This is a genomic window from Lentzea sp. NPDC004782 (assembly GCF_040609115.1).
Taxonomy (GTDB): domain Bacteria; phylum Actinomycetota; class Actinomycetes; order Mycobacteriales; family Pseudonocardiaceae; genus Lentzea.
Genome location: NZ_JBEXJN010000035.1, coordinates 1 through 57671, shown reverse-complemented (window position 1 = coordinate 57671; position 57671 = coordinate 1). Strand labels below are relative to the sequence as shown.

The 57671-nt window shown below is 70.8% G+C and carries 43 protein-coding genes (1 of these 43 running past the window's edge); 16 read left to right on the top strand and 27 right to left on the bottom strand.

Features of this window, described 5'->3' with window-relative positions; all coding sequences use genetic code 11:
• From ABZV40_RS28925 to ABZV40_RS28885, 9 genes are all read left to right on the top strand, one after another.
• Positions 1-766 carry the 3' portion of a proton-conducting transporter membrane subunit gene (locus tag ABZV40_RS28925; protein ID WP_355448189.1) on the top strand. Its footprint begins 1229 nt before the window's first position, so the window shows 766 of its 1995 coding nt (coding positions 1230-1995); the start codon falls outside the window, past its left edge; the stop codon is at positions 764-766.
• Positions 763-1710 carry an NADH-quinone oxidoreductase subunit H gene (locus tag ABZV40_RS28920; RefSeq protein WP_355448186.1) on the top strand — a complete coding sequence of 316 codons (948 nt, stop codon included), beginning with the start codon at positions 763-765 and terminating at the stop codon, positions 1708-1710. The genes ABZV40_RS28925 and ABZV40_RS28920 overlap by 4 nt, the downstream gene beginning before the upstream one ends.
• A 10-nt stretch (positions 1711-1720) precedes the next feature.
• On the top strand, positions 1721-2374 hold the full coding sequence (locus ABZV40_RS28915; RefSeq protein ID WP_355448184.1) for a hypothetical protein: 654 nt from the start codon (positions 1721-1723) through the stop codon (positions 2372-2374).
• Positions 2374-3837 carry a proton-conducting transporter membrane subunit gene (locus ABZV40_RS28910; RefSeq protein ID WP_355448181.1) on the top strand — a complete coding sequence of 488 codons (1464 nt, stop codon included), beginning with the start codon at positions 2374-2376 and terminating at the stop codon, positions 3835-3837. Before ABZV40_RS28915 ends, ABZV40_RS28910 begins: the two co-directional genes overlap by 1 nt.
• The gene (locus ABZV40_RS28905) at positions 3834-5306 is read left to right on the top strand and encodes an NADH-quinone oxidoreductase subunit C (protein ID WP_355448178.1); all 1473 of its coding nucleotides are present in this window, start codon (positions 3834-3836) and stop codon (positions 5304-5306) included. The genes ABZV40_RS28910 and ABZV40_RS28905 overlap by 4 nt, the downstream gene beginning before the upstream one ends.
• An 80-nt stretch (positions 5307-5386) precedes the next feature.
• The gene (locus ABZV40_RS28900; RefSeq protein WP_355448175.1) at positions 5387-5593 is read left to right on the top strand and encodes a hypothetical protein; all 207 of its coding nucleotides are present in this window, start codon (positions 5387-5389) and stop codon (positions 5591-5593) included.
• Positions 5590-6342, top strand: a complete 753-nt coding sequence (locus ABZV40_RS28895) for a hypothetical protein (protein ID WP_355448172.1) — start codon at positions 5590-5592, stop codon at positions 6340-6342. Before ABZV40_RS28900 ends, ABZV40_RS28895 begins: the two co-directional genes overlap by 4 nt.
• Positions 6339-8081 carry a phosphoenolpyruvate carboxykinase (GTP) gene (locus ABZV40_RS28890; RefSeq protein WP_355448169.1) on the top strand — a complete coding sequence of 581 codons (1743 nt, stop codon included), beginning with the start codon at positions 6339-6341 and terminating at the stop codon, positions 8079-8081. Before ABZV40_RS28895 ends, ABZV40_RS28890 begins: the two co-directional genes overlap by 4 nt.
• A 143-nt stretch (positions 8082-8224) precedes the next feature.
• Positions 8225-8590 carry a metalloregulator ArsR/SmtB family transcription factor gene (locus tag ABZV40_RS28885; protein WP_355448166.1) on the top strand — a complete coding sequence of 122 codons (366 nt, stop codon included), beginning with the start codon at positions 8225-8227 and terminating at the stop codon, positions 8588-8590.
• A 12-nt stretch (positions 8591-8602) separates the two neighbouring features.
• On the opposite strand, the gene ABZV40_RS28880 is transcribed toward ABZV40_RS28885, so the two are convergent.
• From ABZV40_RS28880 to ABZV40_RS28805, 16 genes are all read right to left on the bottom strand, one after another.
• Positions 8603-8989 (bottom strand): VOC family protein, encoded by a 387-nt coding sequence (locus ABZV40_RS28880; protein WP_355448163.1) that lies wholly within the window; start codon positions 8987-8989, stop codon positions 8603-8605.
• Positions 8990-9012: 23 nt separating this feature from the next.
• Entirely contained in the window at positions 9013-9972 is a 960-nt protein-coding gene (locus ABZV40_RS28875; protein WP_355448161.1) for an alpha/beta hydrolase-fold protein, read from the bottom strand.
• Positions 9969-11660 carry an ABC transporter ATP-binding protein gene (locus ABZV40_RS28870; protein WP_355448158.1) on the bottom strand — a complete coding sequence of 564 codons (1692 nt, stop codon included), beginning with the start codon at positions 11658-11660 and terminating at the stop codon, positions 9969-9971. The genes ABZV40_RS28875 and ABZV40_RS28870 overlap by 4 nt, the downstream gene beginning before the upstream one ends.
• On the bottom strand, positions 11647-22413 hold the full coding sequence (locus tag ABZV40_RS28865; RefSeq protein ID WP_355448155.1) for an amino acid adenylation domain-containing protein: 10767 nt from the start codon (positions 22411-22413) through the stop codon (positions 11647-11649). Before ABZV40_RS28865 ends, ABZV40_RS28870 begins: the two co-directional genes overlap by 14 nt.
• Positions 22414-22428: 15 nt before the next feature.
• Positions 22429-24210, bottom strand: coding sequence for an ABC transporter ATP-binding protein (locus ABZV40_RS28860; RefSeq protein WP_355448152.1), 1782 nt, complete (start codon positions 24208-24210; stop codon positions 22429-22431).
• A 6-nt stretch (positions 24211-24216) separates the two neighbouring features.
• Positions 24217-25245 (bottom strand): iron-siderophore ABC transporter substrate-binding protein, encoded by a 1029-nt coding sequence (locus tag ABZV40_RS28855; protein WP_355448149.1) that lies wholly within the window; start codon positions 25243-25245, stop codon positions 24217-24219.
• Between the two features lie 160 nt (positions 25246-25405).
• On the bottom strand, positions 25406-26218 hold the full coding sequence (locus ABZV40_RS28850; RefSeq protein ID WP_355448146.1) for an ABC transporter ATP-binding protein: 813 nt from the start codon (positions 26216-26218) through the stop codon (positions 25406-25408).
• Between the two features lie 41 nt (positions 26219-26259).
• Positions 26260-27018 carry a DeoR/GlpR family DNA-binding transcription regulator gene (locus tag ABZV40_RS28845; RefSeq protein ID WP_355448143.1) on the bottom strand — a complete coding sequence of 253 codons (759 nt, stop codon included), beginning with the start codon at positions 27016-27018 and terminating at the stop codon, positions 26260-26262.
• 53 nt (positions 27019-27071) lie between these two features.
• Positions 27072-28010 (bottom strand): carbohydrate kinase family protein, encoded by a 939-nt coding sequence (locus ABZV40_RS28840; RefSeq protein ID WP_355448140.1) that lies wholly within the window; start codon positions 28008-28010, stop codon positions 27072-27074.
• Positions 28010-29296 carry an alpha-galactosidase gene (gene melA, locus ABZV40_RS28835; RefSeq protein ID WP_355448138.1) on the bottom strand — a complete coding sequence of 429 codons (1287 nt, stop codon included), beginning with the start codon at positions 29294-29296 and terminating at the stop codon, positions 28010-28012. The genes ABZV40_RS28840 and melA overlap by 1 nt, the downstream gene beginning before the upstream one ends.
• Positions 29297-29299: 3 nt before the next feature.
• Complete coding sequence (locus ABZV40_RS28830) at positions 29300-30121, bottom strand: class II fructose-bisphosphate aldolase (protein WP_355448135.1); 822 nt, start codon at positions 30119-30121, stop codon at positions 29300-29302.
• A 3-nt stretch (positions 30122-30124) separates the two neighbouring features.
• Positions 30125-31012: a hexose kinase gene (locus ABZV40_RS28825; protein WP_355448133.1), complete on the bottom strand. Its 888-nt coding sequence runs from the start codon at positions 31010-31012 to the stop codon at positions 30125-30127.
• Positions 31009-31923: a sugar isomerase gene (locus ABZV40_RS28820; protein ID WP_355448130.1), complete on the bottom strand. Its 915-nt coding sequence runs from the start codon at positions 31921-31923 to the stop codon at positions 31009-31011. Before ABZV40_RS28820 ends, ABZV40_RS28825 begins: the two co-directional genes overlap by 4 nt.
• Positions 31924-31946: 23 nt before the next feature.
• Positions 31947-32768, bottom strand: a complete 822-nt coding sequence (locus ABZV40_RS28815; protein ID WP_355448127.1) for a carbohydrate ABC transporter permease — start codon at positions 32766-32768, stop codon at positions 31947-31949.
• The gene (locus tag ABZV40_RS28810) at positions 32765-33655 is read right to left on the bottom strand and encodes a sugar ABC transporter permease (RefSeq protein WP_355448124.1); all 891 of its coding nucleotides are present in this window, start codon (positions 33653-33655) and stop codon (positions 32765-32767) included. Before ABZV40_RS28810 ends, ABZV40_RS28815 begins: the two co-directional genes overlap by 4 nt.
• Positions 33652-34920 (bottom strand): ABC transporter substrate-binding protein, encoded by a 1269-nt coding sequence (locus ABZV40_RS28805; protein ID WP_355448121.1) that lies wholly within the window; start codon positions 34918-34920, stop codon positions 33652-33654. The genes ABZV40_RS28810 and ABZV40_RS28805 overlap by 4 nt, the downstream gene beginning before the upstream one ends.
• Before the next feature lie 173 nt (positions 34921-35093).
• Between ABZV40_RS28805 and ABZV40_RS28800 the strand changes: the two genes are divergently transcribed.
• The gene (locus tag ABZV40_RS28800) at positions 35094-35936 is read left to right on the top strand and encodes an endo alpha-1,4 polygalactosaminidase (RefSeq protein WP_355448118.1); all 843 of its coding nucleotides are present in this window, start codon (positions 35094-35096) and stop codon (positions 35934-35936) included.
• Positions 35937-35943: 7 nt separating this feature from the next.
• Here the strand turns inward: ABZV40_RS28800 and ABZV40_RS28795 are convergent, their stop codons facing one another.
• The 4 genes from ABZV40_RS28795 to ABZV40_RS28780 all read right to left on the bottom strand — a co-directional run bounded on the left by ABZV40_RS28795 (position 35944) and on the right by ABZV40_RS28780 (position 41251).
• A complete protein-coding gene (locus ABZV40_RS28795; protein WP_355448115.1) occupies positions 35944-36993 on the bottom strand; it encodes an iron chelate uptake ABC transporter family permease subunit in 1050 nt (349 codons plus the stop codon).
• Positions 36990-38030, bottom strand: coding sequence for an iron ABC transporter permease (locus tag ABZV40_RS28790; protein ID WP_355448294.1), 1041 nt, complete (start codon positions 38028-38030; stop codon positions 36990-36992). Before ABZV40_RS28790 ends, ABZV40_RS28795 begins: the two co-directional genes overlap by 4 nt.
• Before the next feature lie 96 nt (positions 38031-38126).
• Positions 38127-40811 (bottom strand): BTAD domain-containing putative transcriptional regulator, encoded by a 2685-nt coding sequence (locus ABZV40_RS28785; protein WP_355448112.1) that lies wholly within the window; start codon positions 40809-40811, stop codon positions 38127-38129.
• Between the two features lie 53 nt (positions 40812-40864).
• On the bottom strand, positions 40865-41251 hold the full coding sequence (locus tag ABZV40_RS28780; protein WP_355448109.1) for a hypothetical protein: 387 nt from the start codon (positions 41249-41251) through the stop codon (positions 40865-40867).
• 239 nt (positions 41252-41490) lie between these two features.
• On the opposite strand from ABZV40_RS28780, the gene ABZV40_RS28775 reads away from it, so the two are divergent.
• The 3 genes from ABZV40_RS28775 (at position 41491) to ABZV40_RS28765 (ending at position 44458) form a co-directional block, all read left to right on the top strand.
• A complete protein-coding gene (locus ABZV40_RS28775; RefSeq protein WP_355448106.1) occupies positions 41491-42204 on the top strand; it encodes a GntR family transcriptional regulator in 714 nt (237 codons plus the stop codon).
• 89 nt (positions 42205-42293) lie between these two features.
• Positions 42294-43739, top strand: coding sequence for an NCS1 family nucleobase:cation symporter-1 (locus ABZV40_RS28770; RefSeq protein WP_355448103.1), 1446 nt, complete (start codon positions 42294-42296; stop codon positions 43737-43739).
• Positions 43736-44458, top strand: a complete 723-nt coding sequence (locus ABZV40_RS28765; protein WP_355448100.1) for an aspartate/glutamate racemase family protein — start codon at positions 43736-43738, stop codon at positions 44456-44458. The genes ABZV40_RS28770 and ABZV40_RS28765 overlap by 4 nt, the downstream gene beginning before the upstream one ends.
• On the opposite strand, the gene ABZV40_RS28760 is transcribed toward ABZV40_RS28765, so the two are convergent.
• A complete protein-coding gene (locus ABZV40_RS28760) occupies positions 44459-45589 on the bottom strand; it encodes a YncE family protein (RefSeq protein WP_355448291.1) in 1131 nt (376 codons plus the stop codon). It abuts the gene before it with no gap.
• Positions 45590-46001: 412 nt separating this feature from the next.
• On the opposite strand from ABZV40_RS28760, the gene ABZV40_RS28755 reads away from it, so the two are divergent.
• The 3 genes from ABZV40_RS28755 to ABZV40_RS28745 all read left to right on the top strand — a co-directional run bounded on the left by ABZV40_RS28755 (position 46002) and on the right by ABZV40_RS28745 (position 50746).
• Complete coding sequence (locus ABZV40_RS28755; protein WP_355448098.1) at positions 46002-46673, top strand: DUF1345 domain-containing protein; 672 nt, start codon at positions 46002-46004, stop codon at positions 46671-46673.
• Positions 46674-46808: 135 nt separating this feature from the next.
• Positions 46809-49916, top strand: a complete 3108-nt coding sequence (locus ABZV40_RS28750; RefSeq protein ID WP_355448095.1) for a family 78 glycoside hydrolase catalytic domain — start codon at positions 46809-46811, stop codon at positions 49914-49916.
• A gap of 245 nt (positions 49917-50161) precedes the next feature.
• Positions 50162-50746 carry a transglycosylase family protein gene (locus ABZV40_RS28745; protein WP_355448092.1) on the top strand — a complete coding sequence of 195 codons (585 nt, stop codon included), beginning with the start codon at positions 50162-50164 and terminating at the stop codon, positions 50744-50746.
• On the opposite strand, the gene ABZV40_RS28740 is transcribed toward ABZV40_RS28745, so the two are convergent.
• The 6 genes from ABZV40_RS28740 to ABZV40_RS28715 are packed head-to-tail and all read right to left on the bottom strand — an operon-like array spanning position 50715 to position 57569.
• Positions 50715-52043, bottom strand: a complete 1329-nt coding sequence (locus tag ABZV40_RS28740; RefSeq protein WP_355448089.1) for a rhamnulokinase family protein — start codon at positions 52041-52043, stop codon at positions 50715-50717. The two genes, ABZV40_RS28745 and ABZV40_RS28740, sit on opposite strands and share 32 nt — an antisense overlap.
• Entirely contained in the window at positions 52040-54064 is a 2025-nt protein-coding gene (locus tag ABZV40_RS28735; protein WP_355448087.1) for a bifunctional aldolase/short-chain dehydrogenase, read from the bottom strand. The genes ABZV40_RS28740 and ABZV40_RS28735 overlap by 4 nt, the downstream gene beginning before the upstream one ends.
• Positions 54064-55218: an L-rhamnose isomerase gene (gene rhaI / locus ABZV40_RS28730; RefSeq protein WP_355448084.1), complete on the bottom strand. Its 1155-nt coding sequence runs from the start codon at positions 55216-55218 to the stop codon at positions 54064-54066. The genes ABZV40_RS28735 and rhaI overlap by 1 nt, the downstream gene beginning before the upstream one ends.
• 29 nt (positions 55219-55247) lie before the next feature.
• Complete coding sequence (locus tag ABZV40_RS28725) at positions 55248-55559, bottom strand: L-rhamnose mutarotase (protein ID WP_355448082.1); 312 nt, start codon at positions 55557-55559, stop codon at positions 55248-55250.
• Position 55560: 1 nt separating this feature from the next.
• The gene (gene rhaS, locus ABZV40_RS28720; RefSeq protein ID WP_355448079.1) at positions 55561-56622 is read right to left on the bottom strand and encodes a rhamnose ABC transporter substrate-binding protein; all 1062 of its coding nucleotides are present in this window, start codon (positions 56620-56622) and stop codon (positions 55561-55563) included.
• Positions 56619-57569, bottom strand: a complete 951-nt coding sequence (locus tag ABZV40_RS28715; RefSeq protein ID WP_355448076.1) for an ABC transporter permease — start codon at positions 57567-57569, stop codon at positions 56619-56621. Before ABZV40_RS28715 ends, rhaS begins: the two co-directional genes overlap by 4 nt.
• Positions 57570-57671 lie beyond the last annotated feature (102 nt).

Genomic DNA, 57671 nt, shown 5'->3' with positions numbered 1-57671 from the left:
GATCCACGGCCTGCCCGCGGGCGGGGTGGGTGCGGCGATCGCGATGCCGGTCGCGGTGGCGGCGGTGGCGCTGACCGCGGGGCTGGCGGTGGCCACGTTCGTGAAGGCGTTCGGGGTGGGATTCCTGGCCAGACCCCGCAGCGAAGCCGTGGTGGGCGCGCACGAGAGCCCGTTCACGATGCTCGCCGGCATGGGCGTCGCCGCCCTCGCCTGCGTGGTGGTCGCGCTCTGGCCGGCCGCGATCATGCCCGCTGTCCGAGCCGCGGCCGGTGAGAGCGCGGTGTCCGGTGCCGTGACGCTGCGGCTGAACCAGGTCACCGGCGCGTTGTCGCCGCTGCTGCTCACTCTCGGACTCGTGGCCGCCGCGGTCGTGGTGGCCGGTGTGGTGCGGGCGGTCGCGGTGCGGCGGGTGCGCCGGGAGGCGCGGCTGTGGGACTGCGGTGGTGGACCGATGTCGGCGCGCATGGAGTACACGGCGACGTCGTTCGCCGAGCCGCTGCAGCGGGTGTTCGACGACGTGGTGCAGCCGGAGCTGGACGTGGACGTGTCGCACCACCAGGAGTCGCGCTATCTCGTGCAGGCCGTCGAATACCGGCGGAAGGTGCCTGACCGGATCGAACGGCGTCTCTACCAGCCGGTGCTGGACCTGGTCACCGCGTGGGGCCTGGCGGGGCGCGGGCTGGCGCCGGGCAGCGTGCACCGCTACCTCGGCTACGGGTTCTACTCGGTGTGCGGCGTGCTGATCCTCCTGGCGGTGACGCGATGAGCGCACTCGGGTTGGCCGGCGGGGTCGTGCAGCCGGTGCTGATCGTGGCCGGATCGCCGTTGCTGGTCGGGCTGATGCGGCAGGTGCGGGCCCGGCTGGAGGGCCGTGCCGGCGCGGGCGTCGGGCAGCCGTGGCGTGATCTGCGCAAGCTGCTGCGCAAGGAGCGGATCACGCCACGGGGCACGAGCGAGGTGTTCCGCTTCGCGCCGCTGGTGCTGGTGGCGACGACCCTGGTGGTCGCGGTCGTGGTGCCGTTCGTCGCGACGGAGTCCGCTGTGGACCCCGCGGCGGACCTGTTCGCGGTGGTGGCGTTGCTGGCCCTGGGTGCGGTGGCGCTCGCGTTGGCGGGGCTTGACACCGGCACGGCGTTCGGCGGGATGGGCGCCAGCCGGGAGATGACGATTCTCGCGCTGGTGGAGCCGACGCTGCTGGTGGCGATCTTCGCGTTGTCGGTGCGGGTCGGGTCGACCAACCTGAGCGCCATCGTCTCGTCGACGCTGCACGATCCGGCGCGGGTGATCTCTCCGGTGAGCCTGCTGGCCGCGGTCGCGCTCGTGGTGGTGATCGTGGCCGAGACGGGCCGCATCCCGGTGGACAACCCGTCGACGCACCTTGAGCTGACGATGGTCCACGAAGCGATGGTGCTGGAGTATGCGGGACCTGATCTGGCGCTGGTGGAACTGGCATCGGCCATGCGGCTGTCGGTGTTCCTCGGGCTGCTGGCGAACTTGTTCGCACCGTGGGGAATCGCTGCCGAGGCCACGCCGCTGGCGGTGCTGATCGGGGTGCTGGCCCTGGTGGTGAAGGTCGGTGTGCTCGGCGGGCTGCTGGCCGCCGCCGAGGTGTTCGTGGCCAAGCTGCGGCTCTTCCGGGTGCCCGAGCTGCTGGCCGGGTCGTTCCTGCTCGCGCTGCTGGCCGTCGCGGCCTCGTTCTTCCTGGCCTGAGGAGGGGACCGTGCACGTACAGCTGCTGGACCTGGCCTGCGGTGCCCTGTTGCTGACCGCGGTGCTGGTGCTGTGGCGCCGCGAGCTCGCGGTGATCATCCGGGTGTTCGCGTTGCAGGGTGCCGTGCTCGCCGTGCTCGTGGGCGTGCTGGCGGCCCACGAGGGCTCCGCCGAGCTGTGGGCCGTTGCCGCCGGGGTGCTGGTGCTGCGGGCGGGAATCCTGCCGCACCTGCTGCGCCGGGCGCTGGCGGGCGCGGGGGAGTCGCGGCGGGAGACCCGGCCGTTGGTGAACGTGTCCGCGTCGCTGCTGGCCGCCGCCGCGTTGACGCTGCTCGCCTACGCGGTGTCCCAGCCGCTGGTGCAGCTGGCGCCGTCGGCGGCGACGCAGGCCGTCCCGGTCGGGGTGACGGTGGTGCTGATCGGGTTCTTCGTGCTGGTCACCCGGCGGCGCGCGCTGTCGCAGCTGGTCGGGTTCCTGTTGATGGACAACGGAATCACCGCCGTCGGTTTCCTCCTCACCACCACGGGCGTCGGCCTCGTGGTGGAGCTCGGGGTGTCGCTCGACGTCCTGCTGGCCGTGCTGGTCATGCAGGTGCTCACCACCCGGATGCGGGAGACCTTCGGCGACACCGACCTCGACGAACTGCGGGAGTTGCGCGACTGATGACTCTGCTCGTTCCCGTGGGAGTGCCCGTGCTCGGTGCGCTCGTCCACCTGCTGTTCGGCCGGCGCCGCGCCACCACCTGGGCCGGTGCCGCGTCCGCCGCTGTCGTGCTGGCCACCGCGGTCGCGCTGGCGGTGCGGGTGAGCCGATCCGGGCCCGTGACCGCACCGGCCGGTCTGCTGCGCGCGGACGCCTTGTCGGCGTTCATGCTGCTGGTGATCGGCGCGGTCGGGCTGATCGCCACGGCGGCCACGCCCGCGTACTTCCGCACCGAGGTCGAGGCGGGCAGGGCGACGACCCGCACGGCCGCGCGGCACGGCGTGCTCGTGCAGCTGTTCCTGGCCACGATGGCGCTCGCGGTGCTCGCCGCGAACCTCGGCGTGGTGTGGGTGGCGGTCGAGGCGACCACGATCGTCACCGCGTTCCTGGTCGGGCAACGCCGCACCAGGGCCTCGGTCGAGGCCGCGTGGAAGTACGTGGTGATCTGCTCGGCCGGGATCGCCCTCGCACTGCTGGGCACGATCGTGCTCAACTTCGCCGCCGCCCACACCCCCGGCACCGCGGGCCTGGATCTCGTCACGCTCAGCGCGCAGGCACCGGGGCTGGACCCCGGCGTCACCCGGATCGCGATCGTGTTGCTGGTGCTCGGTTTCGGCACGAAGGCCGGCCTGGCACCGCTGCACGCGTGGCTGCCCGACGCGCATTCCCAGGCCCCGGCGCCGGTGTCCGCGCTGATGTCCGGGGTGCTGCTGTCGGTGGCGCTCTACGCGATCCTGCGGGTCAAGGTGATCAGCGACGCCGCGCTGGGCACCGGGTTCGCCCGCACGCTGCTCACCGTGATGGCGCTGGCGTCGCTCGTGCTGGCCGCGTCGTTGCTGATCGGGCAGCGCGACTACAAGCGGATGCTGGCCTACTCCAGCATCGAACACCTCGGCCTGGTCGCGTTCGGAGCCGCGATCGGCAGCCCTCTCGCGCTGACCGCGGCGCTCCTGCACGTCCTCGGGCACGGCCTGGCGAAGGCGGTGCTGTTCCTCGGCGCCGGCCGCGTCCTGCAGGTCACCGGCACCAGCCGGATCGACGGCGTGCGCGGCCTGCTCGCCCGCCATCCCGCGCTCGCCACGACGTTCGGGGCCGGTGTGCTCGCCTTGATCGGCCTGCCCCCGTTCAGCCTGTTCGCCAGCGAGCTCGGCATCGTCCGCGCCGGTTTCAGCGCGGGTCTCGGCCTGGTCACCTCGGCCGCGCTGCTGCTGGTCCTGGTGATCGCCGCCGCGCTGATCACCGGCACCAGCCGCATGCTGCTCGGCCCACCGCCCACTGAGGACGCTGCGGGCACCGCGGCCGCGTCACCGGTCCCGATCGCGCTGGCCGGCGGGCTGCTCGCCTGCGCCGTGCTCGGCGTCGCCGCCGGAGGGCTGCCCGCCCTGCTCGACCTGGCCACCCATCCCCTGGTGGTGACTCGATGATCACGAAAACGCTCACCCCCGCCGAACTGCCCGATCAGGCCGACGCCCTGCTGGAGCGAGGTTTCCGGCTGGCGCTGGTCGCGGGTCACGACGACGGGGACCGGTTGCGGGCGGTGTACCTGTTCACCGCGGTCGCCCCGGACCGCAGGGTCGAACTGCACGTGCCGCTCGACCCCGGCACACCCGCGGTGCCGAGCCTGGCGGGGTCGTCGTTCGCCGCCGGGCGGTTCGAACGCGAGATGCACGACCTGTTCGGCATCGTGCCCACCGGCCACCCGCTGCCACAACGGCTCGTGCGCCACTTCCACTGGCCGCGGGGCTGGTATCCGATGCTCACCGACGCGGGCGACCCGCCCGCGTTCGGCAGCGTCGACGGGCCGTACCCGTTCCGCACGGTCGAAGGCCCCGGCGTGTACGAGATCCCGGTCGGCCCGGTGCACGCCGGCATGATCGGGCCGGGGCACTTCCGGTTCTCCGTGGTCGGCGAGACCATCCTCAACCTCAAGGCCCGCCTCTGGTTCGTCCACAGAGGACTCGAAAAGCTCTTCCGCGGGCGCACCCCGGACCGGGGGGTCGAGCTGGCGGAACGGATCAGCGGCGACACCAGCGTCGGGCACACGCTCGCGTACTGCCTCGCCGTCGAGGACGCCCACCGGTGGCCGGTGCCCGAGGACGCGCAACGCATCCGCGCGATCCTTCTGGAGCTCGAACGCCTCTACAACCACATCACCGACATCGGTGCCCTGTGCAACGACGTCGCCTACGGTGTGCTGAACGCCCACGCCCAGCGCGTCCGTGAACGTCTGTTGCGCCTCAACGACACTGTCACCGGTCATCGGTTGCTGCGCGGCGCCGTCCACCCCGGCGGCGCCACGATCACCGCGCTGCCCGACCCTCGTGAGCTGGCCGCCATCGGCGCCGACGCGGCCGAGATCGTCGCGCTGGCCCTGTCGAACACCGTGGTGGCCGACCGGTTCACCGGCACCGCCCCGCTGAGCCGCGACCAGGCCGCCGACCTCGGCACGCTCGGCGTCGTGGCCCGTGCCAGCGGCCTGGCCGTCGACGCCCGCCACGACCACCCGTTCCTGTGCGCGGAGTTCTCCCGCACGGTGCACTCCCGGACCGACGGCGACGTGCTGTCCCGTTTCCTGGTGCGCGCGGAGGAGATGGCGACGTCCATCGCCATGATCACCAGCCTCGCCGACATGCTCGGCGGCCGGACCGGCGCGACAGGTCCGGCGGTCACCTCCACCGGAGGTTCCGGGGTCGGCATCGTCGAGGGCTGGCGCGGCACGATCGTGCACCGCGTCGAGCTGGACGGCGACGGACGGCTGAGCCGGGTGAAGGTCGTGGATCCCAGCTTCTTCAACTGGCCCGCGCTGCCGGTCGCGCTGGCCGACACGATCGTTCCCGACTTCCCGTTGACCAACAAGAGCTTCAACCTGTCCTACGCCGGCAACGACCTGTAGTGACGCAGCACCCAAAGAGTTGCATACTTATTTAAGTCCGCAGATCATGGAGTCGGCGGACGAGGGAGATGTCGAGGACGATGAGCGAGTTCGAAGCAGAGCTGCGAAGCAAGGTCGCCGAGGCCGAGGAGATGCTGAAGCGGGCCGTGGAAGCCGGCCACGAGTACGAGGTCCACCTGCACAGCGCCAGGATGCGCGACCTGCTCGACCGAGCCGCCCAGCACGGCATCGACACCACCCGGTGGTTCGACCCGGCGCTGCTGGAGAACTCGGGACTCGCACGTTGACCGCGGAACGCGCCGTTGTCGCCGTGGTGGGTGGAATCGGCGCCACCACCGCCGTGCTGCGCCGCTACGCCGCACTGGTCGAAGAGCAGGCGGGGCTGGCGACCAAGGTGATCGCCTCGGACTACGGGCTGCACAACCTCCCGACCGGCACCGGCGCGGTGCTGCTCGTCCGCGCCACGCCCGAACGGGAGCAGCGGGCACGCACCTCCGTCGTCGGTGTCCCGGTCCTCACCGATCGGGACTGCACCGCGGTCGCGCTGACCGCGGCGCTGCTGACCTCATTGGGCCGCGCCGGTCGCACGCCGGAGACCAGCAGGGTCGTCATCGCGGGCGCGAACACCATGCCGCTGCTCAACCCCGTCCTGCTGGCGGCGGGCATCCGGGACATCACCACGTGGAACCCCGCCGACGCGCTCGCGTTCCCGTTGCGCCGCATCGCCGCCGACGCCAACGCCGTGATCAACCTGGTCGGTGGCGGCGGCCGGTTCGCCTGGCCCCGGCACGCCGCACCGGCGGTGATCGTGCCGGATCCCGCCCGCGACCCGGTGCTGGCCCTGCCCGGCCTGCTGCAGGCGCTCACCCGGCACCCGCGAGCACGGCTGACCCCGGAGGTGCAGCACGCCTGCGCCGTCGTGTTGTCGGCCGCCACCCCGCCCGGCGAACAGCTGCCCCGGCGGATCGACGAGACCCTCACCCGCCAGGTCGCCGAGTTCGCGACGGACGCACTGCACCGAGGAGCCGCACGATGACCGCCCCCACCGCACACCGCGGCCTGCTGGAGTGGGTGTCCGAGGTCGCGGCGCTGACCACTCCCGACCGGGTGGTGTGGTGCGACGGTTCCCCGCTGGAATGGCGCCGGTTGACCGACCGGCTGGTCGAGGCGGGCACGCTGGTGCGGCTGGAGAAGAAGCCGAACTCGTTCTGGTGCGCCTCGGACCCTGCCGATGTCGCGCGGGACGAGGAGCACACCTACCTCTGCACGGTCGACGAAGCCGATGCCGGGCCCACCGGAAACTGGATGGACCCGCTCGACATGAAGATCGTCATGACCGAGCACTACCGGGGCAGCATGGCGGGCCGGACGATGTACGTCGTCCCGTTCTGCCTGGGACCGCTCACCGCCGAGAAACCCGTGCTGGGCGTGAAGATCACCGACTCCGCGTACGTGGTGATCTCGATGCACGTCATGACCCGTGCGGGCAGCGCGGCACTGGAACTGTTCGGCGAGGACGCGGAGTTCGTGCGATGCCTGCACTCCGTCGGAGCCCCGTTGAAGCCCGGTCAGGCCGACGTGCCGTGGCCGTGCGACCGGACCAGGTACGTCACCCAGTTCCCCGAGGAACGGACGGTCTGGAGCTACGGCTCCGGCCACGGCGGCAACGCCCTGCTGGGCATCACGAGCGTGATGGCACGCGACGAGGGCTGGTTCGCCGAGCACATGCTCATCCTCAAGCTGACCTCACCCCACGGCACGGTCCACCACATCGCCGCCGCGTTCCCCTCGGCGTGCGGCAGGACCAGCCTCGCCATGCTCGAGCCCTCGATTCCCGGCTGGAAGGTCGAAACCCTCGGCGACGACGTCGCCTGGCTGCGTTTCGGCGACGACGGCCGCCTCTACGCCGTCAACCCCGGGAACGGCTTCTCCGGCGTCGCGCCCGGCACCGGCTGGAGAACCAACCCCAACGCCATGCGCACCCTGGCCGAAGGCAACTCCGTCTTCACCAACGTCGCGCTCACCGACGACGGCGACGTCTGGTGGGAGGGCTGCTCCGACATCGCGCCGGACCACCTCACCTCCTGGCGCCGCGATGACTGGACGCCCGATTCCACCGAACCGGCCGCACACCCCGGTTCCCGCTACTGCGCCCCGATCGCTCAATGTCCGGTCATCGCGGCGGAATGGGACGATCCCGGCGGTGTGCCGATCTCGGCGATCTTCTTCGGCGGCCGCCGCGCCACCGCGGTCCCGCTCGTCGCGGAGTCCTTCGACTGGCGGCACGGGGTGTTCCTGGGCGCCACGCTGTCCTCGGAGACCACCGGTGGGGTGCGCCGCGACCCCATGGCGATGCTGCCGTTCCTCGGTTACCACGTCGGCGACTACCTCCAGCACTGGATCGACGCCGGCAAGGACACCGCGAAACTGCCCAAGATCTTCTACGTCAACTGGTTCCGCCGCGGCGACGACGGCCGGTTGCTGTGGCCCGGGTTCGGTGAGAACGCGCGCATCCTCAAATGGGTGGTCGACCGCATCGAAGGCCACGCGACCGCGTTCCACACCCCGGTCGGCTGGGTCCCCGGCGCCAAGGCCCTCGACCTGCGCGGCCTCGACCCGTCGTCGCACTGGGACGTCCGCCAGGCGCTCACCGTCGACCACGACGAGTGGCGCGCCGAGCTCCCGCTGATCGAACAGTGGTTCGCCACCATCGGGGACAGGCTCCCCGCGGCCCTGCACGACGAGCTGGAGGCGCTCCGGCGCCGCCTCGACTGAAGTTGTGCCAGGCGATTCGGGGGTTGCGCAGTTGGTAAGGTCGGAAACTGCTGAACCTCGTGGAAACGCATCCCGAGTCGCACCACCGGCGATCCACCAGGGAGGATCAGCGCCATGACGACGGTCGACGGGAGGAGGCCCACGTGAGCAGGCCCCTCTACCAGGTCAAAGCGGAGTTCTTCAAGACTCTCGGCCACCCGGCCCGCATCCGGGTGCTCGAGCTGCTGAGCGAGCGGGAGCACTCCGTCGCGGAGATGTTGCCCGAGGTCGGCATCGAGGCCGCCAACCTCTCCCAGCAGCTGGCCGTGCTGCGCCGGGCAGGGCTGGTCACCACCCGCAAGGAAGGCTCCAACGTCTTCTACTCGCTGACGAGCCCGCACGTCGCCGAACTGCTCGCCGTGGCCAGGCGCATCCTCACCGGAGTCATCACCGGCCAGCTGGAGCTCCTCGAAGACCTGCGGACACCCGCGGAGGCCGCACCCGGTCGCCGCGCCCGCAGGCAGAACTGAGCCTGGTTCCGGTCAGCGCAGCGGTGACCGGTCGCCCACGGACCACCTGTGGCCGAACGGGTCGGTGAAGCCGCCTTGCCGGTGCGTGCCCCACGGCAGCTGGTGGTCCACGACCGGTGAGCCCGGTACGGCTCCCGCGGCCACGGCGCGGGCCACGAAGCCGTCCGGGTCGTCGGTGAAGACCTCGACGCGGACGTTCGTGACCTGGCCGGGGCTGGTCTCCGCCGGGTTGCCGGGGTTGGCCTCGTGCAGGAAGAACGGCGCGCCGCCGATCCGCAGGCCGGCCACGCCGCCGAGGTTCCACAGCTCGGTGGCGCCGAGCGCGGCGCGGTACCAGGTGACCGCGGCGTCGGCGTCCGGGACGATCAGCATCACCGAGATCACCGGAGGTTCGGACATGCCGTACAGCCTGCCGGATCGGCTCACAGATCGCTGAGCAGCCAGGCGATGTCGCGCAACAAAGCGTGTCGCCAGCCGGCCCGGTCGTGGCCGGCGGGGGAGCGGTTCACCCGCACGGTCGCGCCCGCGGCCGAGGCCAGTTCCTCGACGACCGCGCAGTGCCGGTGCATCGCGGGCTCGTGCTCGCCGACGTCGAACGCCACGCGCAGCCCGGACAGGTCGCGGTCGCGCAGCCGTGCCGCGATGTCGCCACCGGCCGGGCCGTCGAGCGAGACCCCGTGGTCCGGCAGGTCGCGCGCCCACCAGAAGGAGCCGGACTGGCAGGCCACCCGCGTCACGAGGTCCGGGAGGTCCAGCGCGGCCTCGAACGCGCTCAGCCCGCCGAGGCTCTGCCCGGCGACGACGAGCTTCGCGGGGTCGACCGGCACGCCGTCGGCGGCGAGCAACGGCAGCAGCTCGTCGCGGATCGCCTGCCACAGCGCGGGATCGCGGTACTCGGCAGCGCGGTTCCGTGGCGTGGGCAGGAAGACGAGAGTGGCGGGCGGTGCCTCGCCTTCCTTCATCATCGATTCGTACGCGGTCATCAACGGATGCACGTACATCCAGTCGTCGCCGTCCAGCAGCAGCACGACCGGTTCGCCGCCCTGGTGCACGCGCACGGTCTTGCGGCCGAGAGCGCCGTTCCAGCGGATCCGCAGTGACGGCAGGTCCAGCAGCTCGTCCGGTCCCACGACCGGCCAGTGCGGCTGCGGCTCCAGGTCCGGGGTGGTGAAGATCGACCGGGTCGGGCCTGCCGCCGAGGGGTTCGACGGGTCGGCGTGCTCGTCCCCGTCGGCGTCGACGAAGTGGTACGTCACCCGGAACCGTTCGGGCATCTCGACTTCTGCGGACCAGAGGTCGCCGCCCCGGTGCCGCAGCTCGACCGGGTCCAGCGAGCTCTCGAACACCACGGTGGCGGGGCCGCCACGCCACTCGAACCTCATCGGGCCACCGCCAGCTGGTAGGAGGAGTCGCGGCCGAGCAGCTCGCGGTGCGTGCCCTCGCCGGTGACCGTGCCGTCGTCGAGGACCAGCACGCGGTCGGCCACGTCGAGCAGCGCCGGGCTGCTGGTGATCACGACGGTGGTGCGGCCGCGGCGCAGTGCGGCGACGTTGCGGGCGATGAGCTGTTCGGTGACCGCGTCGACGGCCGTGGTCGGGTCGTGCAGCACGAGGATCTCCGGATCCGCGGCCAGGGCTCTGGCGAGCGACAACCGCTGCCGCTGGCCCCCGGAGAGGTTGGCGCCGCGGTCGCGCACGGCGTAGTCGAGGCCTTCTGCGTGCAGCTCCACCACGTCGGTCAGCATCGCGGCCGAGACCGCCTCGTCGACCAGCGCGCTCTCGCCGGACGGATCCACGTTGTCGCGCAACGTTCCCGCGAACACCTCGTGGTGCGACGGGTTGACCAGCAGATGGGTGCGCACGCTATCGATCGTGAGTGCCGCGATCTCCCGCTCGGCCACGCGGACCACGCCCTCGTACGCGGACGGTGGCACGTCGACGGAGAGCACCGCCGCCAGCTCGGCCGCGGCCTGCGGCTGGTAGGCGGCGATCGCCACGAACTCGCCCGGCCGCACCGAGAACGTGAGGTCCCGCAACGTCCCGTGCGTCAGTCCCTCGACCTCTAGGCCGCCTTCAGGACCGGGCACCTCGACGCCCGGCGTCATCCGCGGGGGAGCGGCCAGGACCAGCGCCATCCGTTCGGCGGAGGCGCGCGCGATCATGACGTACTTCGGCATCTCCGCGAACACCTTCAGCGGCTCGATCAGGAACTGCGCCAGCCCGACGGCCATCACCAGCTGTCCCACCGAGATCTGGCCCTGGAACGTCAGCAGGCCCGCCCACAACGTCACCGCCGCCGCCAGCAGCGAGTTCAACGCCAGGGCCGTGCCCGCGTAGACGCCGTTGACCCGCGCCACGACGATCGACTGCTTCTTGGCCTCGGTGCTCACCCGGCGGTACGCCTGGAACGCCGCGTGGCTGCCGCCGAAACCGTGCAGCGGCCGCAGTCCCGCGATCAGGTCGGACACCTTCGCGCCCGCCCGCGCGACCTTCGCCTGCTGCACCTGAGTGCTCGCGCCGATCCGTCGCGACAGCACGCTGAGCACGCTCAGGATCCCGGTGGTGCCGACGAACACCAGCACGCCGAGCGGCACGCTGATCACCGCCAGCACGACGCCCGTGATCGCCACCGACACCAGCGAGCTGATCAGCAGCGGCACCACCTCGATGATGTCCGCGGTCTGGTCGGCGTCCTCGGTGGCGATGGTGAGCACCTCGCCGGACTTCAGATCGACGTCGCGCGGCACCGGTCGCAGGCCGTGGCCGGCGACCGCGACCCGCCACCGGTGCGCCTCCGTCGTGTTCGCCTTCTGCAGGATCCGCATGCCGAACCGCCACGAGTACGACACCGTCGCCATGACGAGCCCGAGCGCGAGCAGCGCGATGCTCAGCGACCGGAGCTGGCCGCCGCGCAGCGCGTACTCGACGATCACGCCGAGCAGGATCGGCACGGCGGTCTCCGCGGCCTGGTACGAGCCCATCAGCAGGGTCCCGGACGCCATCGCGCCGACGTTGCGGCGCAACGCGACCCGCAGGATCTCGCGTCCGGTTCGGACTTCAGTGTTCGTCAACGTGGCGCGCAATCGCTTCGGGGGTGGACAGAGCCAGCAGGTCGCGGATCGTGATCACGGGACCGAACTCGCGGCGCAGCAGGCCGATCAGCCGCACCGCGAGCATCGAGTGCCCGCCCAGGTCGGTGAAGCCGCTCGTCATGCCCACCTCGTCCTCGTCGAGGTCGAGCGCCTCGGCGAACAGCTCGCGCACCGCGGTCTCGGTCTCGGTCAGCTCCCGCTCCCCGTGCTGCACCAGGGTGCCGAGCGGACGGGCCTGCGGCAAGGCCGCGGTGTCGGCCTTTCCGTTGACCGTCAACGGGATCGCGTCCACTTGGGCGTAGTGCGTGGGCCGCAGGTAGTCAGGCAGGCCCGCGCCGACCTCGGCCGCGACCGACCCGATGTCGGCGCCCGTCTCCAGCACGAGGTACGCCGCGAGCCGGTACGCGCCGTCGACCTGGGGGTCGGACTGCGCGACGGCGGCGACGAACCGCACGCCCGGATGCGCGGCGAACCGCGCCTCGACCTCGCCCAGCTCCACCCGGTGCCCGCGGATCTTGACCTGCTTGTCGGTGCGGCCGAGGTAGAGCAGGTTGCCGTCGGGACGCCGGAGCACCAGGTCGCCCGTGCGGTACATCCGTTCACCCGGCACCCACGGGCACGCCACGAACCGCTCGGCCGACTGGCCGGGCTGGCCGAGGTAACCGCGCGCGATGCCCACGCCCGACACGTAGAGCTCGCCCGCGACACCGTCCGGCACCGGCCGCAGCCACGGGTCCAGCACGTAGACGTCGGTGTTGTCGATCGGCACGCCGACCACCGGGTCGGCGCAGTCGAACGTGCCGACGCCCAGCGTGTTGATCGTGTACTCCGTTGGCCCGTAAAGGTTGTAGCCGACGGTTCCGGGCGTTTCCGCGAGCAGCTGCCACAGCGTCGGCGTCACGGCCTCACCGCCGAGCAGCACCAGTGCCGGTTTGTGGTCGCTGTTCAGCAACCCTTCGGCGACCAGCTGCTGTGCGTAGGTCGGCGTCACGTTGATGACGTCGATCTCGTGCTCCGCGCAGTACTCGACCAGGCCGGTGGCGTCGCGGCGCAGCTCCTCGTCGCAGATGTGCACCTCGTGGCCGTCGGCGAGCCAGAGCAGCTCCTCCCACGACATGTCGAACGCGAACGACACGGTGTGCGCGATCCGGAACGTCCGGTGCCCGTGCTCGGCCAGCACCGGCTCGAAGATCCGCCGCTGGTGGTTGACCAGCATGTTGGTCAGCCCGGCGTACTCGGTCACCACGCCCTTGGGCTTGCCGGTCGAACCGGAGGTGTAGATCGTGTAGGCCGCGTGCCTGAGCCGGTCAGGGTCGTGCTCCGCGAACGTGATCACCGGCTCGGCCGATGGCCACGGCTCGTCGAGCAGGAACGCCGGACCCTGGATCCGAGGTGCCACCGCGCTGGTCGTGACGGTCAGCGCCGGCCGCGCGTCGGCGATGATCGCGGCGAGCCGTTCGTCCGGGTGGTCCAGCTCCAGCGGCACGTACGCCGCGCCGCAGCGCAGGATGCCGAACAGCGCCACGACCCACTCCGCCGACCGCGGCACGGCGATGGCGACCGACGTCTCGACGCCGATCCCCTGGCCGGACAACACTCCGGCCAGGTGCCGGCTGCGGTCCCGCAGCTGCGCGAAAGTCATCGTGCTGCCGTGCGCGACCAGCGCCACCCGATCTGGGTTGCGGTCGGCGGCCCGGTCGAACAGGTCGACCACGGTGAGGTTGCCGAAGTCGTTGGCGGGGCCCAGTTCCGGCGCCGGCCTCGACCCGAGCGAGCCCAGCAGGCCGTCCGTGCGGGTCAGCTCGTCGAGCATCTCCAGGTAGGAGTCGAACAACCGTTGTGCGAACGCGGGATCGGTGACGTGCGGCCGGTACTCGACCTTGACCGTCAGCTCCTCGCCCGGCGTCACGACCCACGTGAACGGGTAGTGCGTCGAGTCCTCCGCGTCGTGGCCGATGATCCCGTTCTTGGCGTTGAACTCGGTGAACGTGTCGTCGTCCAGGAAGTTCTGCAGCACGAACAGGCTGTCGAACAGCTGGTCGTGGCCGCTCGCGCGCTGGATCTCGCCGAGCCCGAGGTGCTCGTGCTCCATCGTCGCGACCCGCGAGGCCTGCACGGACGCCAGGAACTCGCCCACGGTGTCGTGCGGCTGCGCGGTCACCCGCAGCGGCACGGTGTTCAGCAGCACGCCGACGATGCCCTCGGTGCCCTCCTCCTCACGCCCGGACACCGTCACGCCGAACACCGCGTCGCCGCGCCCGGTCTCCTGGCCGAGCACCAGCCCGAGTGCGCCGGTGAGCACCGAGTTCACCGTCACGCCGTGCCGGCGCGCGGTCTCCCGCACCCGGTTCGACGCCTCGACCGCCAACGTCCGCACGATCTTCACCGGCAGTGAGTCCGAAGTGGACTGTCCGGTGAGGAGTGTCGGGCCGGACAGGCCGGCGAGGTGGTCCGCCCAGAACCGCTGCGCCGCCTCGGCGTCCTTCTCGGCGAGCGCACGGGTGTGGCTCTGGAAGCTCGGCGTGGCGGGCGTCGAGTCGACGGTCCCGCCCGCCAGGAACGCGCGGTAGGCGTCGAACAGGTCGTCCAGCACGATCGCGCGTGACCAGCCGTCCCACAGCAGCAGGTGGTTGGTGAACAGCAACGTGTCGCAGCCGTTCGGGAGCCTGAGCACGGTCAGCCGCACCAGCGGCGGTGAGGTCAGGTCGAAGCCCGTGGCGCGGTCCTCGACGCGCAACGCCTCGACGGCGTCGTCGTTCAGCACGTCCACGGTCCGCACCGGCACCTCGCCGCTGACCCCCAGCACCTGCACCGGCGTGCCGTTCTCGTCGGTCTCGAAGCCCGCGCCGACGACGGGGTGCTTCGCGATGACGTGCGCCAGAGCCTCGGCCAGGGCGCCGGGGTCGAGCCGCCGGTCGAACGTGAAGCAGCTCTGCGCGACGTACTGACCGGACCTGCCCGCGAGCTCGGCCTGGAAGTACAGGCCGCGCTGCAGCGGCGAGACCGGCGCGGTGTGCCGCACGGCCGCCGAGGCGTCCGCGATCCGTTCCAGCGCGAGCAGCCACCGTGCCGCGATCTCGTCGGACACGTCCTCGGTCAGCCCGAACGTGGCGCGCAGCGAGCCGGAGGCGTCGACCCAGCAGTTGACCTCGACCGCGTACGGGCTCGGCCGGTTCTCGGGATCGACGTGCAGCGCCTGCGACTCGCTGGCGCTGCCGAGGTAGTTGAACAGCACCTGCGGCCGGGGCAACGCGGCCAGCACCGGTGCCGTCTGCGGGTTCAGGTAGCGCAGCTGACCGAACCCGACGTGCGCGACCTCGTCCGGTTGCCGAGCAACGACTTCCCGTGCCGCCGCGACCGGATCGGTGGCGGGGCTGAGCCGCACCGGCGCGAGCGCGGTGAACCAGCCGACCGTGCGGGTGTAGTCGTGGTGCTCGGCGGCGGGCACGCGGCCGTGTCGTTCCAGGTCGATCACCAGGTCCGTCGGCGTGCCCTGGATCTCGGTGAGCGCGGTCCGCAGCGCGCCCAGCAGCAGTTCGGTCAGGCCGATGCCGAGCGCGGCCGGTGCCTTCCGCACGACGCGGCCGGTGATGTCGGCCGCCAGCGTGACGGTGACCTGGCGCCGTTCACCGAGCCGCGGCGTGAGCGCCGGGGCGTCGAGCGTCTCGGTCCACCGGCGCAGGTCGCCGCCGGACTGGGCGCCTACCGTCAACGCGGCGGCGTACGAGGCGAACGACGTCGTCACCGGCGCGAGCTTCTCGCCCCGCAGCGCGACGGCCAGGTCTTCGAGCAGGATCATCCAGGACACCGCGTCCACCGCGAGGTGGTGCACCACCACGACGAGCGTGCGGTGGTTCTCCAGCCACGTGAACGCCGCCATCACACCGGCTTCGGCGTCGAGCCGTGCCGCGGCCGCCTCGGCGGCCTCCTGCGGGTCGTCCGCCGACACCACGACATCGATCTCGGTCGCCGGTTCGGTCCTCAGCGACCACACGCCCTGGTCGGTGTTCAGTCGCAGCCGCAACGCGGGATGCGTCGCCACGACGGCGTTCGCCGCGCGCCGGGCGTCCGGAAGGCTCGCGCACTCCAGCTGCCTGGCCTGGGCGAAGAGGTCGAGCGAGCCGCCGAGTTCACGCTGTCGCAACATGATCGGCGTCGGCACGACCGGGCCGTCGGAGATCTCCTCCACGACCGGGGCCTTCTGCTCCACGGACCGCGCGGCGAACTTCTCCGCCAGCGCTCGCGGGGTCTTGTGCAGGAACATGTCGCGTGGCGAGATCGCCACTCCCAGCGCCCGCGCCCGGTTCACCACGCCGATCGCCATGATGCTGTCGCCGCCGGCCGTGAAGTAGTCGGTATCGGCGTCCACATCGGACACCGGAAGAGCGTCGCGGAAGATCTCGACCAGCGAGTCCAGCACCGAGGAGCTCGCCGTGGTGGCCGGTGTGCCGTCCTGGCGGGCGCGTTCCCGCAACGCCTGCCGGTCCAGCTTGCCGTTGACCGTCATCGGCAGTTTCTCCAGCGGGATGACCCGCTGCGGCACCATGTGCGAGGGCAGCTTCCCGGCGAGCACCGCCGTGATGTCGGCGGACGGCGTGCCCACAACGTGCGCCACGAGGTGGTCGGCGGTGTCCGCCACGGTGACGGCCACGTCGACCACGCCCGCGACCTCGCGGACGACGGCCTCGACCTCGCCCAGTTCGATGCGGAAGCCGCGCAGCTGCACCTGGCCGTCGGCGCGGCCGATGAACTCGAGCTCGCCGTCGAGGTTCCACCTCGCCAGGTCACCGGTGTGATACATCCGCGACCCGTCGCCCGCGAACGGGTCGGCGACGAACCGGCTCGCCGAAAGCCCCGGCCGGTTCGAGTAGCCGAGCGAGAGCTGGTCGCCCGCGAGGTAGAGCGAGCCGGCCACACCCGGCCCGACCGGCTGCAGCCGGTCGTCGAGCACGTAGGTCCGCTGACCGGGCACGGGCGGGCCGATCGGGCAGACGTCGGCGCGGCCGGGCGCGAAGTCGGAGTCGTCGAGCACGTGCCGCGCGGTGTACACAGTGGACTCGGTCGGCCCGTAGATGTTGACCAGGTCTGGTCGCCGGGTGCCGTACCGCGCCACCCAGTCGCGCAATCGGCCCAGTTCCAGCGCCTCGCCGCCGATGATGACCCGGCGTACCGACGTGACCGGGTCGCTGTGCCTGTCCGCCTCGATGAACTGGTAGAACGCCGACGGGGTCTGGCTCATGACGGTGACGCCGCGGTCGCGCACCAGCCGGTGGAAGTCGACCGGCGAACGGGTCAGCCCGTGGTCGGGCACCACCAGCTCGGCGCCGTTGGTCAGCGCGCCCCACAGCTCCAGCACCGCGAAGTCGAATGAGAACGAGTGGAACTGCGTCATGACGTCGCCCGGCCCGAACCCCATGTCCGGTCCGGTGTTCGCCAGGAACGTCACCGCGCTGCGATGCGACACCACAACGCCCTTGGGCTTGCCGGTCGACCCGGACGTGTAGATCACGTACGCCGGGTGCCGCCAGGCCGGCGGCGTGATCACGCCGCCGCCGGGCACCTCGTCACCGATCGCGAGCACCCGTGTGGCGCTGCCGATCCGGGAGACGATCGCGGCGAAGCGGTCGTGTTGCTCGGGAGCGACCAGCACGACCTGAGGTGCGGTGTCGGAGAGCAGGTACGCGAGCCGGTCGTCCGGGTACGCCACGTCCAGCGGCACGTACGCGCCACCGGCCGACACGACCGCGACGAGCGAGATCACCTGCTCCAGCGAACGGGGAACGGCGACGGCGACGCGCTGGTCCGGCCCGACCCCGGCGTTCGCGAGCGTGCACGCCAGCCGGTGCTTCGCCTCGGCCAGCTCGCCGTACGACAGGCTCTCCGACGTGCCGTCGAGGCGGCACAGCGTCACCGCACGTGCTTCGGGCGCACGGTTCGCGGCCGCGTCGAACAGCTCGGCCAGCGTCGCGGCCTCCACCGCGGCGGGCGCGATGTCCTGGGGGGCGGGGATGTCGTCCCCGGCCAGCAACGCGGTCAGCGTGTCGGCGAAGGTCTGCACGATCCTGCGCGCACCCCCGGGGCGGATCACCACCGTGTCGTGCACGAGGTTGAACGTCAGCGAGCCGTCGTGCCCGCGCTCGACCACCAGCGTCAGCGGGTAGTGCGGCGCGCCCTCGTTGACGACGTCCGCGATGCCGAACGAGTCGCAGCGCAACGAGGTCACGCCGGTCGCCACGTCGAACACCACGAGCGTGTCGAAGAGGGATCCGGCACCGGCGAGCTTGCCGATCCTGGTCAGTGACACGTGCTGGTGCGGCAGCACGGCGGTCTGGTGCGCGCGCATCGCGTCCAGCAGCTCGCGGGCGGTCGTGTCACCGGACCACCTGGCGCGCACGGGAACGGTGTTGATGAACAGGCCGACGAGCTCGTCGATGCCGGGCACGTCGGCGTCCCGGCCCGACACCGTCGAGCCGAACACGACGTCCTGGCGGCCCAGGATGCCACCGAGCGTCAAGGCCCACGCGCTGTGCACGGCGACGCTGAGCGACACCCCGGCGGCCCGCACCCGGTCGTCCACATCGGACGGTGCGTCCAGGGTCATGTCGGCGAACCGCTCGGACGGCAGGTGGTCCGGCACGGTGATCGACGGTCCGGGCAGGCCCTCCAGCTCGCGTGCCCAGACGCGGTCGCTCTCGCCGGCGTCGCTCTCGGCGAGCCAGCGCACGTAGTCGGAGTAGCTGCCGCGCACGTGCACCGACCCCGGCGCGTCGTACTCGGCGAGCAACGCGCGCAGCATCGGCGGCACGGACCAGCCGTCCGCGATGATGTGGTGCACGGTCTGCACGAGGGTGTACCGCTGTGGCGCGGTCCGCACGAGCGTGTAGCGCATCAGCGGACCGGTGGCGAGGTCGAACCCGGCGACCCGGTCGCGTTCGGCGAGCTCGCTGATCTCCTCGTCGGACATGCCCTGGCCGTTCACCGTGGTGAACACCGGCCGCACACCCGACTCCAGCACCGACACGACCCTGCCGTCGGCGAGGCTCGCGAACCGCGCGGCCAGGTTCGGGAACAGCTCGAACACCCGCGCCGCCGCTTCTTCGAGCCGCCTGGCGTCGACGGCACCGGTCAGCGTCAGCACCTGCTGCTCGACGTACCGGTGCGCGGAGCCGTCGTCGAAGACGGAGTGGAAGTAGAGGCCTTCCTGCAACGGCGTCAGCGGCAGGATCTCGCGCAACGCCGGGGAGTCCAGCGCGTCGACGTCGGCCTGGGTGAGCGGCAGCAGCGGGAAGTCGCTGGGGGAGTGGCCGCCGGTGGTGAGCTCCGCCAGCCCTTCCAGCGCGGTGACGAAGTACTCGCCGATCCGCGCGACGTCATCGTCGGTGAACACGCCGGACGGCCACGAGATCAGGGTGACCAGTTCCAGTTCGCCGCCGGCACCGGGTTCGGCGGAGGCGTTGAACTCAAGGGCGCGCGGCAGCCGCATCGCCGGGTCGCGCTTCTCGCCGAGCTGACCGGCGTTCTCCGCGAGCTGCCAGTCGCCGGTCGTGCCCCCGGAGAACCGGCCGAGGTAGTTGAACAGCACCTGCGGCCGCGGGACGTCGAAGTCGTTGTGCCCCAGGTACTTCAGGGCGCCGTAGGAGACGCCGTTGCTCGGCACCCGAGCCAGGTCCTCCTTGACGTGCTTCAACGCCGCGCCCAGGTCGTGAAGATCGACCGGGTCCACGACGACCGGGAACAACGTCGTGAACCAGCCGACCGTGCGCGACAGGTCGGGATCGCGCGGCACGAACCGGCCCTCGCGGCCGTGACCCTCCAGCTCGATGTGCGCGAACGTCTGGTCCTGGCCTTGGTCGCGCCGCCACTTCGCCAGCGCGACCGCGAGACCGGTCAGCAGCACGTCGTTGACCTTGGCGTGGAACAACGCGGGCACGTCACCCAGCAGCGCGGCGGTGGCCCGGGAACCGACCGTCACGGTGCGGACCTGTTCACGCGCAACGACATCGTCGTCAGTCAGCTCACGCCGGCCGAGCAACTGGTCCACGCCCGGCAGTGCGCGCTCGTAGTACGCGCGGTCGTTTTCGAAGGAGGTCTGCTCCAGCAACTGGGTCCAGCGCCGGAACGACGTGCCGACCGGCCGCAGCTCCACGGCCTCGCCGGACGAAATCTGCTGCCACGCCAGGGCGAGGTCGTCGAACAGGATGCGCCACGACACACCGTCGATCACCACGTGGTGGATCACGAGCACGAGCTGACGGGCGTTCGGCCGCCACACCGCGCGCAGCATGATGCCCGCGTCGGGGTTCACCCCCTCGGTCGCCGCCTCGACGCACTCCTCCAGCGGAGCGTCGCTCTCCTCCCAGAGGGCCTTCCCGTCGGCGAGAACGTCGAACGACCAGCGGTCACCCCGGACGAGCCTGGCGCGCAACATGTCGTGCCGCGCCACGACCGCGTCGAGGATCTGCGTCAACGCCTCGGCGGTCAGCTCGGCCGGGGTGTTGAGCACGACCGACTGGACGAACCCGTCGATCGCGTCCGTGGTCTCGCCGAGCCACTGCACGATCGGCAGCCCCGCCACCGGACCGGTCGGCACGTCGTCGTGGTCGACCGTCGCAGCGCCGTCACGGGACGCGACGGCGGCAAGCGCGCGGGGTGTGCGGTGCACGAAGATCTGGGTGGCGGTGACGAACACGCCTTGCGCCCGCAACGCGGACAGCAGCGAGATCGCGAGGATGCTGTCGCCGCCCAGTTCGAAGAAGTCCTGGTCCGCGCCGACCTGCTCGACCCGCAGCACCGACGCCGCGGCCGCGCAGATCACCGCCTCGTCGCCGGTGGCCGCGGCGGTCACCGGGCCGCTGTCCACCACCGGTTCCGGCAGGGCGCGGCGGTCGAGCTTCCCGTTGGGCGTCAAGGGGAACTCGCTCATCACGACGATGTGCGCGGGCACCGTGTACTCGACGAGGTGCTCGGTCGCCCACTGCCTCACGGCGTCCGGGGTCAGGTTCTCGTCCGACGGCACGACGTACCCGACGAGGTAGTTTCCTCCGGCGGAGTTCTTGCGCGCCACGACACAGGTGTGCCGGACCCCGGGGTGCTCGGCGAGCGCGACCTCGACGTCCTCCAGCTCCAGCCGCATGCCGCGGATCTTGACCTGGTTGTCGACGCGGCCGAGGAAGTCGAGCGACCCGTCCGGGGCGAACCGCGCCAGGTCACCGGTCCGGTAGAGACGCGAACCGTCCCCCGCAAAAGGGTTCGCGACGAACCGCGAGGCCGTCAGCCCAGGAGCGTTCACGTACCCGCGCCCCAGCAGGAACCCACCGATGTACAGCTCGCCGCCGACCCCGACCGGGCACGGCCGCAGCCGGTCGTCCAGCACGTGGAGATCGGTGTTCGGGTTCGCCCTGCCGATCGACGTGGACAGCCGCTCGGCCTCGCCGCGGTAGATCACGTGCGAGACGCCGATCGTGGCCTCGGCCGGGCCGTAACCGTGGTACAGGGGGATGTCGAGCTGCGTGCGGAACCGCTCGTACAGCTCGGGCGTGAGCACCTCGCCGCCGCACCACACGTGCCGCAGGCCGGCGAGCTCGCCGTCGCCCGCGATGGTCAGCAGCACGTCCAGCATCGACGACACCAGGTAGACGAAGGTGACGCGGTGCCGGGCGATGGTGGCCAGCAGGTGGTGCGGGTCGCGTTCGCCGCCGGAGCGCACGACGACGGTCCGGCCACCGCACACCAGCGGCAGGAAGATCTCGTTGACCGAGATGTCGAACGACAGCGGGGCCTTGAACAGCGCCGCGTCGTCGGGTCCGAAGTGGAGGATCTGGTGCACCTGCCACAGCAGGCGTTCGCTGATCGCCTCGTGGCGGATCATCGCGCCCTTGGGGCGGCCGGTCGAGCCGGACGTGAACATCACGTACGCCAGCTGCGCGCCCGCGATCCGCACGCCGGTCGGTTCGCCCGAGTACTCCGCGAAATCCCAGGAGTCCAGGTCGACCGCGACGGCGTCGGGCTCGTTCTCCTGGCCACTGCCCAGAATCAGGGCGACCCGCGCGTCGGTGATCACGGACTCGCGGCGGGAGGCCGGCCACTGCGGGTCCAGCGGCACGAACGCGGCCCCGGCCTGCAGCACGGCGAGCAGGCTGACCACCATCTCGGCCGAGCGGGGCAGTGAGATGCCGACGACCTGCTCGGTCTTCAGGCCCTGTGCGAGCAGGAATCGCGCCAGCTGGTTGGAACGGGCGAGCACCTCGCCGTAGGTGAGGGCACGGTCGCCGTCGTTGATCGCCACGGCGTCCGGGCGCGCCGCGGCCTGTGTGCGGAACAGGTCGACGATGCTCGGCCGTTCGCGCGGGAACTCGTTGTCGTTCCAGCGCGCCAGGTCCGCCAGCCGTTCGTCGAGCGTCTGCGCGGTCAGCGTCCCGATGGCGCGGTTGGGGAACTCGGCGAGGTCGTCCAGCACCCGCTGGGCAGCGGCCGCGTCGACGCCCGCCGGTAACGGAATCCGCCAGCCGTCGGCTGCTTCGACGACGTCGGACTGCTGCCCCTTGTCGGCCCACACCAGCAGATCGGCGAAAAGCGTTGCAGGCGAGAGCTCAAGCCCGTCAACGGTCAGCGACGGGTCCGCCCAGTGCGTCAGCGCCACCGCACTCGCGACGGCGACGGTCCGCTGCGGGTACTCACCGGCACGGCGCCGAACAGAGGCGATCCGGTCGGTCGAAAGCAGCACCTGTTCCATGAAGGTGAGCCTAACCTAATTAGTGATCAATCCGAATCGCCAGGCAGCCCAAAGCGCCGCGTAACGCCCGTCACGCGCGACGAGCTCCTCGTGCGTGCCCTGCTCCAGGACGCGCCCGGCGTCGAGCACGGCGATCCGGTCGGCCGCGATCGCCTGCGTCAGCCGGTGGGCGACCAGAAGCGTGGTGCGGCCCCGGCACGCGGCCAGCGCGGCCCGTTCCAGCGCGGCGGCGCCCTGGCTGCCCGCCTCGGCCGTCGACTCGTCCAGCACGACGACGGGGGACCGGCCGAGCACCAGCCTGGCCAGCGCGATCTGGGCGATCTTGGTCACGTCGAGGCGTTCGCCCCCTTCGCCCACCTCTGCATGCAGGCCTTGAGGAAGCGCCTCCACCCACGTGTCGGCGCCGACGGTCCGCAGTGCGTCCATCAGTTCCTCGTCCGTGGCATCGGGTGCGGCCAGACGGAGGTCGTCGGCGAGCGGACCGGTGAAGACGTGCGCCTCCTGGGTCAGGATGCTGACCAGCGCACGCGCTCCGGCCTCGCCGACGTCCGCGAGATCGGTCGGTCCGATGTGGACGGATCCGGTCCGCGGCGTGCCGGTGCCCGCGACGAGTGCCGCCAGCGTCGTCTTTCCCGCGCCGGTCGCGCCCACCAGGGCCAGAGACGTCCCCGCGGGGATCTCCAGGTCGACGTCCCGCAGCACGTCGTGCGCGGATTCGGGGTAGCGGAAGGAAAGCCCGCGCACCGACACCGGCAGCGGCCCGGCGTCCGGGTCGACCGCCACCGCGCTGCGGACGAGCTCGTCGCCGTCGGACTCGGTGAGCACGCCGACCAGCCGCGCCAGTCCGGCACCGGACTTCTGCGCCTCGTCGAAGAACGCCATGATCAGGCCGAGCGGCACGAACAACTTGTGGAACAACAGCGCGGCGACGGAAACCTGGCCCAGTGAGGACTCTCCGCTGGTCACCAGGAAGTAGCCGACGACGATGATCAGGCCGAGGCCGATGAACTCCGCGCGGTTCTCCCGGCCGATGAACCGGCCGAAGAAGCGGAAGACCTCGATGCCGATGTTGCGCACCCGCCACGACTCCGTGGTCACCTTGTCCCGGAACGCGTTCTCCAGGCGGTAGGCGCGAACGGTCGCGATGCCGTCGAGGCCGCTGATCAACGCCTGCGCGCGGTCGGCCTGGGCCTCGGCACGGGCGCGGTAGAGCGGTTGCGAGCGCGGCAGGTACCAGCGCAACGCCAGCGCGTACGCGGGCAGCGCGCAGGCGCCCGCGACACCGAGCCGCCAGTCCAGCCCGAACATGCCGGCGGTCGCGATCACCACCAGCACGACCGCCGAGAAGATCGTCGGGATCGCCGTGCGGAAACCCTTGGAGATGACGGCGACGTCGTCACCGACGCGCGACAGCACGTCACCGCGGCCGACCTGTTCGATCCGCGCGCTCGGCATCCCGAGCACCGCGCGAACAGCGCCTTCCCGAAGCCGCGCCAGCATGTCCGCGCCGACCCGGCCGACCAGGTACGTCGACATCGCGGTCATGACCGCGCCGGCCAGCGCGGCCACGACCGTCGCGATGCCGATGGTCCACAGGATCGTCACGGGCCGCCCCTGGACGACCCCGTCCACCGCGGTGCCGAGCAGGAACACCGGGACGATCTGCAGCACCGCCCCGGCCACCGTCGCCAGCACGGTGGCGATCGGCAGACCGGGAGCGGTGCGGCAGTGGTCGAGCACCCAGCGCAGGGCCTCCCGTCCGGTGGCCGTGCGCAGGATGTTCGCGAGACCGTTCATGACAGGTCAGCCGGCCGACTTGGCCGACTTCGTCAGCTCGTCGATCGCGTAGGGCAGGGAGGGGAGGGTGGCCTGCGAGATCGCCGCGCCGATCGCGGGACCCTCGCTGTCGAGCAGCCACGAGACCTTGCCCGCCTTGACCGCGGGCAGGTTCGCGAACAGCGGGAAGTTCTTCAGCGAGTCCGCGTCCGCCTTGTCGGCGATCACGAAGATCCGGTCGGTGTTGATCAGGTCGATCTTCTCCGGCGAGAGCTTGGCGGAGAAGCTGCCGCCGGCGATCTCGTCGATCTTCGTGTTGCCCTTGAAACCGATGCCGGTCAGCAGCTGGCCGCGCACGTCGGTGGTGGTGAACGGCACGATGCCGTCCTTGTACCAGGTCAGTGCGGTGGCGGTCTGGTTCGCGAAGTCCGGGTTGGCCTTCTTGGCCTCGGCGAGCTTGTCGCCGAGACCCTTGATCAGCTTCGCGCCCTCGTCCGCCTTGCCGACCGCCTTCGCGATCTGCAGCACGTTGTCCTGCCACTTGGCGCTGAACGGTTCCTTCTCGTCCTTGGTGCGGCCGACCACCGGTGCGATCTTGGTCAGCTTGTCGTACCAGGCCTGGGTGGCCTCGGAGTAGACGGCGACGATCAGGTCGGGACGCAGCTGCGCGATCTTCTCGTAGTTCGGCTCGGTGTCGCCGTTCCTCATGACGACCTCGGGCGTGGCCGAACCCCACTTGTCCTTCACCCACGGCCACTGGGTGTTGATGTCGGGCTTGGTGCCCTCGGGGTTCGGGTACTGGTCGACCATGCCGACCGGGACGACGCCGAGCGCGAGCAGCGTCTGGTCGTCGGTGTAGCCGAGGGAGAGGACGCGCTTGGGCGCGGTCTTGATCTCCGTGGTGCCGAAGAAGTGCTCGACCTTGGTCGGGAACGTGCCACCGGAGGCGTTGTTCGAGTCGGACGTCGAGGCAGGGGTGGAGGAACCACACCCGGCGAGGACGGTCGCCCCGACGACCGCGGCCGCTGCCACCGCCGTCAGTCGCTTCCAGGTCATGGCTGTTCTCTGGCCCATTCGGCACCTCTTCGTTCGCTGCCCACGCGGCGGGAAAATTAGGACAGGCGAACCTTAGCATCCATTAGGCAAGCCTAACCTAGTGTCCCCGCGTCGTGGATGAAGGGCGCCTTCATCCACCTGAGGTCGATGAAGGCGCCCTTCATCCACTCACGTGCGTCCGGCCGATCGGGACGATCAACGGGCGCTCGCTGACCGGGTCGTCGATGACCTTCGCTTGCAGGCCGAACGTGTCGAGCAGCAGGTCGCTGGTGATCACTTCGTTGGGATGCCCTTGGGCGACAACGGATCCGTCCTTCATCACGATCAGGTTGTCGCTGTAGCGGACGGCCAGGTTGAGGTCGTGCAGAACCATCACGACGGTGCAGCCGCCCTCGTGCAGGTCGTCGACGAGGTCGATCACGTCGATCGCGTGCGCGAGGTCCAGGTAGGTCGTGGGCTCGTCGAGCAGCAGCAGGTCGGTGCCCTGCGCGAGCGTCATGGAGATCCACACCCGTTGCCGCTGGCCACCGGAGAGCGAGTCGACCGGGCGGTGGGCGAGGTCCGCGACACCGGTCATCCGCAGGGCCTTCGCCACGATGTCGGCGTCGTCGCTCGACCACTGGCGGACCCAGCTCTGGTGCGGGTGCCGGCCCCGCGCGACCAGGTCGGCGACGGTGAGGCCCTCCGGCGCGATCGGCATCTGCGGCAGCAGGCCCATCCGCTTCGCGACGTCCCTGGTCTTCAGCTTCGCGATGTCGTGACCGTCCAGCAACACCGTGCCCTGGCGCGGTTTGAGCAGGCGGGAGAGCGTCCGCAGCAGGGTCGACTTGCCGCACCCGTTCGGCCCGATGACCGTGGTGATCACGCCGGTCGGGATCGAGACGTCCAGGTTGTCGAGGACGACGCGGTCGGCGTACCCGACCGTGACGCCTTCGGCACCCAGTCGGGCGGCATCGTTGCGGAGCGCGGTCATAGGCCAACCTTACTTAACTGAGGCTGGCCTCACTAGCCGTGCTACACGACCACGACCTCGACCCCCGCCGCGCGGAACCGGTCCAGCTCGTCGGCGGGCGCGGACGAGTCGGTGATCACCACGTGCACGTCGGCGATGCCGGCGATCCGGGAGAACGCGCGTTTGCCGATCTTCGACCCGTCCGCGAGCACGACCACGCGGTCGGCCGCGCGCAGCAGGCAGTTGTCGGTCTGCGCCTCGACCTCGTCGTGCGTCGCGATGCCGGTGCGCGCGTCGATGCCGTCCACCCCGAGGAAGACCAGGTCCAGGCTGATGGCCGCGAGGGCGCGGTCGGCGATCGGGCCCACCAGCTCGTAGCTCTCCGGGCGCACGCCGCCGCCGGTGACCACCAGGTCGATCATGGGGCGCGGGCACAGGTCCGACGCGATGTTGAGCGCGTTGGTCACGACCTTCAGGGGTCTGGTGACGGCGAGCAGGCGCGCCAGCTCGGTGGTCGTCGTGCCGCCGTTGAGCCCCACCGAGTGGACGGACTCGGTCACGAGCCGGGCGGCCGCCTCCGCGATCCGGCGCTTCTCCTCGCGGCGGCCCACGCGGTAGCGCAGCGGCAGCTCGTAGATGACCTCGACCGCGACCGCGCCGCCGTGCGTGCGTTTGAGCAGCTTCTGCTCTTCCAGTGACTGGAGGTCGCGGCGGATCGAGGCGACGGACGTGTCCAGGTCCTCCGCGAGCCCGGTCACGCTCACCGAGCCCGCCTCCGCCAGCTTGCCCAGGATCGCTGCAAGGCGCTGCTCTTGACGCATTCGCTCACTATAACGCAGCAACCGTGCTCGATTTAGTTGAAATTGACGCATGATCACGCACTTTGCGTGCGCGTTATCTCGCCCACCTCGACCTCACGGGCCCGTGCGGCCGCCTCGGCCAGAGAGGGCTGCGCGGCCACTCCTCCTGCTGCGCGCGTCGACAGCGCACCGGCTGCGACGCCGAGTGCCAGTGCGGCGCGGAGATCCCGCTCGTGCAGCCATCCCGCGAGGAAACCGGCGTCGAACGAGTCACCGGCGCCGACCGTGTCCACCGGTTCCACCGCGGGGAGCCACGCCGTGATCCGCTGCTCGCCGTGCAGGGCGGCGCACCCGTCCCTGCCCGCCTTGACGACCGGCACCGCGCCGGTCGCCGCGAGGACCGGCAGCGGGTCCTCGGCGCCGGTCAGCGCCCTCGCCTCGGCCTGGTTGGGCAGCACGAACGTGCACTGCCCCAACAGGTCCGGCTGCAACGTCCAGTCGCCCGCCGGGTCGTCGTTGGTGTCGAGCGAGGTGGTGGCCCCGTCGCGGCGAGCCGCTCGGAAGATCTCGCGCAGACCGGCGGCGAGCCGGGGTTGCAGGAAGTACGACGCCGCGTGCAGGTGCCGCGCGGCGACCGCGGGAACGTGCTCGGGGCCGAACGCGGCGAGGCACCCCTGCGCCGTCAGGATCGCGCGGTCCCCGTCCGCCCGGTTGAGGCAGACGGTCACCGCGGTCGGCAGGTCCGGGTGGCGGGCGCACGCGCCGATGTCGACGCCGGCCGACGTGAGTTCGTCCAGCACGAAGTCACCGGCCGCGTCCCTGCCGACCATCGCCGCGAGCCCGACCCGCAGACCCAGGCGCGCGGCACCGTGCGCGACGATCGCCGCCGACCCGCCGAGCGCGAGAACTCCGCGCTCCACCAGGGTTTCCGCCTGCCCGTACGCGGGAGTGGCGGGAGCGCCGAAGACGAGCACGTCCGGGTTCGCGTCCCCGATCACCAGCAGATCGAGCATCACGCGCCTCGCAGCGCGACGGGCAGCAGGTCGCGGTGCGCGGCCGTCATCGCCGCGACGAGATCACCGATCTGGCCGACCGTGAGCGCGGCCGCGGTCGCCGGGTCGCACAGCGCGGCGTGCCGGACGTGGTCCGGGTCGCCTTCGACCGCCGCGGCCACGGTCAGGTCGACCACGTTGAGGAAACCGCGGTTCACCGCGGCGAGCTGGCGGGGCAGGTCGCCGACGTGGTGCGGGTGCACGCCGAGCCGGTCCAGCGTCGCGGGCACCTCCACGGCGGCACCCTCGGGGAGGTTGGAGATCAGGCCGCGGTTCGCGACGTTCACCTGGATCGTGCGGCGCCGGCCGGTGACCAGGCTGTGGATCACCTGTGGCGCGTACTCGACCGCCTCGTCGGGCAACGGCGGCAGCGGGTCGCCCGCGGCCAGCGCGTCCCGGGTCTTCTCGTACGTGGCCACGTTCCCGGCGCTGATCCTCGCGTAGTCGCGGACCGGGATGCGCAGTCGCTCCACTTCGGACTGGTGCCGCAGGTACCACGGCACGTACTCGGCGGAGTGCTCGCTCGTCTCCGTCGGGTAGTAGCCGAGCCTGCGGTACAGGTCGACGCGCACCCGGCGGGCCAGCCCGGGGTCCGCCGCGATGGCGGCGTCGAGCGCCGGGTAGAGGTCGCGGCCCTCGTGCTGCCAGCGCAGGATCCACGCCTGGTGGTTCACCCCGGCGGACAGGAAGTCCACTTCCTCGTGCGGCACCCCGACCAGCGCGCTCAGGTCGTGGATCGTCCAGTGCACCGAGTGGCACAGGCCGACCGCCTTCAGCTTCGGTGCGACGGTCGCCAGGTACTGGAGGTTCATCGCCATCGGGTTGGTGTAGTTGAGCAACCACGCGTCCGGGCACACGGCGAGCATGTCCGCCGCCAGCGCTTCGAGGAACGGGAACGTGCGCAGCCCGCGGAAGATCCCGCCGATGCCGAGCGTGTCCCCGATGGTCTGCCGCAGCCCGAACGACTCCGGCACGTCGAAGTCCCGCAACGTCGCTTCGTGACCGCCGATCGCGACCATGTTGACGACGACGTCCGCGTCTTCCAGCGCCTCGCAGCGGGACAGCGAGGTGCGAACGCCGGTGGCACCGGCCAGGCGGGCGAGCGCGGCCGCGACCTCCAGCCGTTCGGCGTCGTTGTCGTGCAGCGAGATCGAGCAGCCGGCGAGTTCCGGGAACGACAGGACGTCGCGGAGGAGCTGGCGGGTGAACTCGACCGAACCCGCGCCCACGAACGCGATGGTGAACATTGATCAGCCTTCCAGTACCCGGATGAGCCGAGCGACCTCGGCGGACATGGCCTCACGACCGGCGCCGAGATAGCGCCGGGGGTCGACGAGCTTCGGGTCGTCGTCGAGTGCGGTGCGCACGCTCGCCGTGAAGTGCTTGTTGAGCTGCGTGGCGATGTTGATCTTCCACATCCCGGCGCGCACCGCGGCCGCGAGGCTCTCGTCGGCGACCCCGGACGACCCGTGCAGCACCAGCGGGACCGGCACCGCCTTGTGCAGCAACGCGATCAGCTCGAAGTCGAGCGCGGCGTCGCGGGTCAGCATCGCGTGCGACGAGCCGACCGCGACGGCGAGGAGGTCCACCCCGGTCGCCGCCACGTACGCGGCGGCGTCGTCCGGGTCGGTGCGCACGCCCGGAGCGTGCACGCCGTCCTTGCCACCGATCTCACCGAGCTCCGCCTCGACCCCGACGCCGGCGGCGTGACACCGGCGCACGACCTCGGCGGTGCGGGCGACGTTCTCCTCGTGGGGCAGCGCGGAGGCGTCGAACATCACCGACCCGAACCCGATCTCCACGGCCTCCTCGACGAGGTCCTCCGACGTGGCGTGGTCGAGGTGCACCGCGACCGGGGTCGTGGCGGAGGCGGCGACCGACAGCGCGGCGACCCCGATCGGGCGCAGGGAACCGTGGTAGCGCACGACGTTCTCGCTGATCTGCAGCACCACCGGGGTGTTCGTCCGCTGTGCCGCGGCGGCGATCGCCTCGGCGTGCTCGACCTGGATCACGTTGAACGCGGGCACCGGCGCGGGCCCTCCGATCATCTCTCGAAGCTCGACCAACGGCATGTTCTAGTCCTCGGGAACTGGTCTGGGGACGATGCCCGCACGGTGCTTTTCGTAGAAGGCGCGGTCGAAGTCGCCGGCGAGCGGGGCGCGCACCGCCGCGGCGGACAGCGCGACGGCCTCGGCGAGACGCTCCGGCCACGGCAGGTGCCACGTGGCGACCAGCGCGGCCACGGCGGCGTCGCCGGCCCCGGTCGGATTGCCGGTGAGCACCTCGGGCGGTGCCGCCGTCCACACTCCGCCGGAGGTGTGCGCGGTCATGCCGTCCGGGCCGTCGGAGACGAGTGCCGCGGCGGCGCCGAGCGCCAGTGGATCGTCCACAGCGGACGCGCTGGCCAGCTCACCGCGGTTCGGGGTGATCACGGCGGGCCGGGCCGCCGCTCCCAGGGCGAGTGCGGGTCCGTCGGCGTCCAGCACCACCGGTGCCGGCGTGGCACGCACGAGCGTCGCGTAGGCGCCGGGCGGCAGTCCCCGCGGCAACGACCCCGACAGCACCACGACGTCCGCCTCGTCGGCGAGTTCGGCGTAGTGGACGAGGAAGTCGCTCCACTCCGCGGGTGTGACCGCGGGGCCGGGCTCGGCGAAGAGCGTCGCCTGGCCGGAGCCGGTCACGGCGGTGACCGTGCGGCGGGTCTCCCCGGCGATCGCGAACATCGCCTCCGGCACACCGGACCGGGCCAGGTCGTCGCGCAGCGCGGCACCCGCGGCACCGCCCGCCAGCCCCGTGGCGAGCACGGGCACACCGAGCGCGCACAACACCCGCGCCACGTTCACGCCCTTGCCGCCCGCGCGGACGGCGACGTCGGTGACGCGATGGGTGGCGCCCGGCCGCAGGGCATCGACCCGGTAGGTGACGTCGAGTGCCGCGTTGAGCGTGACCGTCAGGGCTCTCATGACGTGCCGTCGAGGATCACCGACCGGGTGAGGTTGCGCGGCGCGTCGGGGTCGAGCCCCCGCCGCAGCGCCACCTCCACGGCGAGCCGGTGCACCGACACCAGTTCGGCGAGCGGGTCCCGGTCGTGCGCGACCCACCGGCCGCCCGCCCTGGCGACGTCGAGCTCGAGGCCTTCCGGTGCCGTGCCGAACACCCAGACCAGCGAGGTCTCGTCGGTGATCGCGATCGGCCCGTGCCGGTACTCGGCGGCCGGGTAGGACTCGGTCCAGCTCAGCGACGCCTCGCGCATCTTCAGCGCGGCCTCCGCCGCGAGACCGGTGGTCCAGGGCGCGCCACCGAGGAACGTGAACTGGCTGCGCGCCACCAGGTCCGCGGGCAGCGGGTCGGCGAGCGCCTGTTCCGCGTCGAGCACCGCGTGCTCCAGCCGTTCGCCGAGGTGGGCGCGCAGCAGCACGAGCGCGGTCGTCGCGAACCGCGTCTGCACCACCGAGCGTTCGTCGGCGAACTCCAGCGCGACCACCTGGTCGGCCAGCTCGGTCACGGGCGTGCCGGGAGCACCGACGACAGCCGTCGTGGGCACCTTCGACCGCAGCCGTGCCAGCACGTCGGCGACCTCGGTGGTCGTGCCGGACCGGCTCAGCGCGAGCACGCGGTCGTACCGGCGGTTGAAGGGGAACTCGGAGGCGGGGAAGGCGTCGGTCTCGCCCAGTCCCTCGTCCTCCCGCAGCCGGGCGCAGGCCTGGGCCATGAACAACGACGTGCCGCAGCCGACCACCGCGACTCGCTCACCGGGGGCGGGCAGGGCGGCGGCGACCTCCGGTTCGGTGGCGAGCGCGATCGCCCGGCGCCAGCAGTCCGGCTGGGACGTGATCTCGGCGGCGGTGTGGAGCTGCGCGGAACTGGTGTGCATGGCGGATTCCTTTGGTAGGTCGGTCACTTGATGCCCGCTGCGGCCACCGACCGCACGAAGAACCGCTGGGCGAAGAAGAACACGAGCAGGACGGGCAGCTGGCTCAGCACCGTGCCGGCCATGAGCTTCGGCCAGTTCGTCGTGTGCGCGCCCTGGAAGCTCTGCAGTCCGATCTGGACGGTCATGACGCCGGGGCTCTGCACGGCGATCAGCGGCCACAGGAAGTCGTTCCAGGTCTGCAGGAACGTGAGCACGGCCAGGGTCGCGAGCGTGGGCCGCATCAACGGCAGCAGCACCCCGAACAAGGTCCGCAGCCTGCTCGCACCGTCGATCCGCGCGGCCTCCTCCAGCTCCCTGGGCAGCGTCGTGAAGAACTGCCGCATCAGGAACACGCCGAACGCGGTGGCGAGGTTCGGGGCGATGAGCGCGCCGAGCGTGTCGACCAGCCCCAGCGACCGCATCATGATCAGCAGCGGCAGCATGACGATCTGGAACGGCACCATCAGCGTCGCGAGCACGAGGAAGAAGGCGAGCCTGCTCCCGATGAACCGGATCCGCGCGAAGGCGTAACCGGCCAGCGAGCAGAGCAGCAGGTTGCCGGCCACGCAGACGACGGACACCACGAAGCTGTTGAACAGCCACGATCCCAGCGGCGCGTCCCGCAGCGCCGCGACGTAGTTCTCCCACTCGATCCCGGCGGGAAGGCCTGGTGGGAAGCGCCGCGACTCGGCCTGGGTGGACACCGACACGAGCAGCATCCACGCCAGCGGCGTCACCATGACGGCGGAGAGCGGCAGGAGAACCAGGTGCAGCGCGCTGGGCCTGCGCGCGCGTGCCGTGCTCATCGGGCCTCGTAGATGGACGTGCGGCGGTTGAACCGCAGCTGGACGAGCGTGAACACACCGATCACCAGGAACACCGCGCAGCCGATCGCCGCCGCGTACCCGCCGTCGAAGCTCACGAACGCCTCGTTGTAGAGGTGGTAGACGAGCACGGTGGTCGCGCGCAGCGGACCGCCCTTGGTCGTCACGTAGACGGCGTCGAAGAGCTGCAGGCCGTTGATCGTGAGCCACACCACCAGGAATCCCGTGGCGGGTGCCACCAGGGGCAGCTCGACGTGCCAGAACGACCGGACCCGCCCGCAACCGTCCAGAGCAGACGCTTCCAGCAGGTCCTTGGGCACGTTCTGCAATGCGGCCAGGTAGATGATGACCGCGAACCCGAGCCAGCCCCACACGGTCATCGCCACGACGACGTACAGCGCCTGGCCGGGATCGGTGAAGAAACCCTGCTTCGGCAGGCCCACCGCGTCCAGCGCGGCGTTGACCAGGCCGAACTGCGGGTTCGCGAGCCAGTTGAACATGATGCCGGTGGCGACCGTCGAGGTCACCAACGGCACGGACACGGCGAGCCGGTACAGCACGACACCGCGGATCTTCTGGTTCAGCATCACCGCGACGGGCAACGCGAGCACGAGCGTGATCGGCACGAACAGGGCGACGTAGACGAGCGTGCGCTCGGCCGCGTCCCAGAACAGGGGATCGGCGACGAGCTTCGCGTAGTTGTCGCCGCCGATGAACGTCCCCGGCGAGGTGAGGTCGGTGCGCTGGAAGGACAGCGCGAACGACCACACCACCGGGACGAGCCCGAACGCGCCGATGAGGATCACGGCGGGTGCCGCGAACCCCCACCCGGCGGCGTGGTCGGCGAGCTTGCGCCGGTCGGGCGTCATGAACCTGCCAGCGCCTGATCCACCTCGTTGCGCGCCTGGCCGAGTGCGGCGTCGGGCTCCGCCATGCCGAGCAGGACCGACTGCACGGCGATGCCGAGGGACTTCGAGATCTGCGGGTACTGCGGGATGTTCGGTCGTGACTTCGTCACGTTCTTCGCCAAGTTGTCCACGAACACGTTGGTACCCGGGTACTTCGCCTCGAACTCCGCGTAGCCCGCCAGGTCCACTTCGGACTGCCGGATCGGCAGGTGGCCGGTGTCCATCGCGAACTCCAGGTGGACCTCCGGGGAGAGCAGCCACTTCAGGAACGGCAGCGCCTCCGTGCGGCCCTTCTCCCCGAACACCACGAACGTGTCCGGTCCCGCGATCGTCGCGTGGGTGACCTTGCCCGGCAGGATCTGCACGCCGTAGGACACGTCCTTGTTGAGGTTGCCGAGGTCCCATGGTCCCGTCCACAGCATCCCGATTCGTCCGGAGTTGAAGAGGTTGAGGTACTGCTGGTCGCCCTGGTCCAGGTACACCGACTTGTCCGTCACGGACATGTCCCGCAGCAGTTGCATGGCCTGGTGACCCGCTTCCGAGGCGAACGCGGCCTTCTTGCCGTCCTTCGAGAGGAGGTCGCCGCCCGCCTGCCAGAGCAGGGCGAGGAAGCGCCACACCGTGTCCTCGGAGCCGTCGTTGACGTAGGCCCAGCCGAACCGTTCGCCCGCGGTGAGCTTCTTCGCGGCCGACCGGAAGTCCTCCCACGTCCACGTGGGGGTCGGATAGGAGATCTTGGCTTCGTCGAAGAGCTTCTTGTTGTAGACGAGCGACAGGTTGTCCACGAGCGCCGGGACGCCGTAGATCTTCCCGTTCACCGTCGCGGCCTCACGTCCGGCGGCGAACAGGTCGTCCCAGTCGAACTCCTTGTCACCGCGCAAGGCGTCGGTGAGGTCCTGCGTCTGCGGACGGTCGGTCAGCCCGGTGATCGAGGAGCCGTACTGATAGGCGGCCTCGGGTGGGTTGCCCGACGCGAACGACGCCAGCGTCTTCTGCAGGGCGTTGTCGTTACCGCCGTTGAACACCAGCTCGACCTGCTGCTGCGGATGCGTGGAGTTCCAGCGCGCCGCGAGCTTGTCGAGTGCGGTGGCTTCGTCCGCGGTGTAGCCGTGCCACACCTTGGCCTTGCCGTCACCGCCGGAGCCGGTGCCGCACGCGGACGTCAGGACGAGCGCGGCGCCCATCGTGAGCACCGTGCGGCGACTCGGTCCTCTGCCGTGCGCCATTTCGACTCCCTTGCGTGATGACTGCGGCTGTGAGCCGGAACCCTAGGAGAGAATCGCTCAAACAAGCAAGAGGTGTGACCGAATGAGATTGTTTGGTGGCCAATATGACGGGATTCGCGCTACAGTCGCTCACTCGATCACCACTTCTGAGCGTTCAAGGAGCTTGGCGCCCTATGACCTCCCCTGCCCGCGCCCTCATCGCCGCCGCGCTCGCCGCACTCGCCGCCTGCGCCGCGGGACCGCTGACCCCGGAGAGCCAGGCGGTCGACGTCTCGGCCGCCGCGGTCCAGCTGCCGCCCGTCGGCGCGGTCCTCGACTACCAGCTCGGTGCCGCGTACACGCCGCCCAAGGGCGTGAACCTGGTGACTCGCGACAGCACGGCGTCCCCCGCGCCCGGCATCTACAACATCTGCTACGTCAACGGGTTCCAGACGCAGCCGGCGGAGCGCGACACCTGGCTGAACCAGCGCAACCACCTGCTGCTCAAGGACTCGTCCGGCAAGCCCGTGGTCGACCCGGACTGGCCGGACGAGTTCCTGCTGGACACCTCGACGGCGGCCAAGCGCACCGAGCTCGCCTCGATCACGGGCGCCACCATCGACCAGTGCGCGACCAAGGGCTTCAAAGCCGTCGAGGTCGACAACCTGGACTCCTACTCGCGCTCCGGCGGCCGGTTGAGCGTGAGCAACAACCTCGCCTACGCGAAGCTGCTCGCCGACCGCACGCACAACCGCAACCTCGCGATCGGCCAGAAGAACTCCTCCGAGCAGGCTTCGCGCGCCCGTTCCGAGGTCGGTTTCGACTTCGCGGTCTCAGAGGAATGCCACCGCTGGAAGGAGTGCTCGTCCTACTCCGCCGTGTACGGCAAGCAGGTGATGGACATCGAGTACACCGACAACCTCCGCGGCACGTTCAAGGACGTGTGCGGCGACCCCAAGACCCCGGCCACCACGACGTTGCGCGACCGCTTCCTCGTCGCGCCCGGCCAGAGCGACTACGCGTTCGACCACTGCTGAGAGCCGGTCAGGCCGCTCGCTTCAGGTTCGCCCGCACCAGCAGGTAGACGAGGAACGGCCCGCCGATGATCGCCGTGACGATGCCGACGGGCAGGTCGTTGGGCAGCACGGTTCGTGCGATGAGGTCCGAGCCGATGAGCAGCAACGCGCCGAACAGTCCGGAGGCGATCAACGGCGGGACGGGCGTGCGCAGCAGCCGCATGGTGATCTGCGGCGCGACCAGGGCGACGAACGGCACGGGGCCTGCCGCCGAGACCGCGACGCCGGCGAGCAGTACCGCGCACAGCAGCAGTACTGCTCGCACGGCCGAGTAGCGGACACCGAGTCCGGCGGCGACGTCGTCGCCGAAGTGCATCGGCCGGAACTGGAAGGAGATCGCCAGCACGACCAGGACCAGCGCGACCGTGACCCACAGCGTCGTCCACACCTCGGTCCACGACCGCGACCCGAGCGACCCGACCAGCCACGACTGCGCGCGGGCGACGTCGCGGATGTCGGCCAGCACCAGCAGCCAGGTGGTGAGCGCCTGCATGACGGCGCTCACCGAGACACCGATGAGGATCAGCCGGAACCCGTCGATGCCCCGCCGCCACGCCAGGAAGTAGACGAGCAGACCGGTCAGCAGACCGCCCGTCAGCGCCGCCGCGGGCAGGCCGACAGCTGTGGTGACCGCCGCGCCGCCGGTGGCCGTCACGAGGAAGACCGCGGTGGCGCTGGCACCACCGGTGATGCCCAGGACGTCGGGGCTCGCGAGCGGGTTGCGGGCGATCGACTGGGTCAGGGCGCCGGAGATGCCGAGCGCCGCGCCCACGATCACGCCGACGAGCGCGCGCGGCATCCGCAGGTCCATGATCACGAACTCGTCGACGCGCTCGCCCTGGCCGAAGATCGTCCGGATCACCGCGGGCAGCTCGATCGTGAAGTCGCCGACCGAGATCGACACGCAGAAGACGAGGAACGTCAGCGCGGCCAGCACCAGCGTGACCAGCACGAGCCACGGCCGCCAGACCCAGGACCAGCCGCCCACGCGGACACCGGGGTGCATTTGTGTGGTCATGCCTGCCTGAACTTCCCGAGCCAGACCAGCGCCGCGAAGAACGGTGCGCCGATGAGGGCGATGACGATGCCCGCCGCCAGCTCGGCCGGGCGGACGACGAGCCGTCCGGCGATGTCACCGGCGAGCAGCACGAGCGCGCCGAGCAACCCGGCGTACGGCACCAGGAACCGGTAGTCCGGGCCGGTGATCCACCGCGCGATGTGCGCGACCATCAGCCCGAGGAACGCAATCGGCCCGCACGCCGCCGTGGCCGCACCCGCCAGCAACGTGACCGCCACGACGCCGATGGTCCGTCCGGCCGCGATGTTCACGCCGAGCCCGCGCGCCACGTCGTCGCCGAGGTTGAGCAGGTTGATCGCGGGCAGGTTGACCAGCGCGACGACGAGCCCGGCGGCTACGAACACCGCGGTCACCCCGATGACGTTCCACCCGGCACCCTGCACCGAGCCCGCGTTCCAGAACCGCAGCACGTCCAGGGACTGCTTGTCGGACAACGCGACCGCGGTGGTCATCGCGGCCAGGGACACCGTGACGCCCTGACCGGCCAGGGCGAGCGTGAGCGGGTTGCCCGCCCCGCGCCCGAGGCTCGACAGGCCGAACACGAGCACCCCGGCACCCGCGGCCCCGGCGAACGCGAACCACAGGTACTGGACCGGGTTCTGCAGCCCGAACACCGAGACGGCGAGCACCACGGCGAACGACGCCCCGGAGTTGACGCCGAGCAGGCCGGTGTCCGCGATGGGGTTGCGGGTGTGGCCCTGGATCAGCGCGCCCGCGACCCCGAGCGCGAGACCAGCCACGATCGCGAGCACGGTCCGGGGCACGCGCAGGGTCTGCACGATGAGCGTGATCTCCGTGAGCCGCTGGTCGGTGCCGGGGTCGCCGAACAGGCCCTGCCACACCTCGGCCGGGCTCAGCGACCGGGCGCCCACCACCAGCGACAACACCGCCGTGACGGCGAGCAGCACCACCAGAACCGCGAGGCCGCGCAGCCGTCGCGGACTCGCTGCGGCCAGCCCGCGTTGCTCCACCACCATGCTCACGACGAGCTACGTTAGCAGCCGACCTAGGGCATCCTTACCTAACTCGTACCCCTGTGCGGTGTGCAGGGGTGCTCGATGAAGGGCGCCTTCCTACACCTCAGGTGGATGAAGGCGCCCTTCATCGACCTCGAGCGTGCAGGCGGCGAGCTGTTTGCGCACGCGGTCGGCCTCGTCGTCGCGCCCCTGCTGCTCCAGCATCCGCAGCGCCTGCTGCCAGACCTCCTCCGCCTCCTCGCGCCGTTCGAGCGCGAGGAGCGGGTGACCGAGGCCGATGAGCACGTTGGCGGTGGTGTAGTCGTCGTTCTCGGCGCGGTAGAGCTCGGCCGCGCACTCGTAGAGCGCGACGGCCTCGGTGTGGTTGCCGACCTGGTGGGCGATGCGGGCGAGCGTGTCGACGGCGTGGGCCTCGCCCTGCCGGTCGCCGAGCTCGCGCAGCAGCCCGCGGGCCTTCTCGGCGTGCTCGCGGCCCCGGGCGGTGTCGCCGACCTCCGCCGCACAGCAGCCGAAGTTGTTGTGCGCCAACGCGATGAGCACTTGGTTTCCGGTCTGCTGGTAGTGCTCCAGCGCGGCCCGGGCGTGGTCGAAGGCCAGCTGGTACTCCTCCCGCATGCCCCACAACCAGGTCAACGCGCCGTGCGCGTCGGCGAGGGGGAGTGGCTCGCCGGCTTGCTCGGCCAGTGCGAGCGCCCGGTCGAGATGGTGCTGCGCCTCGTCGTAGCGCTGCACCTGGCCGAGGCTGGTGCCCATGATCCGGTGCGCGATCCCTCGTTCCTCGGGGTCGTCGGCGGCGTGGATGGCCGTGCCCCACAACGCCAGCTCGTCGTCGAGATGACCTCGGTGCTGGTTGTACGCGTGCGAGATCCGGGCCAGCAGCACCACGCGGTCCTTCCAGCCGCGCTGGGCCGCGGCCTGCTGGACGGCCCGGCGGGTGCCGCGTTCGGCGTCGAACCACGCCAGCGCACCCGCCTTGTCCGCGGCCGGGGTGACGAGGACGTCGGCGGGGCTGAGCGCGATCAACGGGCGGTGCGGGTCGACCAGCCGGTCGTTGGCGTGGGCCGTGTGCACGTAGTGGTCGACGAGCCTGCGCAACGCCTCGGCACTGCCGATGTGCCGCGCCTGTTCGGCCGCGTAGGCCCGCACGAGGTCGTGCATCCTTGCCCGGTAACCGTCACCGATCGAGATCAGGGACGCTTGTTCCAACGACCGCAGCGTCGTGCGCGCGTCCTCAATGGACACTCCGGCCAGCGCGGCGGCCGCGGGCAGCCCGATGTCCTCGCCCGGCGCGATGCCGAGCAGGGCGAACATCTCCTTCTGCCGGTCGGTCAGCGCCCGGTACGACCAGGAGAGCACGACCGGCACGCTGACGCTGGGATCGGCGTCGAGCGCGCCGAGCCCGAGCTGTTCCAGCTGGCGGGCGATCGCGGCGAGCGAGAGGTCCGGCTCGGTGAGGACGCGGGCGCCGACGATGCTCAACGCGAGCGGCAGCCCGCCGCACAGGTCGATCAGCCGCGCGGCCGCGAGAGGTTCGGCGGTCAGCCTGGCCGCGCCGATCCTGGTGGCCAGCAACGAGCTCGCGTCCGAGTCGGCGAGCACGTCGAGCCCGAGCGGGGTGGCGCGGCCGGTCAGCCGGTTGCGGCTGGTCACGAGCACGCGGCAGGTGTCGCCACCGGGCAGCAGCGGGGCGACCTGGGCGGCGTCGACGGCGTTGTCGATCACCACGAGCATCCGTCGTTTCGCGATCAGGCCGCGGAACGACGCGGCCCTGGCCTGCGCGGCGTGCGGCACGGCGCTCGCGTCGAGGCCGAGCGCGTGCAGGAACCCGCGGATCGCGACGTCCGGCTCCATCGGCGTCTCGTCGGGGCTGAACCCGCGCAGGTCGACGAACAGCTGACCGTCCGGGAACCGGTGCAGGTTGCGGTGCGCCCAGTGCAGCGCGAGCCACGTCTTGCCCATGCCGCCCGCGCCCGCGATCGCCGCCACGCCCGTGCGCACGGCCTCGTCCAGCTCGGCCAGGTCCTCCTGCCTGCCGACGAACTGCGCGGGCGCCGACGGCAGCTGACGCGGGACCACCACGGGTGGCTGCTGGTCGCCGAGAAGCAGTTTTTCGTGCAGCCGCTTCAGTTCCGGGCCCGGCTCGGTGCCGAGCTCCTCCACCAGACGGGCGCGGACGGCCAGGAACTGTTCGAGCGCCTCGGAAATGCGGCCCGCCTGCGCCAGCGCCTGCAGGTGCTGCGCCGCCACGCGTTCGTCGAACGGCCGGGACGCGGCGAGCTCGGCGGTCGTCGCGAGCAGCTCGCGGCCCTGGCCCAGCGCGAGCCGCGCGTCGACGAGGTCGAGCTCGGCGGCGTCGCGTTCCCCGTCGAGCTGGTCGCGCGTGCGCGCGGCCCAGTCGCCGCCGATGCCGGTCAGCGGTTCGCCCCGCCACAACGCGACGGCCTCACCGAGGGTGCCCGCGCGCCGGCGGAGCTCGCGGAACCGCAGGAGGTCCACACTGGACTCGTCGGCGACCAGCACGTACCCGGTGGGCCGGGTGGCCAGCTCGATCCCGGCCTGACGCAGCCGGGAGAGGTAGCTGTGCAGCGTCGCCCGTGCGCGTGGCGGCGGCTCGTCACCCCAGACGCGTTCGATCAGCTGCGAGACCGGCACGACCTTGTTGACGTCGACCGCCAGCGCCGCGAGCACACACCGCTGACGCGCGGGCCCCAGGTCGACGGTGTGGCCGTCGACCCGCGCGCTCACCTCTCCGAGCAGGTCGATCTCGACCGTCAACCCCACCGAACCTCCTGTCGCGCTACAACGAGCCTGGTCAGAGGTCGTGCGGAACGCGGTCAGCGACCCTTTTCCGCCGTGATGAGCGAAATGACCGCGAGCCCGGTGTTGACCGCGGAGATCAGCACGGTCAGCTTCGCGGCCTTGGCGGGGAGCTCGCGGCGCCGGGCCGCGTAGAGCGCGGCGGCCGTGTCCGTGCCGTGGATGAGCACGGCCTGTCGCAGCACCCGCTGTGCCGACGGGTCGTCGGCCTTGAGCGTCAGCAGGTCCACCCCGAGAACGAGCGTGCGGATGCCGAACATGCGCGCCGGGTAGACGAACCGGCGGTCGTCACCCAGCTCGTCGCCGAGGCTCTTCGCCATCCTCCCGGCCGCGAACAACCCCAGCGCGCCGTTGAAGATCCGCACGCACGCCAGTGCGGTCCGCGTGACATCGCCCAGCTTCATCGAGCCCACCTCGTTTCGTCGGTGCAATCTAAGCAGGTAGCCAGAATTCGTGTTCGCAACTCGCGGTCTGGTGAGGTGGATGAAGGGCGCCTTCCTCCACCTGGTGTGGATGAAGGAGCCCTTCATCCATGTAGTCGCCCGGCAGGCGGGGTGGCGGGCAAGACCTCTGGCGAGGCGCTCAGTGGGCAGGCCGCGGGCACGCGTCCACACAGGTCGTCCGGGTGACATAGGCTGCGGGCGTGGCGGGCCCGCGCAAGCGTTCTGCGTTGATCGCCCGGCTGGTGAGCGACCAGCCGGGCGGGTCCCAGGGCGCGATCCTCGACGAGCTGCGCCGGTGCCTGCTCGACGGCGGCGTGCCGCCCGGCACGCCGATCCCGCTCGACGAGGTCGCGCAGGTGTTCGGGGTGAGCCGCATCCCCGTGCGCGAGGCGCTCAAGACCCTGATCGGCGAAGGTCTCGTCGAGCACCGGCCCAACCTCGGCTACCACGTCGCCCGGCTCACGACCCGTGAGCTGCACGAGTTGTACGTGGTGCGGGAGGTGCTGGAGGTGGCGGCGCTGACGGCCGCGGTCGCGGCGGCCACCGAGCAGGACGACGTGGAGGCGACCGCCACGCACGAGGCGCTCGGCCGGGCGATCGCGGCGCAGGACGTGCGCGGCTACCACCGCGACAGCAGGCGGTTCCACCTGGCGCTGGTCCGCCCGTGCGGGATGCACCGGCTGCTGGCCATGCTGGAGTCGGCGTGGAACACCACGGAACCGGTGCAGCCCATGGCCCACGTGCCCGACGGCGCGAAAGTCGTGCTGCACCAGGACCACGGGGAGATGCTCACGGCGTTCCTCGCGCGGGACGTGGACGCGCTCGTCGCGGCGGCACGGGCGCACCACGGCAGGCTGCGGGCGTCCCTGGCCGCGCTGCCCCGGCACACCGGGCTGTTCGTCGACTCCGACTGACCCGGGAAAATATACGGTTCGCGTCATGGGGGCGTAACACGGCGGGACCAGGCTGCTCGCACCACATCCGAGGGCACGAGGAGTTGGTGATGACGGATACAGTCTCCCGCCCGGCGACCGCCGCCACCCCGCAGTACGACCCGCGTCTGACGAACACCGACCTGGCGCCCCTGGAGAAGCAGACCTGGGGCTCCTACAACATCTTCGCGTTCTGGATGTCCGATGTGCACAGTGTCGGTGGCTACGTCACCGCGGGCAGCCTGTTCATGCTGGGCCTGTCCAGCTGGCAGGTGCTGCTCGCGCTGCTCATCGGCATCGGGATCGTGAACGTCTTCTGCAACCTGGTGGCCAAACCGAGCCAGGTCACCGGTGTGCCGTACCCGGTGATCTGCCGGGCGTCGTTCGGTGTGCTGGGCGCGAACGTCCCGGCGATCATCCGCGGCCTCATCGCGGTGGCGTGGTACGGCATCCAGACCTACCTCGCGTCCGCGGCGCTGAACGTGGTGCTGCTCAAGCTCTTCCCGGCGCTGATGCCGTACGCGGACGTGCAGCAGCACGGGTTCCTCGGGTTGCCGCTGCTCGGCTGGGGCTCGTTCGCGCTGCTGTGGTTCGTGCAGGCGGCGGTGTTCTGGACCGGCATGGAGACGATCCGCCGGTTCATCGACTTCTGCGGCCCCGCCGTGTACGTGGTGATGTTCCTGCTCACCGGCTACCTGATCTACCGGGCCGGCTGGGGTGCGATCGACCTGAACCTGGGCGAGGTCCGCCACACCGGTCTGGCGTCGATCCCGGTGATGCTGGGCGCGATCGCACTGGTGGTGTCGTACTTCTCCGGCCCGATGCTGAACTTCGGCGACTTCTCCCGCTACGGCCGCTCGTTCGCCGCGGTCAAGCGCGGCAACCTGCTCGGCCTGCCGGTGAACTTCCTGGTGTTCTCGGTGCTGGTGGTCGTGACCACGTCGCTGACCCTGCCGGTGTTCGGCGAGCTCATCACCGACCCGGTCGAGACGGTCGCCCGCGTCGACAGCACGACGGCGATCGTGCTGGGCGCGTTGACGTTCAGCGTCGCGACGATCGGCATCAACATCGTCGCGAACTTCATCTCGCCCGCGTTCGACTTCTCCAACGTCAGCCCGCAGCGCATCAGCTGGCGCGCGGGCGGCATGATCGCCGCCGTCGGCTCGGTGCTCATCACGCCGTGGAACCTCTACAACAGCCCGGAGGTCATCCACTACACGCTGGAGGTGCTCGGCGCGTTCATCGGTCCGCTGTTCGGCGTGCTGATCGCGGACTACTACCTGGTGCGCAAGCAGAAGGTGGTGGTGGACGACCTGTTCACGCTGTCGCCGGACGGGCGTTACCACTACCGCAACGGCTACAACCCGAAGGCGATCGCCGCCACGGCGGTCGGTGCCGTCATCGCGGTGCTCCCGGTCCTGGTGTCCGCGCTCGCCCCCGCCGCGCAGTACAGCTGGTTCGTCGGCATGGCCGTCGGCCTCGTGGTGCACACGCTGCTGTCCCGGCGGGGTCGATGATCGTCAAGGTGGTGAACCCCAACACCAGCGCGGAGATGACCGCGCTGGTGGAGCGGTCGGCGAAGGCCGTCGCCGCGCCGGGCACGACCGTGGTGGCGGTCAGGCCGGCGATGGGGCCCGCGTCGATCGAGAGCCACTACGACGAGGCGCTGAGCGTGCCGGGGTTGCTGGCCGAGGTCGCCGCCGGTGAACAGTCCGGTGTGGACGGTTACGTCGTGGCGTGCTTCGGCGACCCCGGGCTCGACGCCGCGCGGGAACTGGCTCGCGGACCCGTCGTCGGCATCGCCGAGGCCGCCATGCGCACGGCTGCCTATCTGGGGCGGGGCTTCACGGTGGTGACGACGTTGTCCCGCACCCGCGGCCGGGCGTGGGACCTCGCCGAGCGGTACGGGATGCGCGGGCTGTGCCGGGGTGTGCACGCCTGCGACATCCCGGTGCTGGAGCTGGACCGCGCCGCGCTGGACGTGGTCACGGCGGCCTGCGCCCGCGCCGTCGAGGCTGACGGCGCGGACGCGGTGGTGCTGGGCTGTGCGGGCATGACGGACTGGGCGGCGCCGATCGCGGAGGCGATCGGCGTGCCCGTGGTCGACGGCGTCCAGGCGGGCGTCCTCGCGGTGCAGGCGCTGGTGGAGATGGGGCTGCGCACCGGCAAGCGGGACGAGTTCGCCGTCCCGCCGCCGAAGCGGTACACGGGGCTGTTGCGCGACTTCGGGTCGTGATCAGCCGGTGGGGCCGGTCCAGTCGGCGGCGACGTGCCCGATGCGCACGCGCTGCGGGTGGTCGCCGACCGGCACGGAGACGGTCTTCTGGCCGGTGCCGAAGTCGATCGCGGTGATCTGGTCGGCGCCGCTCTCGGAGATGACGCACTGGCGGCCGTCACCGCTGATGGTGGCCCAGTAGGGCTTGGAGGCCTTGACGAGCGGGCCCTGCTGCAGCGTGGCGCGGTCGACCACGGTGGCGTAGTCGTCCATGGTCCCGGCGACGCACAGCTTGCTGCCGTCCGGGTTCATGGACAGGCCGTGGTGGCGCGAGTCGTTGACGAACGTGGTGCGGTCGTCGCTCGTGTCCGGGTTCTTCGGCAGCGTCTTCACCTGCGTGATCTGGTCGGTGGCGACGTCGTACTCGAGGAAGCCGTTGAAGAACGACACCTGGAAGTACAGCTTCGAGAAGTCGGGGGAGAACACCGCGGGCCGCACGGCGTTGGACAGGTCGCCGCGGCCGAAGGCGTTCAGCCGGCTGCGCATGTCGATGGTCCTGACGACCTGGTAGGTGGCGGCGTCGACGATCGTGATGTGCCGGTCGCCCTTGAGCCAGTCCTGGTCGGGGGCGTCGAAGTTGTTGTTCACCTCGCCGATCGACATGTTCCAGATGTACCTGCCGCCGTTGGTGAAGATGTTCTCGTGCGGCTTGTCGCCGGTCTTGAACGAGCCGAGCTGCCGGCCGGTGTTGATGTCCAGCACGTGCACGGTGTTGGAGGTCGACGCCGAGACCGCGATCTTGCCGCCGTCCGGGGAGACGGCCATGTGGTCGGAGCGGAAGCCCGACACCGGGAACCGCCACTTGATCTGCCCGGTGGCGAGGTCGAGGGAGACGACGTCGGCGAAGCTGGGCCGGGAGACGACCACGGCCGAGCCGTCGGGGGTGGTGTACATGTCGTCGACGAACTGGTCGTGCCCCTCGCCGGGGCCGGACCGGATGCCGAGGAAGAACGCCAGCTTGACGGGGTTGAGGTAGATCTCGGTCAGCCGCTGGTTCTTGTCGGGGATGACGTTGAGGCGGCCGATCTTCGCGAAGTCGCCGGTCGACTTGACGACGTCGGCGGTGCCGTCCCAGTTGTTGCCGACGAACATCACCTCGCGCAGCTGGGTCGCGGCGTCGGCGGAGGCGGTGACGCAGGCGGCGAGGACGGTCGCGGCCGCCGCAGCGGCCGTCAGGCGCCGGGTGAGAGCGCTCCCGGCGGGAGCTTTCCGGGCAGGGTCGGACATGGCTTTCATCGGTGCTTCTCCGGGGTGAGGTAGGCGCCCTGCGACAGGCGCGGACGTGGGAGCACGCCACGTCCGGGCGACGTTCGCAGGGTCTCCGCACGGGCACGTCCCAAAGAAGGAGCGATGGACTTGGCCGGGTCCGGCTCCTACCTACTGGATAGTAGGCTCGCGTGACGCCCGCCACAAGATCGAGGGTTTCGCAATGGGCCGGACATGGTCACGTAGTCCGCGGTTCACCTGAGCGGGGCCAGATGTCGGGCGCGTATCTTTGTGCGTCATGCCGGACGATCTTCCTGCCCGCCCGTTGCCCGACGACGGGTTCGTCCTGACCAGGACCAAGGTCGCGACGGTGCTCGCCGCCGGGGTCGTCGCCGGAGCCGCCGTGTCCTTCGCCGGATACCTGGAGTTCGGGCCGCTCGTCGGGTGGGACGTGGCGACGCTGGTCTACCTGACGTGGGTGTGGTTGCTGATCTGGCCGATGAACGCCGAGGAGACCGCCCAGCACGCCGTCCGCAACGACCCGACGCGCACCGGCGGCGAACTGGTGCTGCTGTGCGCGGCGATCGCCAGCCTGGTGTCCGTGGGGTTCGTGCTCGCCCGTGCCGCGCACACCACCGGCACGTCGGAACTGCTGCGGGTCGGGCTGGGGGTGCTGTCGGTGGTGCTGTCGTGGACGATGGTGCACACGATCTTCGCCTTGCGCTACGCCCGGCTGTACTACGTCGACGACGACGGTGGCATCGACTTCAACCAGAAGCAGCCGCCCGACTACGGCGACTTCGCCTACGTCGCCTTCAGCATCGGCATGACGTTCCAGGTGTCCGACACGTCGTTGTCCGCCAGGGACATCCGCCGCACGGTGTTGCGCCACTCGTTGTTGTCGTACCTGTTCGGCACCGGCGTGCTCGCCACGACGATCAACCTCGTCGCGAGCATCAGCAGCGCCTGACCGTCGGCAATTTAAACGATTCACAAGCCGTGTCCGGTTTCAGACACGTGCCTTGACATGCTCTCACGCACCGAACAGGCTGGCTCTCGCGGCCGCGATTGAAACGTTTCATCCAGCGATGAAGGTGGAGGCGACGTGCGCAGACGGGAGTTCCTGAGGACCTCGGCGGTCGGGTTGTCCACGACCGCGCTGCCGGTCGGGGTGGCACGGGCCGAACCGGGCAGGGCGGGTGGGATGCGGGTCGAGCGCACCGCGGTCGAGTACGCGGAAACGTTGCTGGGCACCGATGTCGCGGTGCCGCGGCTGAGCTGGGTGCTCGCGGCGAGCGGCACCGGCGCCCGGCAGAGCGCCTACGAGGTCGAGGTCGGCACCGCTCCCGGCCGTGCCGACGTGTGGCGCTCCGGCCGGGTCACCTCCGACCGCACCACCGGGATTGTGTTCGGCGGCAAGGAGTTGCGGCCGCGCACGCGGTACCACTGGCGGGTGCGGGTGTGGGACGGCGCGAACCGGGTGTCGGCGTGGAGCGCGAACAGCTGGTGGGAGACGGCGTTGCTCGGCACGGCGTGGCAGGCGCGGTGGATCGGTGCCCCGGACACCTCGATCGGCTTCACCGGCGCCTCGTGGATCTGGTCGGCCACCACGCCACCGGAGAGCCGGTGGTTCCGGGCGGCCCTCGACCTGCCGGCGGACGCGGTGAGGGCACGGCTCGTCGCGACTGCGGACGACGACTTCACGTTGTACGTCAACGGTTCCGAGGTTCTCCACGTGCCGGAGGAGACGGACGTCTGGAAGGTCGGTCAACGTGCCGACGTGACGCGGTTGGCGGGCAGGCGGATCGTGCTGGCCGCGCGGGCGACGAACCGCTCACCCGGTCCGGCCGGACTCCTGCTGCGGTTGCTCGTCGACCTGCCCGACGGGCAGCGCGAGCTGGTCACCGGTCCCGGCTGGAAGGTCGCCGACACCGAGCAACCCGGCTGGCAGACCCCGGGTTTCGACGACTCGGCGTGGCTCCCGGCGACCGTGTACGACCCGTACGGGCAGGGGCCGTGGGGCGCGAACGTCACCGTGAAGGAACAACCGGCACCGTTGCTGCGCAAGGAGTTCACCGTCGGCAAGCCGGTGCGGCGGGCCCGGCTGTACATCAGCGGGCTGGCCTACCACGAGACCGAGATCAACGGCCGCCGCGTCGGCGACCGGGTGCTCGATCCGGGTTTCACCGACTACGACAACACCGTCCTGTACGCGACGCACGACGTCACCGAGCTGGTTCGCGGCGGCCGCAACGCGATCGGGGTGACGCTGGGCCGCGGCTTCTACGGCATGAAGACGCCGAACGTGTGGCGGTGGGAGCAACCGCCGTGGCACGACGAGCCGAAACTGCTGGCACAGCTGGAGATCGACCACCCGGACGGCACCCGTACGACGATCGCGTCCGACGGATCGTGGCGCCTGACCGACGGCCCCACGATCTCGAACTCCCTCTACACCGGCGAGACCTGCGACGCCCGGCTCGCTCCCCGTGACTGGACCAAACCCGGCTTCGACGACTCGAAGTGGCAGTCCTCGCCGGTCAGGCCCGCGCCGAAGGGCGCGCTGAAAGCCCAGGAGCACGAACCGATCCGCGTGGTCGAGACGGTCACCCCGGTGGTCAGCTCACCGAAACCGGGCGTGTTCGTGGCGGACATGGGCCGCACGATGTCGGGCTGGACGCAGCTCACCGTGACCGCGCCGGCGGGCACGGTCGTCCGGCTCAAGCACGGCGAGACGCTGAACGCCGACGGCACGGTGCACGTGGAGAACGGCCACGTGACCGGCAACCGGATCCAGCTCGACGAGTACGTCTGCGCCGGTCAACAGGAAACCTGGGAGCCGAAGTTCTCCTACAAGGGCTTCCGGTACGTCGAGGTGACCGGGCTGCCGGCGGCACCGAAGCTGCTCGGCCGGGTCGTGCACACGGATGTGCGGCGCGCCAGCACGTTCCGGTGCTCCGAGCCGTTGTTCGAGCAGTACGACGCGGCGATGCGCCGGACCGTCACGAACAACCTGCACGGCATCCCGACCGACACCCCGACGTACGAGAAGAACGGCTGGACGGGCGACGCACAGGTCGGCACGCCGTCGATGCTCGCCGAGTTCGGCATGGCGAAGTTCTTCACCAAGTGGCTCGGCGACCTCGCCGACAGCCAGGACCCGGCAGGGCAGCTGCCGGTGATCGTGCCCAGCGGCGGCTGGGGCTACCGGGAGCTCGCCCCGGCACCGGAGTGGACGACGGTGTACCCGTTCGTGCTGCGCGAGATGTACCGGACCTACGGCGACGACCGGTTGCCCGCCCAGCACTGGCCGGTCCTCACCCGGTACCTGGACTGGGAGATCGGCAGGCTGCGCGACGGCCTCGCGGTCACCGCACTCGGCGACTACCTGGCACCCGGCACCGGCGGCCTGCCGCCGGAGGACACCCGGCTCACCGCGACGGCGTACCTGTACCGGGCGCTGCTGCACACCGCGGAGCTCGGTGACGCGATCGGCACCCCGGTACCGCGCTACCGCGAGGTCGCCGCGAACCTGTTGTCCGCGTTCAACCGCACGTTCCTCGACGGCGACCACTACCGCACGGCCAGGGACCCGGACTACCGGCAGACGTCCAACGCGGTCCCGCTGGCGTTCGGCATGGTGCCCGCCGGGTCGGTGCAGGCGGTCGCGGACCGGCTCGCGGCCGAGGTGAAGGCCAACGGCAACCACGTGAACGTCGGCTGCCTCGGCGCGAGCGTGCTGCTGAAGGTGTTGAGCGACAACGGGCACGCGGACGTCGCGCACGCCATGGCGGTCGAACGGTCGTACCCCAGCTGGGGCTACTGGTTCGCGAACGGCGCCGACACCATGTGGGAGATGTGGGACGCCGGCACCCGGTCCCGCAACCACTACTTCAAGGGCACGGTCGCGCAGTGGCTGTACGAGCACGTCGCCGGACTGCGCCCCGGTGACGAGGGCTACCGGACGTTCCAGGTCCGGCCGAACGCCACCACCGGCGTGTCCTGGGCACAGCTGGAGTTCGACAGCGTGCGCGGGCGGATCGGCGTGGCCTGGACCGAAGTGGACGGTGTGCTGCGGCTGACCGTCGAGGTGCCGGTGGGCTCCACCGCCGAGGTGCACGTGCCGCAAGCGCGTGGTGTCGCGGTGGTGCACGTGCCCCACGGGAGGTGGAGGTTCACCGGGGGAAGCAGTGCCGCCGTACCGGTTTCCTGAGAACGGCGAGATCGAAACTCGAAATCCGTGATCGTCACCTATCGGGTGATCTTGCCCGCGTCCGGGCGTGCGGATCCGGCGGGCGGTTCCTACGGTCCTGCCTGCGGTCGTCAGGCCGCAGGCAGAACCAGGGCCGGCCGTGCGCTCACCTGTCCAGCGGGCGGCCCTGAACCAGGTCACGGACCAAGACCCCGCCGGACAGGCGCCGTTCACCGGTGAGAGCGAGGCGGGGTGCGAAAAGGACCATGCGTCATCTCCGTGGCAACACCACCGCTCGTGCCGTGCTCGTCGCCTTCTCCGCGACGGCCTTCATCGCGGCGGGCGGCGCGATCGCCGCTGCCGCGCCGTCGGTCGACTGGGACCGGGTCGCGCGGTGCGAGAGCGGCAACAACTGGTCGGCCAACACCGGCAACGGCTACTACGGCGGACTCCAGTTCACCCAGTCGACCTGGCAGGCGAACGGTGGCACCGGCAGCGCGCACCGGGCCTCGCGCGAGGAGCAGATCCGGGTTGCCGAGAACGTCCTGCGCAGCCAGGGCATCGGAGCCTGGGGTGCGTGCGGGCGGAGGGCCACCGGTGGCGCGGGAGAACCTGTCCGCCCGGTGCGGAGCACCCCCGTCACCCGGCGTGCCGTGCCCGACGTCCCGGTGGCTGCGGCGTCCACGAGCAACCCGGCCGGCGACTACACGATCAAGCCGGGGGACACGCTCAGCGGCATCGCCGAGGAGCTGCACGTCGAAGGGGGATGGCGGGCGCTGGTCGAGAAGAACGCCCAGTACCTGACCAACCCCGACCTCATCAGGACCGGCGACCGGATCGTGACGAGGTGATCCGGGGGAGGTAGCGCCGCAGCGGTTGCGAGTGGCGCACCAACCCCCTGAGGTCGGCGAGCGTGCCGTGGGCCGCGCCCACGGCACGTGCCTGCACCAGGACGTTGCCCAGCGCGGTGGCTTCGGCCGGTCCGGCCACCACGGGCAGCCCGCACGCGTCGGCGGTGAGCTGGCACAACAGCTCGTTGCGCGAGCCGCCGCCGACGATGTGCACGACGTCGACCTCCTTGCCGGACAACCGTTGCGCGTCACTGATCGCGTCACGGTGGGCCAGCGCAAGGCTGTCCATGACGGACCGCACGATCTCGGCGCGTGACATCTGCTTCCCGCACCACTGCGCGATCCGTGCGGGCATGTCGCCGGGCGGGAGGAACACCGGGTCGTTGGGGTCGAACACCGAGCCTGCCGCATCTCCGGCTGCCCGCAACAACGGTGCGAGGTCGGCGTTCCAGCAGCGCAGGCATTCCTGCAGCAGCCAGAGGCCCATGACGTTGCGCAGGTAGCGGATCGTGCCGTCGACGCCGCCTTCGTTGGTGAAGTTGGCGGCCTGGCTTTCCGCGGTGAGCACCGGTGATTCCAGCTCGACGCCCACCAGCGACCACGTGCCGCACGAGATGTAGGCGAACCGTTCGTTCTCGGCGGGCACGGCGACGACGGCGGACGCGGTGTCGTGCGAGCCGACCGCGGTCACCGGGACGCCGTTCCACGTTCCGGCGGGGTCGCCGGGGTACCGCAGCTCCGGCAGCAGGCCGGGAGGGAGGTCGCGGGTCAGCTCGGGCGACCACCGTCCTGTCCGCACGTCGATCAGCCCGGTCGTGGTGGCGTTGGTGTACTCGGCGCCGCGCTGCCCGGTCAGCCAGTACGAGAGCAGGTCGGGGATCAGCAGGAGCTGCGACGCCCGGGGCAGCAGTGGTTCCGCCATCAGCTGGAACATCGTGTTGAACGGCTGGAACTGCAGCCCGTTGATCGCGTACAGCCCGTCCGGTGGCGTGATGCCCTCGGTGCGGGAGTCGCGGTGGTGCACCGGGTTGCCGAGCAGCTCGCCGTCCGCGTCGAGCAGGCCGTAGTCGACCGCCCAGCTGTCGATGCCGACGCTGTCGACCTCGCCCGCCCGGTGCAGCCCCGTGAGCATCTCGCGGTGCAGGCCGGGCACGTCCCAGTGCAGCCGGTCGCCCAGGTGCACCGGTCCGTTGGGGAACCGGTGCACCTCCTCGATCCGCACGCCGTCCTCGGCGACGACACCGCGCACCACGCGGCCGCTGGACGCGCCGAGGTCGACCGCCGCGACCGCGGTCATCGCAGGAAAGCCGCTGCTACACCGGCGTCGACCGGCACGTGCAGGCCCGTGGTGAGCGACAGGTCGCCCGCGGTCAGCGCGACCACCGCCGCGGCCACGTGCTCGGGCAACACCTCGCGCCCCAGCAGGGTGCGCTGGGCGTAGAACTCGCCGAGCTTCTCCTCGGGCACGCCGTAGACGGCCGCGCGCTGGGCACCCCAGCCGCCCGCGAAGATGCCGGAACCGCGGACCACGCCGTCCGGGTTGACGCCGTTGACCCGGATGCCGTCCCCGCCCAGCTCCGCCGCCAGCAACCGGACCTGGTGCGCCTGATCCGCTTTGGCGGCACCGTAGGCGACGTTGTTGGGACCGGCGAAGACCGCGTTCTTGCTGGAGATGTAGATGATGTCGCCGCCCATCCCTTGGGCGCGCAGGACTTTCGCCGCCTGCTGCGACACCAGGAACGACCCCTTGGCCATCACGTCGTGCTGGAGGTCCCAGTCCGCCTCGGTCGTCTCCTCCAGCGGCTTGGAGATCGACAGGCCGGCGTTGTTGACCACCAGGTCCACGCCGCCGAACGCCAGCACCGCTTCCCGGAACGCCCGCGCGATGCCCGCGCTGTCGGTGACGTCGGCGGTCACCGCGACCGCCACGTCCGACGAGCCGATGCCTTCGGCGACCTCCCGCGCGGCGTCACCGTTGCGGTCGGCGACCACCACGCACGCGCCCTCGGCGGCCAGCCGTCGCGCGATCGCCCGGCCGATGCCCGAACCACCGCCGGTGACGAGCGCGACGCGGGTGGCGAGCGGCTTGGGCTTCGGCATGCGTTGCAGCTTGGCCTCTTCGAGCGCCCAGTACTCGATGCGGAACTTCTCGCGTTCCTCGATCGGCGCGTACCGGGAGACCGACTCGGCGCCGCGCATCACGTTGATGGCGTTGACGTAGAACTCGCCGGCCACCCGCGCGGTCTGCTTGTTCCTGCCGAAGCTGAACATGCCGACGCCCGGCACGAGCACGATCGCCGGGTCCGCGCCGCGCATCGGCGGGCTGTCCGGCTCGGCGTGCCGGTCGTAGTAGGCCTTGTAGTCCTCGCGATAAGCCTCGTGCAGCTGCTTCAGCCGCGTCACGACGTCGTCCAGCGGCGCGGTCGGCGGCAGGTCGACCACCAGCGGCCGGACCTTGGTGCGCAGGAAGTGGTCGGGGCACGAGGTGCCGAGCGCGGCCAGTTCGGGATGCCGTTCGCGGGCGAGGAAGTCCAGCACGACGTCGGTGTCGGTGAAGTGCCCGACCTGCGGCGAGTCCGTCGACGCGAACCCGCGGACCACCGGCGCCAGCTCAGCGGCCCTTCGCAGGCGCTCGTCGAGGGCGAGAGGTTCGTGGACGATCGGGCCGAACGGTTCGGGGCGGCCGTGTTCGTCGAGGTAGCGCTGAGCGGTGGTGATGATGTCGAGCGAGTTGGCCTCGCACTCCTCGCTCGTCGCACCCCACGCGGTGATGCCGTGCCCGCCCAGGATCACGCCGATGGCCTGCGGGTTCTCGCGCTTGACCGCCGCGATGTCCAGTCCCAGCCGGAAACCGGGCCGCCGCCACGGCACCCACACCACTCGGTCGCCGAAGCACGCCTTGACCAGCGCCTCGCCGTCGGCCGCCGTGGCGAACGCGATGCCCGCGTCCGGGTGCAGGTGGTCGACGTGGGCCGCGTCCACCAGGCCGTGCATGGCCGTGTCGATCGACGGCGCGGCGCCTCCCTTGCCGTGCAGGCAGAAGTCGAACGCGGCGACCATCTCGTCCTCCCGTTCGACACAGGGGTAGACGGACGTCAACGCGCGCAACCGGTCCAGCCGCAGCACGGCGAGCCCGGACTCGGTGAGCGTCCCGAGGTCGCCACCGGATCCCTTGACCCACAGCAGTTCCACCGGCTGCCCGGTCACCGGGTCGGTCTCCGAGCCCTTGGCCGAGGTGTTGCCGCCCGCGTAGTTGGTGTTGCGCGGATCGGCACCGAGCCGGTTGCTCCGCCCCAGCAGCGCTTCGACCTGGTTCATCACGCACCCCACCCGGCGGCCTCGCCGCCGACTCGTTCACGGACGATCTGCTCGGCGTACCCGGACCGCCGGTACGCGGCCATCGGGTCGGGGTCGAGACCCATCTCCTCGCGGAGCTCCCGCAGCAACGGGCGGACGTCGGTGTTGTAGGCGTCCATCAGCGCGGCGTTCGCGCCGAGCACGTCACCGGCCTGTTGCGCTTGAGCGAGTGCCTCGTGGTCGACCAGCAGGGCCTTCGCCGTGGCCTCCTGGACGTTGAGCACCGAGCGGATGATCGCCGGGATCTTCGGCTCCAGGTTGTGGCACTGGTCGAGCATGAACGCGATGCCCGCGGCCGGCTTCAGCGCGTCGGCCAGCACGATCTCGTGCATGATCCGGAACAGCTGGAACGGGTCGGCCGCGCCCACCATCAGGTCGTCGTCGGCGTAGAAGCGCGAGTTGAAGTCGAACGCGCCGAGCTTGCCCGCCCGCAACAGGAACGACACGATGAACTCGATGTTCGTGCCCGGCGCGTGGTGCCCGGTGTCGATCACGACCCGCGCCTTGTCACCCAGCTGCAGGCAGTGCGCGTACGCCGTGCCCCAGTCCGGCACGTCGGTCGTGTAGAACGCGGGCTCGAAGAGCTTGTACTCCAGCAACATCCGCTGATCGGCGCCGAGCCGCTCGTACGTCTCCCGAAGAGCCTCGGCGAGCCGGTCCTGGCGCGCGCGGATGTTGTCCTGGCCGGGGTAGTTGAGGCCGTCGGCGAACCACAGCTTGAGATCGCGCGAGCCCGTGGCGTCCATGATGTCGACGCACTCCAGCAGGTGCCCGATCGCCTTGCGCCGCACCGCCGGATCGGGGTGGCAGACGCTGCCGAGCTTGTAGTCGTCGTCCTGGAAGACGTTGGAGTTGATGGCCCCCAACGCGATGCCGCGATCCCGGGCGTAGGACGCGAGCTTGCCGTAGTCGTCGACCTTGTCCCACGGGATGTGCAACGCGACCGTCGGCGCGACGCCGGTGAGCCGGTGCACCACCGCCGCGTCGTCGATCTTCTCGTACGGCGTGCGCGGAACCCCCTGCTGCGCGAACACCTTGAACCGGGTGCCGGAGTTGCCGTACGCCCACGACGGCGTCTCGATCCGCTGCTCCCGCAACGCGTCCTTCACGCTCATCAGTTTCTCCATGAGCTCAGTCCCAAAAATCAGGCAAGGTGGAAGACCTCGTCGAGCGGCCGCATCCGTTCGTCGGCGTTGCCGTCACCGACGAAGAACTCCGCCATCTCGGCCTGCCAGCGGGCGTTCACCTCGGTGCGGGCCATCTCGGCGAGCGCCGCGTCGAAGTCGTCGCATTCGAGGTAGCCGATCAGCAGGCCGTCCCCGGCGAGGAAGAGGGAGTAGTTGCGCCATCCCGCCTCGCTGAGGGCGGCCCGCATCTCGGGCCACACTTCACGGTGCCGCGCCTTGTACTCGTCGATCCGGTCGGCGCGGACCCGCAGGGTGAAGCAGACCCGCATGTCAGAAGTCGAACTTGTCGATGTTGCCGGAGTCGAACACCTGCGGCGGGCCGAGCACGACCTCGCCCTTGGCGCCGATCGTGTAGTCGCCGAGGTCACCGGCCTTGAACTTCTCGCCCTCGGCACCGGTGATCTGCCCGGACGCCAGCGCCGCCGCGGCGTACGCGGCGAGGTAGCCGAGCTTGCTCGGGTCCCACAGCGCGAACGACTTCACGGTGCCGTCCTGGACGAACTTGCGCATCTGGTTCGGCGTGCCGAGACCGGTGAGTTGCACCTTGCCCTTGTACTCGCTGGAGCTGAGGTAGCGGGCGGCGGCCGCGACACCGACGGTGGTCGGCGAGATGATGCCCTTGAGGTTCGGGTGCGCCTGCAGCAGACCCTGGGTCTTCTGGAACGACGTCTGGTCGTCGTCGTTGCCGTACGCGGTCTCCACGAGCTTGAGGCCTGAGTACTCGGGCTTCGCGAGCTCGGTCTTCATGACCTCGATCCACGCGTTCTGGTTGGTGGCGTTCGGGGTCGCGGACAGGATCGCGATCTCACCGCTGCCGCCGACCGCGTCGGAGATCAGCTTCACCTGGCCGGCGGCGATGTCGTTCGAGCGGGCCTGGTTGATGAACACGTCCCTGGCGTCCGGTGCGGCGTCGGAGTCGAAGGTCACGACCTTCACCCCCTGCGAGCGCGCGGACTTGAGCGCGGGCGCGACGGCGTTGGCGTCGTTCGCGGAGATCACCAGCGCGTTCTGCTTCTGCTGCGCGGCGGTGTTGATGTAGGTGACCTGCGAGCTGGCCGCGGCGTCGGACGGGCCGGTGGCCTTGACCTCGGCCTTGAGCGCCGTGCCCGCCTGCTCGGCGCCCTTCTGCGCCACGGTGAAGTACGGGTTGTTGACCTGCTTGGGCAGGAACGTGATCTTCAGGCCCTCCTTGAGCGGCGCGTTCGGGTCGGCCTTGGCGGCGTTGGTGGCGCCACCGGTCTGCTGGCTCGAACTGTCCTTCGTGGTGCCGCCACAGGCGGTGAGCGCGACGGCCCCGGACACCACCAGGGCGAGCACGAGACGTGTGTTCATGTCGTTGCCTTTCGGAGCGATCGGGTGATCGAGGGGGCGAGCACGCTCACCAGCAGCAGGAGCCCGGTGACGATGGTGAGGACCTCGGTGGAGGTGTCCCGCAGGATCAGCAGGTTGCGCAGACCGCCCAGCAGCAGCACGCCCGCGAGCACGCCGAAGAGCGATCCCCTGCCGCCGAAGATGGACACGCCGCCGAGCAGCACGGCGGCGACCACGGCCAGCTCCAGCCCGACGCCGTTGTCCGCGCGGGCGCTGGAGAAGCGGAACGTGTAGACGATGCCGGCGACCGCGGCCACCGCCCCGGCGAGCACGAAGAGGACCAGCTTGATCCGCTTGACCCGGATGCCGGAGAACCGCGCGCCCTCCTCGTTGGCGCCGATCGCGTAGACGGACCGGCCGAACGAGCTGGCGTGCAGCGCGATCCCGAACAGGACCGCCAGGACCGCGGCGAGCGCGATGGGGTACGGGACGTTCGTGCCGGGCACCGGTGTCGTGCCGAACGACGTGTAGCTCGCCGGGAAGTCCGCGACCGCCGTGTCGCCCAGCACCACCAGCGCGAGGCCGCGGTAGAGCGCGAGCGTGCCGATGGTGACCGCGAGGCTGGGCAGGCCGAGCCGGGTGACGAGCAGCCCGTTGACCGCGCCGCAGACCGCGCCGATGGCGATCACCACGGGCAGGATCGTCTCGAGCGGCCAGCCCTCGTTCCACAGCCAGCCGACCAGCGCGCTGGACAGCCCGAGCACCGACGCGACGGACAGGTCGATCTCGCCCGCGACGATCACCAGCGTGAGCGGGAGGGCGATCAGCGCGATCTCACCGATGTCGAGGCCGAGGTAGAAGAGGTTGCCGCCGTCGAGGAACGAGCCGTTCGTGCTGATCTGGCCGGTCAGCGCCACGACGATCAGCAGGAGCACCAGCGCGGTCTCCCACCGCAGAAGGCTACGCATGGCTGGTTCCCTAAGGTTGAGGTTGTTCGGGGTGAGTGCTCCGGATGCCCAGTGCGATGGGGTGTGGCTGATGGCTTGTTGCCGTGAGGTGGCTCGGAAGGA

What these genes read in the sequence shown, in the direction of transcription:
- ABZV40_RS28890 (WP_355448169.1), top strand. Translation starts at nt 6,339, where the DNA reads ATGACCGCCCCCACCGCACACCGCGGCCTGCTGGAGTGGGTGTCCGAG.
- ABZV40_RS28845 (WP_355448143.1), bottom strand. Translation starts at nt 27,018, where the DNA reads ATGCGTCAAGAGCAGCGCCTTGCAGCGATCCTGGGCAAGCTGGCGGAG.
- rhaS (WP_355448079.1), bottom strand. Translation starts at nt 56,622, where the DNA reads ATGAACACACGTCTCGTGCTCGCCCTGGTGGTGTCCGGGGCCGTCGCG.
- ABZV40_RS28745 (WP_355448092.1), top strand. Translation starts at nt 50,162, where the DNA reads ATGCGTCATCTCCGTGGCAACACCACCGCTCGTGCCGTGCTCGTCGCC.
- melA (WP_355448138.1), bottom strand. Translation starts at nt 29,296, where the DNA reads ATGTTCACCATCGCGTTCGTGGGCGCGGGTTCGGTCGAGTTCACCCGC.
- ABZV40_RS28810 (WP_355448124.1), bottom strand. Translation starts at nt 33,655, where the DNA reads ATGACGCCCGACCGGCGCAAGCTCGCCGACCACGCCGCCGGGTGGGGG.
- ABZV40_RS28770 (WP_355448103.1), top strand. Translation starts at nt 42,294, where the DNA reads ATGACGGATACAGTCTCCCGCCCGGCGACCGCCGCCACCCCGCAGTAC.
- ABZV40_RS28780 (WP_355448109.1), bottom strand. Translation starts at nt 41,251, where the DNA reads ATGAAGCTGGGCGATGTCACGCGGACCGCACTGGCGTGCGTGCGGATC.
- ABZV40_RS28830 (WP_355448135.1), bottom strand. Translation starts at nt 30,121, where the DNA reads ATGCCGTTGGTCGAGCTTCGAGAGATGATCGGAGGGCCCGCGCCGGTG.
- ABZV40_RS28805 (WP_355448121.1), bottom strand. Translation starts at nt 34,920, where the DNA reads ATGGCGCACGGCAGAGGACCGAGTCGCCGCACGGTGCTCACGATGGGC.
- ABZV40_RS28815 (WP_355448127.1), bottom strand. Translation starts at nt 32,768, where the DNA reads ATGAGCACGGCACGCGCGCGCAGGCCCAGCGCGCTGCACCTGGTTCTC.
- ABZV40_RS28855 (WP_355448149.1), bottom strand. Translation starts at nt 25,245, where the DNA reads ATGACCTGGAAGCGACTGACGGCGGTGGCAGCGGCCGCGGTCGTCGGG.
- rhaI (WP_355448084.1), bottom strand. Translation starts at nt 55,218, where the DNA reads ATGAGCGTGAAGGACGCGTTGCGGGAGCAGCGGATCGAGACGCCGTCG.
- ABZV40_RS28880 (WP_355448163.1), bottom strand. Translation starts at nt 8,989, where the DNA reads ATGTCCGAACCTCCGGTGATCTCGGTGATGCTGATCGTCCCGGACGCC.
- ABZV40_RS28790 (WP_355448294.1), bottom strand. Translation starts at nt 38,030, where the DNA reads ATGGTGGTGGAGCAACGCGGGCTGGCCGCAGCGAGTCCGCGACGGCTG.
- ABZV40_RS28715 (WP_355448076.1), bottom strand. Translation starts at nt 57,569, where the DNA reads ATGCGTAGCCTTCTGCGGTGGGAGACCGCGCTGGTGCTCCTGCTGATC.
- ABZV40_RS28760 (WP_355448291.1), bottom strand. Translation starts at nt 45,589, where the DNA reads ATGTTCGTCGGCAACAACTGGGACGGCACCGCCGACGTCGTCAAGTCG.
- ABZV40_RS28860 (WP_355448152.1), bottom strand. Translation starts at nt 24,210, where the DNA reads ATGAACGGTCTCGCGAACATCCTGCGCACGGCCACCGGACGGGAGGCC.
- ABZV40_RS28910 (WP_355448181.1), top strand. Translation starts at nt 2,374, where the DNA reads ATGACTCTGCTCGTTCCCGTGGGAGTGCCCGTGCTCGGTGCGCTCGTC.
- ABZV40_RS28850 (WP_355448146.1), bottom strand. Translation starts at nt 26,218, where the DNA reads ATGACCGCGCTCCGCAACGATGCCGCCCGACTGGGTGCCGAAGGCGTC.
- ABZV40_RS28840 (WP_355448140.1), bottom strand. Translation starts at nt 28,010, where the DNA reads ATGCTCGATCTGCTGGTGATCGGGGACGCGAACCCGGACGTGCTCGTC.
- ABZV40_RS28795 (WP_355448115.1), bottom strand. Translation starts at nt 36,993, where the DNA reads ATGACCACACAAATGCACCCCGGTGTCCGCGTGGGCGGCTGGTCCTGG.
- ABZV40_RS28755 (WP_355448098.1), top strand. Translation starts at nt 46,002, where the DNA reads ATGCCGGACGATCTTCCTGCCCGCCCGTTGCCCGACGACGGGTTCGTC.
- ABZV40_RS28765 (WP_355448100.1), top strand. Translation starts at nt 43,736, where the DNA reads ATGATCGTCAAGGTGGTGAACCCCAACACCAGCGCGGAGATGACCGCG.
- ABZV40_RS28900 (WP_355448175.1), top strand. Translation starts at nt 5,387, where the DNA reads ATGAGCGAGTTCGAAGCAGAGCTGCGAAGCAAGGTCGCCGAGGCCGAG.
- ABZV40_RS28725 (WP_355448082.1), bottom strand. Translation starts at nt 55,559, where the DNA reads ATGCGGGTCTGCTTCACCCTGCGGGTCCGCGCCGACCGGATCGACGAG.
- ABZV40_RS28740 (WP_355448089.1), bottom strand. Translation starts at nt 52,043, where the DNA reads ATGACCGCGGTCGCGGCGGTCGACCTCGGCGCGTCCAGCGGCCGCGTG.
- ABZV40_RS28865 (WP_355448155.1), bottom strand. Translation starts at nt 22,413, where the DNA reads ATGGAACAGGTGCTGCTTTCGACCGACCGGATCGCCTCTGTTCGGCGC.
- ABZV40_RS28905 (WP_355448178.1), top strand. Translation starts at nt 3,834, where the DNA reads ATGATCACGAAAACGCTCACCCCCGCCGAACTGCCCGATCAGGCCGAC.
- ABZV40_RS28820 (WP_355448130.1), bottom strand. Translation starts at nt 31,923, where the DNA reads ATGCACACCAGTTCCGCGCAGCTCCACACCGCCGCCGAGATCACGTCC.
- ABZV40_RS28800 (WP_355448118.1), top strand. Translation starts at nt 35,094, where the DNA reads ATGACCTCCCCTGCCCGCGCCCTCATCGCCGCCGCGCTCGCCGCACTC.
- ABZV40_RS28735 (WP_355448087.1), bottom strand. Translation starts at nt 54,064, where the DNA reads ATGAACCAGGTCGAAGCGCTGCTGGGGCGGAGCAACCGGCTCGGTGCC.
- ABZV40_RS28875 (WP_355448161.1), bottom strand. Translation starts at nt 9,972, where the DNA reads ATGAGGTTCGAGTGGCGTGGCGGCCCCGCCACCGTGGTGTTCGAGAGC.
- ABZV40_RS28920 (WP_355448186.1), top strand. Translation starts at nt 763, where the DNA reads ATGAGCGCACTCGGGTTGGCCGGCGGGGTCGTGCAGCCGGTGCTGATC.
- ABZV40_RS28825 (WP_355448133.1), bottom strand. Translation starts at nt 31,012, where the DNA reads ATGAGAGCCCTGACGGTCACGCTCAACGCGGCACTCGACGTCACCTAC.